Below are 57,671 nucleotides of genomic sequence, written 5' to 3' on the forward strand. Positions count from 1 at the left end.
AATGCCGTACAGGCTGAAAAACAAGTCTTGACGGACAAGATCGTGAAAGCATCGTCCATTAAAGTTTCCAATATCCATTTGATCGGGGTAGAGGAGAAGAAAAATGGTTCATTAGAGAACGAAACCAAAGCGAAACGCATCGATAAATTACAGATTGATTTTACAGTTGCGGATAATCCACTTGCTGAAATGGGCAAAAAGGACATCTTTGTGCGCATCATCAATCCAAAAGGTAATCTAATCGCCTATTCTGAAGATTTATTCTATGTACATGGCGAAAAGTTGCAGTATACCTTCAAGGAGGAAATCAACTTCACCAACAATGGGCAGGAATATCAGATGATGTGGGCGGACAATGACCATAAATTCCAAAAAGGAGCTTATACGGTGCTGTTGTATGCTGACAATTCCATTATGGGTAGAGCTTCATTGGTACTGAAATAAGCAATCATTTATACGAAATTCTTAAAGGACCGTTTGTTATGCAATCGGTCTTTTTTTTGCACTCAAGTTTCAGGATTTTTCTCGCGCTGGGCAATCAGGATATGCATAGCAACTATGCTTGATCTCAAAATGAATAAGGCATAAAAAAACGCCACTGATCGAGATCAGCGGCGTTTTCTTGGTATTATTGTCGAATTAGTCTTCCAATAAGAACGGATAACGGTAGTTGGTATCCGGGTTGAAAGTTTCTTTAATTGTTCTTGGAGATACCCAACGCAATAAGTTGATCATTGAACCAGCCTTATCGTTTGTACCTGAACCGCGGGCTCCACCGAATGGTTGTTGGCCTACGACTGCACCGGTACATTTATCGTTGATGTAGAAGTTACCTGCTGCATTTCTAAGCGCATGTGTAGCCTCTTCGATTGCATAACGGTCTTGAGCGATAATGGATCCTGTCAAAGCATAGATGGAAGTTTCATCCACAACTTTTAAAGTCTCTTCCCATTTGTTGTCATCATATACATACACAGTCAATACCGGACCGAACAATTCTTCGCTCATGGTTTCGTAATCTGCTTTTTTGGCTAAGATCACAGTCGGGTGGATAAAGTATCCTTTTGACTTGTCGTACTCCCCGCCAATGATCACTTCCGCATCTTTGGAATCTTTCGCTCTATCGATGTAGCTGGTGATCTTATCGAATGCTTTCTCATCGATCACCGCATTGATGAAGTTGCTGAAGTCTTCCGTACCACCGATCTTGAACGTTTTGATGTCACGCTCCATTGCGCTCTTCAAATCGTTCCAAAGGGATTTCGGTACATATGCACGGGACGCTGCAGAACATTTCTGTCCTTGGAATTCAAAAGCACCACGAACCAAAGCAGTGTTCAACACATCAAGATCCGCTGAAGGGTGCGAAAGAATAAAGTCCTTACCGCCTGTTTCCCCAACGATACGAGGATATGTTTTGTACAAGTGGATGTTTTCACCAATTGTTTTCCAGATGTTCTGGAATACGCCAGTGGAACCTGTGAAGTGAATACCTGCAAAATCTGGGTGCTTGAAGATTACATCTCCAGCATCTGGACCAGATACGTATACCAAGTTGATCACGCCATCAGGTACACCAGCTTCTCTGAAGATTTGCATCAAGACATTCGCGGAGTAAATCTGCGTATTTGCTGGTTTCCAAACAACCACATTCCCCATCATGGCCGCACTTGTTGGTAAGTTACCTGCGATAGCCGTAAAGTTGAATGGTGTCAAAGCAAATACGAAACCTTCAAGTGGGCGTTGCTCCACTCTGTTCCATACATTCTTCGGACTGATCGGCGGTTGTTGCTGATAGATCTCCGTCATGTACTTCACGTTGAAACGTAAGAAGTCAGCGATCTCACAAGCAGAGTCGATTTCCGCTTGGTATGGGTTCTTGGATTGACCCAACATGGTCGCCGCGTTCAACTTGTAACGGTATTTTGTAGAAATCAATTCGGCAGCTTTCAAGAAGATAGCGGCGCGTTGTTCCCAAGGCAAGTTTTCCCAGTCATTCTTTGCTGCTAAAGCGGCATTGATCGCATTGGTAACATCTTGCTTCGTTCCTTGATTATAATAACCCAATACATGTTGGTGATCATGCGGAGGTGTGATTTTTACTTTCTTGCTGCTGCGAACTTCTTCTCCACCAATGTACATGGGGATATCCAATTCAGTCGCTCTTGCTGCTGCAATCGCTTCTTTCAATAAAGTTCTTTCTTTTGTTCCTGGTGCATATGAATACACCGGCTCATTGGTTGGCGTCGGAACGTTAAAAAATCCTTTTAACATAATGCTATTGTTTTATTTAATTTTTTTAAATGATAAACATCAATTTCCCAATAACCGTAACCATGCTGTTGGACAGGATACAGTGTAGGAAAATTACACCCCGAAGTTACGCATAATAGTTATTTTCTGTGAAACATATACCTGCTTATTGTTAACCTATTTTGTTCTTTTTGCATATATATGACAAGTATAATAGCCAATTCTGTTTTATTTTGGCAGAATCGGTTTATGTCACCTTTATATTCTTTTCATGCTTCCATTTCGGTTACGGTTCAAATAGATGTAAACCCTTTTTTTCATAGTGTCCGCCGTGTAATACGCACTGAAATGTTTGAAATTTTCGGGGTACCTTGTCCGACATGCGAGCGTGGTGAGAGCGTACTGAGAGCGAGGTGAGAGCGTGTCTATAGACACGCTCTCACCACGTTTACACCTCGGATTCACCTCGAACAAGGTCCAAACGTCGCTCAGTCCCATTCAGGCCTGTTTTTTATTATTTTGAGATTGGAAAAGCCATAAGGAATAATCCGGATTGATGAAAATATCATTCCTTGACAGCGTGTTAAGCTTGTTATATTCCTAATATATAAAAGGGATATGTATCGATCTTATAAAATCAATACGATGTGGGTAAAATGCGTTCGGTTGATTGTAATTCCTTAAATATAAGGTATTTAAATGGGTTTTGGTCAATTCTTTTTTGAATTTTATAAAAAAAAGAAGGTGCCCATTAAGTGGGCACCTTCCATTCTCGTTAAGATATGATAAAGGACTATCCTTTAGCTTCTGAGTAACGTTTTGCTACTTCGTCCCAATTTACTACGTTGAAGATTTCTTCTAAGTAGGCTGGGCGTTTGTTTTGGAATTTCAAGTAGTAAGCATGCTCCCAAACGTCGATACCGAAGATTGGCGTTCCTTGTACTTCCGCTACGTCCATTAAAGGGTTATCTTGGTTTGGCGTAGATGTTACGGCCAATTTACCGTCTTTACCAACGATTAACCAAGACCATCCTGATCCGAAACGTGTCGCACCTGCTTCCTGCAATTTTTTCTTCAATTCATCGAATGAACCGAAAGTAGCATTGATATCATCAGCTAGTGCACCTGTAGGCTCACCACCTGCGTTCGGACCCAATACTGTCCAGAATAATCTGTGGTTCCAATCACCACCTGCATTGTTGCGTACCGCTGCAGGGTATTTGCTGATGTTTTTTACGATTTCATCCAAAGAAAGGTTTTCTGCATCCGTACCAGCGATCGCTTTGTTCAAGTTATCTACATAAGCTTTGTGGTGACGGTCATGGTGGATTTCCATGGTTTCTTTGTCAATATGAGGTTCTAATGCGTCAGTTGCGTAAGGCAACGCTTCTAGTTCAAATGCCATAATAATATGTTTTATTTTTATTAATTATCAATATACGAATATAACAAATAAAGGCCGTTTTTGTTTCGGTTACGGTCGCGATTGTGGATAACTTATCTTTTATTGCGGAAAAAAGACATCATCAGTGCTGCACACTCCGATTCCAGGACACCGCCGACGATCGTGGTCTTCGGGTGGATGATTTTATCGTGGATGCTGGAGTACCCTCTTTTTTCGTCCCGAGCGCCATAGACGATACGCGGGATTTGGGTCCAATAGCTGGCTCCAGCGCACATCACGCAGGGTTCGATGGTGACATAGAGGGTGCAATCCCGCAGGTATTTGCCACCCAGGAAATTGGCGGCTGCGGTAAAAGCCTGCATCTCGGCATGTGCCGTGACATCATTCAGCCGCTCCGTAAGGTTATAACCTTTGCCAATGATCTTGCCGTTGGATACAATAATAGCTCCAATAGGAATCTCGTCCTCCTCAAAGGCACGTTGGGCAAGTTTCAGCGCTTCCCGCATGTATTGTTCGTCCAGGTTAGCACCGGATAGGGGATGGTTATCTTCGAAATTATATACTTTCATTATTTCAGTTTCGCACCATTGGGTACGGCTTTGTCCACGCTCGTCAGGATAATGTCGCCGTTTTCATCGGCAAATCCTGTCACCAAGCATTCGGACATAAAATTAGCAATCTGTTTTTTGGGGAAATTGACGACGGCGACCACCTGCTTGCCGATCAGCTCCGCTTTGCTGTAATGGGCGGTGATCTGGGCCGATGATTTCAGGATTCCTATTTCTTCACCAAAGTCGATACGCAGTTGGTACGCTGGGTTCTTCGCTTTGGGAAAATCCTCGGCTGCCAAGATGGTGCCCACCCGGAGGTCAACAGCTTCAAATTCAGCCCACGAAAGCAACTTCTCCATCCTTACAATCTGTTGGAATCCAAGTCTGCAAGTTCCTTGGATAGCGTGAATACGACATAGTCAATGTTACGGTTCAGGCGTTTGGCCAAACGCTGCAAAAGGACATCCTCTTGACCTGCTGAAAACTGCAAATCTTCTTCGGAAAGGCTGTTATATTTCCGTTTCAACTTCAGTTTTAGGATAGGCCAATCTTGGTCTTGGATCTTAAAATTATACATATTGCTTACGCTTATTCGGTAAAAACTTCTATTTTAGTGTTTGGAAACAGTAAATATATAAATTTTTGACATGAAAAAAATCTTACTTGGATTAGCTGCCTTATTTTTATGCATTCAGGCATCACAAGCACAATTGTTGCCGAGTTTAAAGCTTGGTGTAAAAGGTGCATTGAACTTTTCTAGCTTACGCGCAGATGGAAAATGGTTAAATTCTGATACAAAAACAGGCTTCCAAGCAGGTATTTGGGGTCGTGTAGGGGCGGCAGGCTTCCACGTGCAACCGGAGTTGTACTACACGCAGAAGAAAGCCGGTTATGAATCGGACGAGGGGAATGGCGAAGCGACCTTCAAAAGTTTAGATTTACCTATTCTTTTGGGTACCAAGATCGGCATCGGCCCAGTAGGGTTCCGTATCCAGGCAGGACCTGTATTTTCCTTTGCACAGGATGGAAAGGTAACTTTCGGATCGGCATTGGATAAAGAAAGCTATAAGAAATCATCCACAGGGCTTATCGGCGGTATTGGCGCTGATATCAGCAAGTTCACGGTAGACCTTCGTTATGAGCACGGCTTGAATAAATTGAGCACGGAAGGTGGCGATAGAGGAAGCCAACGAATTTCCATGTGGTCCATCGGTGTTGGCTACGCATTCTTGTAGGCAATAATATCCGTTAAACTAATTTTAGGCCTGATTTGATAAAAATCAGGCCTACTTTGTTTTAAATAATTAGAACCATTCTAAATTAGTCCTTTTTTGTATATAAATCTCATTTTTGTGTCACCAAATAGATAGATTTGCGTACTTAATTTAAATTCATAGTAATAATGAGTAAATCAAAGCCAGTATTAACATCTTCACTAGGGAAGAAACTAATCATGAGCTTGACAGGATTGTTCTTATGTACATTCTTAATCGTTCACTTGATTGGTAACTTACAACTATTCAAAGATGATGCGGGGTATGCGTTCAACAATTACGCTTATTTCATGACCCACTTCACCCCAATCAAAGTAGTTTCCTACTTACTTTACGCTTCCATTATCATTCACGCGGTTTACGCTTTAATCTTAACCCTTAAGAATAAGGCTGCACGTCCTATCGGATACAACCAATATGATGGTAAATCCAACAGTGCATGGAATTCCCGCAACATGGGGATTTTAGGTACGGTCCTGTTAATCTTCATTGTTACGCACATGCAGAATTTCTGGTACCAATACAAATTTGGTACTACGCCATATGTGGAGTACCGCACGGAGATCGCAACAGGTAATCAGGAGATCACCCAGTTGGATGATGTGCCTGCGGACTATATTGGTTATTTGCGGACAGAAGATTCAGGTGTTGAGCTTGTGAAGTCTAAGGACTTATACAAACAAGTTGCTGTAACTTTCCAGAATCCGTTCTTGGTAGGTCTTTACGTACTGGGGATGGCTGCGCTATCGTTCCACTTGATCCATGGTTTCAAGTCGGCGTTCCAGACGGTAGGTTTCAACCACAGACGTTACAATGGAATTATCCAAGCGATCGGTGTTTGGGTATTCGGTATCATCGTTCCGATCCTATTCGCTGCGATGCCGTTGTATTTTTATTTTGTTAAATAGGTTATTTACAGATTTCGCGGAAGCGCGATCTTCTAAATAAAGAAAGAATATGTTAGATTCAAAAGTTCCTGCAGGCCCACTGGCCGAAAAATGGGCGAAACATAAATTTGAAATGAAGCTGGTTAACCCAGCCAACAAGCGTAAGTTTACCATTATCGTTGTTGGTACAGGATTGGCTGGAGCTTCAGCTGCTGCAGCATTGGCAGAGTTGGGTTACAATGTAAAGACCTTCTGCTACCAGGATTCTCCAAGACGTGCACACTCTATTGCGGCACAAGGGGGTATCAATGCGGCGAAAGATTACCAGAATGACGGTGACTCTGTATTCCGTCTATTCTACGATACGATCAAAGGTGGTGACTACCGTGCGCGTGAGGCAAACGTATACCGTTTAGCTGAAGTCTCGGTAAACATCATTGACCAATGTGTGGCGCAAGGTGTTCCTTTCGCTCGCGAATACGGCGGTCTGTTGGATAACCGTTCATTCGGTGGTGCACAGGTATCCCGTACGTTCTATGCACGTGGTCAAACGGGACAGCAATTGCTATTGGGTGCATACTCTGCCCTAAACCGTCAGATCGAAAAAGGAAAAGTACAATCCTATACCCGTCACGAGATGTTGGATTTGGTGAAGATCGATGGTGAAGCACGTGGTATCATTACCCGCGACTTGGTTACCGGTAAGATCGAATCCCACGAAGGTCACGCGGTATTGTTGTGTACTGGTGGATACGGAAACGTGTTTTTCTTGTCTACAAATGCAATGGGCTGTAACGTAACGGCAGCTTGGAGAGCGCACAAACGCGGTGCTTTCTTTGCGAACCCTTGTTATACGCAGATCCACCCGACTTGTATCCCGGTAACAGGTGATCACCAGTCGAAATTGACCTTGATGTCCGAGTCGTTGCGTAACGACGGACGTGTATGGGTTCCGAAATCGGTTGAAATGGCTGAGAAACTTCGTAAAGGAGAAATCAAGCCTAAAGATATCAAAGAGGATGATCGCGATTACTTCTTGGAGCGTAAATACCCTTCATTCGGTAACTTGGTTCCTCGTGACGTGGCTTCACGTAACGCAAAGGAAATGGTTGACGAAGGCCGCGGTGTTGGTAAATCCGGAGTTGCGGTATTCTTGGACTTCGCTGAAGCGATCCAACGTTTGGGCAAGGATGTTGTCGAAGCGAAATATGGTAACTTGTTCGATATGTACTATCAGATTACGGATGAGAACCCATATGAGCAACCAATGCGTATCTATCCTGCGGTTCACTATACTATGGGTGGTGTATGGGTTGACTACAACTTGATGACCACGGTACCAGGTTTATACTGTTTAGGTGAGGCGAACTTCTCCGATCACGGTGCGAACCGTCTTGGTGCGTCAGCTTTGATGCAAGGTCTTTCCGACGGATACTTTGTTATTCCTTACACTGTAGGTGACTACTTAGCGAAAATCGGAAACTTTAAACCAGTTGATAAGAACAATCCGGCGTTTGAGCAAACTCGTCAAGAGGTTGAAGCACGCGTGAACAAATTGTTGTCCCTAAAAGGTAGCAAGACTGTTGATGATATCCATAAGAAATTAGGACACATCATGTGGGAATACTGTGGTATGGCGCGTACAGCAGAAGGTTTGACGAAAGCGAAAGGCTTAATCCAGGAGTTGCGCAAGGAATTCTGGTCCGACGTATGTGTGTTGGGTGAGAATGAAGAGCTGAATATGTCCTTGGAAAAAGCAGGTCGTGTTGCTGACTTCTTGGAGTTGGGCGAGCTGATGGTTGTTGATGCCTTGGAGCGTAATGAATCCTGTGGTGGTCACTTCCGTTTGGAATCGCAAACTGAAGAAGGCGAGGCAAAACGTGATGACGAGCACTACGCTTATGTTGCAGCTTGGGAATATAAAGGCGATGACCAACCTGAAGTCTTGCACAAAGAGGAGTTGGTATTCGAAAACGTGAAGTTAACACAAAGAAGTTATAAATAAGCAATAGGCTGCAAAGCCTATTGTTACTCAATAGTATTATTATGAGTGGACATTTGAATTTAACGCTAAAGGTTTGGCGTCAAAAAAATACAAACGACAAGGGTCAATTCGTAACTCTTCAAGCGAAAGATATCGCCGATGATATGTCCTTTTTGGAAATGTTGGACGTGGTAAATGAGGACCTTACACGTAAGGGCGAAGATCCAATCTATTTTGACCATGACTGTCGCGAAGGTATCTGTGGTATGTGTTCGTTGGTAATCAATGGACGTCCGCATGGTCCTAAATACGGCATTACAACATGTCAATTGCACATGCGTTCTTTCCACGATGGACAAACAATCGTGATCGAACCTTGGCGCGCTGCAGCTTTTCCGGTATTGAAGGATTTGGCTGTGGACAGAACATCTTTCGATCGTATCCAGCAAGCTGGTGGTTATGTGAATATCAATACCGGTGGTGCACAGGATGCCAACAACATCTTGATCCCTAAACGTGTTGCTGATGAGGCTTTCGAGTCGGCTACCTGTATCGGTTGTGGTGCTTGTGTTGCCGCATGTAAGAATGCTTCTGCGATGTTGTTCGTATCGGCGAAGATCTCTCAGTTCGCTTTATTGCCACAAGGGCAAACAGAGCGTTACGAGCGTGCGCAAGCAATGGTTGACCAGATGGATGCTGAAGGATTCGGTAACTGTACCAATACAGGTGCTTGTGAAGCCGAATGTCCTAAAGGCATTAAATTAACGAATATTGCAAGAATGAACCGCGAGTACTTCACGGCGAAATTCTTCCGTCAAGAAGACGTACACCAACACTAAGGGTACTTTTTCGGTATAAAACTCCTCGCAAAATTAGTTGCGAGGAGTTTTTTATTTATATTTACCCTCAATAATCACCAGTAAATGGGTAATAAACTTAGAATCCTCCTACTAATCCTAACTGTATCCTTCTTGGCTACCGCCATTATGATCAATAATATGATCACGGAAGATGATATGTTGGAATTGGATACCAGGACACTCTCCACCAACATTCATAAATATGAAGAAAAGGTCGATGACCTTTTCGCCGATTCTGCCTTGATGAAGGCCTTTGTGAATGTGGATGTTTATCCAACCCAAGTGCTGGAGTTTACCGAGAAAGTTGTTGCTAAGGATCGCATCTATTTCTATATCTATAAGGATCATAAACCCATATTCTGGGGGAATAACAATTACGTTCCAGAGACGGATAGCGGTTTGCAATCCGATGTGTCCTTTATACGGGATGACAACCGTTCCTTTATCCTAAAGCGTAAGAACCTGACGGAATCCATTTCCGTTATTGCGTTGATTCCTGTCCGCACCCATTTCGGCATCAATAACGATTACCTCCAGAATATTTTCTCCAGGCGCTTGATCAAGACCAATAACTTGACGATAGCCGATTATACAGATACAGAAAACATCAAGAATATCTACAGCAAAACAGGAGCCTATCTCTTCTCCGTGAAGCTGAATCCGGGAAAGCATGACAATATCTTTATGGATATCCAGTTTGTCTGCTGGATTTTTGCTTCCATCTGTTTCATTATCCTGGTGAACAACATCTGCTTGATGTTGGCCAAACAGGGGAGACCTTGGTTTTCAGTTTTCTTCTTCGGACTCATCTTGGTGCTTACGCGCTATGTAGATCTCAATACGAATTGGTTGGCCTCTACCTCAAGTTTAGGGCTGTTCGATCCGAAATATTATGCCTACAGCCCGGTATTGCCGAATCTTTGGGCTTTCTTTATGACCACGCTGTTCGTCGGTTGGTTCGTTTTCTACATTCGGGCAATTCAACCTTACCTGAAGGTCCCTTTGAAAAAGCTACCCGACCAGTTGACACCTATATTTTCCCTGCTGGTTATCCTGAGTGTCTATCTGGTCAGTAACCTACTATTTTACCACCTGTCCACATTGATCACCAACAGTACATCGGTGACGTTGGACCTGACCAACCTGCTGTCCTTTAATTCCTATAGCTGGTTCAATATTTTGATCATCTGTATCAATATGGTGATCCTGCTCTATTTTATCGATACGGTCGTGAATACCTTAAAAGCTATTCTGCCCAATACCACCTCTTTCCTGAATATTCAGTTGATTGCCTTGGTTACTGCAATTATCCTGAACGCGATCGTTATTGGTGAGAATACTTTTTTCAACATATTCCTCGCAGCGGTCATCATGCTTCGGGCATACAGCAAGGTGCGTGTGAATTTATCGATGTCGACCTTTATCCTGACCTTGATCTTCCTTTCCTTTATGACGACCTCTGTGTACATGCGCAGTCTGAAAGAAAAGGTAGAGCGGGAGATGAAGGTGACCCTGAACCAACTGGAATCAGAAGATGACCTAAATGCCACAGCCCTCTTTGTTGATCTGGAGAAGAAACTGGTGAACGATGAAAACCTAAAACAGTTGTTTGCGATCAGTTTACCGACTACCAACACCTCGATTATCACCGATTATATCAAGACGAATTACTTCAGTGGGTATTTGTCGATGTTTGAGTTCAATTCGTTCTTCTACTACAACGATCAACCATTGGGACCTTATAATGCCAATAAGATTGATGAATACCGGGAGAAGGTAATCAATAAATCCACGAAGGTGCAGCAGACGGATCATTTCTATCGCTTGAGCAGTGATTTGGGAACGCATGAATATTTTATGCAGTTTGATATCCCGGTGAGTGACGAGAATGATGAAAATGTTGTTCAGGTTTTCATCAACCTGAAGAATCGAGCTTTTGGCACGACCTTGCCCTATCCGGAGATCCTGACTGATAACAAGGTGGAATTCATGCGCAGTTACCAGAACAATTCATCCTCCTATGCGCTTTACCGGGACGGTATGTTGGTGACGCAGAACGGATCATTTACTTATCCAAATAAGGATGAGGTATTCGGCGGGAAGGTGCAGGAGTACACAACCATGGAAGACTACAATGGCTTCTTTAATGTGATCTATAAACCGGATGCCCATACCACTTTGGTGGTGAGTACGCCGCAGTTGAGTCTGTGGCAATCCGTCGCGGTATTCTCCTTTCTGTTCCTGTGCTTGTATATCTATTTCATGCTGTTCGATGGCATCAAGTACGTGGTCAGTACCATAACCCAGAAGGCCTTTAACCTGCGCAGCTTGCGTTATCACTTCAAACTGATCATCAACCGGATTCAATACAGTACCCGGATCCAGACCATGATCATTGGTATCGTGATCTTTGCAATTCTCATATCGGGTTTGATTACCTTTATATCGATCTCCGGACAATTGGAAAAATCCAAGGTGCAACAGCGCTTAAGTTATATCCTGGATGTGGTGAAGAAAATTGAAGGTAACCTGCAAGATGCCAATACGCCTGCAGAATCGCAGATTCAAGAAATCGTTAAGCTCTTATCCGAGTCTTCTGTAACCGATTTCAATCTGTACAATAAGAATGGAAAGTTGATCCACTCCTCGCAAAATAAGATTTATGAAATGCGTTTGGTGTCCAAGTATATCAACCCGGTAGCCTTTAACAACCTGAACGTTCTAAAGAAGTCAGAGACCTTCTTAAAAGAGCGCATCGTTTTCTTTGAGTTTGGGTCCAGTTTTGCGACAATCAAGAACAACGATTACAGCAATATGCTGTTCCTGAATATTCCATACTTCACCTCTCTGGAGGAGGAGAATGCGAATCAGAACTTGCTCCTGAATACCTTATTGAATATTTATACCATCATTATCCTGGGCCTAGGGTTTCTATCGATCTTGGTAGCGAATTCGATTACCAAGCCTTTGAACTTGATTGGGAAGAAATTATCACAGACCATTTTCAGCAATAAGCCGAATGAGCCGCTTTATTGGGAGAAGGATGATGAGATTGGCGCCCTGGTGAAGGAATATAACTTCATGATCGTCAAGTTGGAGGAAAATGCCAAGCAGCTCATGAATGCGGAGCGTGAATATGCTTGGCGGGAGATGGCCAGACAGGTGGCACATGAGATCAAGAATCCACTCACACCAATGAAATTGGGTATCCAGCAACTGACACGCAGTTATACGGAAAATGATCCGCGTTTTGAGGAGCGTTTTTTCAAGATTTCCAATTCGTTTATCGAACAGATCAACAGCCTTTCCCGGATTGCTACAGAATTCTCCAACTTTGCTAAGTTGCCGGATACAAATCTGGCGAAGATCAATATCATTGAGAAGATCAATAAGTCGGCAAACGTATACCATAACAACCACAACACCTACATCAAGATCATCAATAATACTGATCAGGAAAAGGTATTTGTTTTGGGGGATAAGGATCAACTGTTGCGCAGTTTCAATAACTTGATCAAGAACTCCATTGAAGCGTCCATTGGTCGCAAGAAACATCTGATTAGCATTCTGGTGGAATATCAAGACGTAGATCATGTCAAGATCATCGTGAAGGACAATGGTATGGGAATTCCATCGGATGTGATTCCAAAGATCTTCCAGCCGAATTTCACGACAAAGAGTTCAGGAACAGGATTAGGCTTGGCCTTTGTAAAGAAGACTGTGGAATCCATGAAAGGTGATATTTCCTTTGTCACTTTTGAAGGCATCGGAACGACTTTTACGATTATCCTACCGCTCTATAAGGATGGTGATTTGGAAGGAGAACGAAGCTAACCGCAGACGGTTTGTTGGCTACTGCTATTTTTCCGCTTTCGGATCGAAAGCATATACTTCGAAATTATCAATGTACAGTTTGGACTGGAGGTCATCGTACATGTAGTTTTCATACAGGTACAAGCTGCCTTCTGACACATTCAGGTATATGCTCGTGTTCTTTTTGTTGGGCAGAAAAAGCTCCGCTACAGATTTGTCCTTGTTGAAAAGAATGAAAGCAGGAAATCCTTGATTTACTTCGTTCACGGTCTTTGGTTTTAACGTGATGCCATCTTTCAGGATCGGTATGCATGCATGGTGCATATTGCTCCACAGGTACCCAGCTACCAGATTGCAGCCCTGGCCATCCTGCTCACTTCCATACATCTCCACCAAGATGTCCCTCTCCGAAGTGTTCAAGTTACATGAAGACAAGAAAATGAAAACTGCTGAAAATAAAGTGAATCTTCTCATGCCGTTATAAACTAATTTTTACTGATTAAGCACAAATATATAGTTAATCACTTCGGATTTTCGCAAATATCTGAACTATAATTCCTATTTTAAGGATGTGATTGCTAGGGTGCAACAGCTTTTGACCTGAAATCGCACCGATTATATTCTTGACAGTTCCTATTTACTAGTTTTGCGTGCCTTATGTTTACAAGATTGTTGGTATTAGAGTGGAAATCATTTTTCAGGTCATCAAGTTTTGGGAGTGGGCTTGCCATCAAGTTGCTCATGGGGTTCTTGGCAATATACTTCTTATTTGTCTTTTTCAGCTTAGGTCTTGGCTTGTATGCGCTTTTGGAGGAGAACTTTCCGAATGAGGAACCTTTAATGGCATTAAACCGCCATTTCCTGTATTGGTTCGTGTGTAGTTTCTTGTTTAGAATGATGCTTCAGAAACTTCCTCTGTTGAACATAAAGCCTTTGCTGATCCATAACATTCCCCGATCTACGATCGTGCATTATACGCTGGCCAAAACGCTGTATGCCTTTTTTAACCTTTTGTTGGTGGTATGCCTGATCCCATTTACCATAGTGGTTCATCATTCCACTGGCATGAGTTATGGGCAATTGCTGCCTTGGCTGTTAGCGATACTGTTTACGGAATATGCCCTGAACTTTACCAACCTCCTGGTCCAAAATAAATCGGATGATGGCATCAAAAAATTATTGCCTATTCTGGTTTTTGGTCTCATCTGTTATGCATTGGATTATTTTAAAATATTCTCCTTTGCTTCATATTTCGGTGCCTGCTATGATGTGGTGCTGGAAAACCCGGTATTGCTTGTTGTTCCGGTGATTTTAGCTGTTCTGTGCTACTATCTTCTATTCAAGGATATTCGAAACAGGTTTTATCTGGATTCTTTTATAAAGACCAAGAATATGGCTGAAAAGGATGTTGACCTCAGTTGGACCGATCGCTTTGGCGGTATCTCTCCATTTTTACAGCTGGATTTGCGCTTGATCTGGCGGAATAAACGTCCCAGACACGCTACGGTCATAGGAATAATCTTTTTAGCGTACGGCCTGATGTTCTACACCGACAATAAGTATGCTGATAGTTCAATGTATGTATTTGCAGGTATTTTTATGACTGGTATATTTCTGATGAACTTCGGACAGTTCATACCCTCTTGGGACAGCAGCTATTATCCCATGTTGATGACGCAAGATATATCCTTTAAACAATACCTTGAGTCGAAGGTCATACTGATGTACATATCCGTTGCTATTCTGTTTGTGCTCAGCACGCCCTATATCTACTATGGTTGGAACATCGTGGAGACCAATTTAGCATGTGCCGTCTACAATATCGGGATCAATGTACCGGTCATTCTCTATTTTGGCACAAAGAATAGGAAACGTATCGATCTGGATAATGGGAATTGGTTTAATTCGCAGGGGATAGGTGCAGCACAATGGTTGGTCGGATTTCCACTCCTGGTTCCGCCTATCATATTTTGGGCAATTCCCAAGGTTATTTGGAATCTACATGTGGCGAATGCCATATTAATGCTAATTGGTATTGTCGGGCTAATCTTTCGAAGTCGCATTTTATCGTGGATCAGTGAAAAATACGCCAACAAAAAATATAAGATGCTGACGGGTTTTAAAGAAGTAAATAATTAACATATTGGATAGCAGAACATGATCGAGATAAAGAATCTAGTCAAAAGTTATAACCAAGTGAAAGTCTTGGATATTCCGCATTTGAAAATTAGTAAGGGGGAAAGCATAGGTCTTGTCGGGAATAACGGGGCAGGAAAGACTACCTTATTCAGCCTGATGCTCGACCTTATACTACCAGACCAGGGAGCAATTTACCTGAAGGATATTTTGGTCATGGGGCATGATGAATGGAAGGGCTTCACGAGTTCATTTTTAGATGACAGTTTTTTAATTGGATACCTGAAACCGGAGGAATACTTTTATTTCCTAGGCGAACTCCGCGGGTTGAACAAGCAGGATGTGGATGTGACTTTGGCCAAATATGAAGATTTCTTTAATGGTGAAGTAATCGGTAAGCGTGCCTATATCCGGGACTTATCCAAAGGAAACCAGAAGAAAGTAGGTATCATCGGTGCTCTGATCGGCAATCCGGAGCTGATCATCTTGGATGAACCCTTTGCCAATCTGGATCCCAGTACGCAATTCCGGTTGCGTGGTCTGATCAATGCATTGCGGGCGGAAAGGGAAGTAACTCTGTTGATCTCCAGTCACGATCTGTCGCATACGGTGGAGATTTCGGACAGGATTATTGCCCTGGACAAAGGGGAAATCATTAAGGATATCGAGAAAAATGAGGAAACGCTTGTTGAATTGAATGCGTATTTCCAGCAAGATTAGGTAATTATCGAATGCTTTAAGAACTAAAAAAGGCAACTCGTACGAGTTGCCCTTATCAGATAGATATGTCGATTTCTATTCTTCTTCTTTGATAGCAGCTTGATCCAAATCCTGACCTGTTACTTCTGCTCTGATCTTGGTTTCCAATTCGTCCATTAAGTCCGGATTATCCAACAAGAGTGCTTTTACGGCATCACGACCCTGACCGAGTTTGGTGTCTCCGTAGCTGAACCAAGATCCGGATTTCTTAACAATCCCGTACTCAACCCCTAGGTCAATGATTTCACCTACTTTGGAAATACCTTCACCAAACATAATGTCAAATTCAGCGATGCGGAATGGAGGAGCTACTTTGTTCTTCACGATTTTCACTTTTACGCGGTTACCAGATACCTCGTCTGAGTCTTTGATCTGGGAGGTACGGCGGATATCCAAACGTACGGAAGCATAGAATTTCAGCGCATTACCACCGGTTGTTGTTTCTGGATTACCGAACATCACCCCAATTTTCTCGCGCAATTGGTTGATGAAGATACAACAACAGTTTGTTTTTGCGATGGTACCTGTCAATTTACGCAAGGCCTGGGACATTAAGCGCGCCTGAAGACCCATTTTGGATTCACCCATTTCGCCTTCGATCTCGCCTTTAGGCACCAATGCAGCCACCGAGTCGATCACGATGACATCAATCGCACCGGAGCGAATCAAGTTGTCGGCAATCTCAAGAGCTTGCTCACCGTTGTCCGGTTGGGAGATCAGTAGGTTCTCCACATCTACGCCTAATTTCTGGGCATAATATTTATCAAAGGCATGCTCCGCATCGATAATGGCAGCAATACCACCTTTTTTCTGAGCTTCAGCAACGATATGCGTCGCTAAGGTTGTTTTACCTGAGGATTCAGGACCATAAATCTCAATAATACGGCCTTTAGGCACCCCGCCAATTCCCAACGCAATATCCAAACCCAATGAACCCGTAGAAATCGCTTCGATAGGTTCAACAGCTGAATCACCTAGCTTCATGATGGTTCCTTTACCGTAGCTCTTTTCTAATTTATCTAAAGTAAGCTGTAACGCTTTTAATTTGTCTGAGTTGCTCATATTTTTAGTATAATGTTGTCAAAAATAAATTATATAATTCAAGTATGCAAATATAATGCTAAAAAAATTAGTTTTATATTTTAACTTCTTTAAAATTAATGGTTTTCGGTTTAGATTTTATTTTCCTGTGTTATTTAATCGTTATTTTTTTCCACGAGTTTGGCCTTTTAGTTTTTCTCGAAATACTTACAAAAGTAGGTAATCGGGCAGATTTCGCATTTCGGATTCCTGGCTACGCAGATGTATCGACCGTGTAGGATCAGCCAATGGTGCGCCATCGCAATGGTATCCTTTGGCAGGTACTTAACCAATTGTTTTTCTGCCGCTAGGGGTGTTGTTGCTCGATTGGTCAGGCCCAGTCGGTTGGCAACACGGAAGACATGGGTATCCACAGCCATAGCCGGATTGTGGTAGACTACCGATGAGATGACATTCGCTGTTTTTCTGCCTACTCCTGGCAGCTTCACCAGGTCCGCAACCTGTTCGGGCACCTCGCTGTTGAAGTCCTCAACCAGCATTTTGGCCATGCCTACCAAATGCTTTGCTTTATTATTCGGATAACTTACAGAACGGATATACGTGAATACTTCATCGGGCGTACTGGCGGCCAGCGATTCCGGTTCTGGAAAGCGCGCAAATAGTGCCGGCGTCACTTGGTTGATACGCTTGTCCGTGCATTGAGCCGAAAGGATAACTGCAACGAGCAACTCATAGGGATTCCCATAATTTAATTCCGTTTCCGCATCGGGATTGTGCGTGGAAAAGTAAGCAACAAAAGCCTTGTAACGATCTTTTATAAGCATAGCCAAAGATACGGATTGTATGGTAGAATATGACGATTGGAGTTTTATGTGAAGCACATATTAAATGTAACTAAAAAACATTAAAATTAAATAAAAAGAAAATTGTGTTTGTAAATTCAGAAGTGATTTAATAACTTAGTGGTAGTTAATGGTAGGGCGATAGTCCATTCTGTTTAACAAGTTAAATTTATTTATATATTGTTCGTTTACAAATTTCAGTACTTATCATGCTTTGCTTCATTTCCAATCTCTTCAAGAAAAATTCAGTAGCAGAACCCAACTACATTCATGTAAGTTCAGAAGGTAAGATATCCATCCGAACCGAAGATCTCCTTAGGCAAACGGAAGTGATCCATACCATTGAGAAGCTCCTGAATTCTCCCATGATCCGTGAAATCGATGAACGCAAAAAGAGACGTGCGGGTTTATAATGAGTTTCAGTATACTGATTCTTCCGCTTGCATCGGGATATTTCATTCTAACGCGGTCGTATTATTTTAAATATCAGCAGCAAAGATTAGATAGACAAAGTTTATTGTTTGAAACCGTAATTTTTGCTGTTTTGATTTTGACTGTCGGTTTTCTCCTAAAAACCTTTGTCTATGATTATGTCATTGATCCTTTCCTTAAATCTTACATTAATCAACTTAATCCATTTAGGTCTACCGCATATTCAGGTACAGTGTTTTTTTGTTTTATGCTGAGCATTCTGTGTACCTATGCGAGTAATTTATTCACCAATAAAGAAGAGCAGGTATATTGGGCAATCAAACGGATCGGAAATGAGTTTGAGCTCTTGGTTTCCCGTTCCGTAAAGGAAAGAAAGTTAATATTAATATCGCTAAAATCAGATAAGTTCTATATTGGTTGGGTAAAGGAATTTCCCATTCCTTCAGTTTCAAATTATTTACGGATCATACCGGCAATTAGCGGTATTAGAAACGATGATAAACAGCTTGAATTCAAAGAACATTATTTACATACATATGCCAAATTCATTTTAGATGCAAAAATTAAAGCAATTTCCGACCTAGAAACTGATGTTGTCATCAATATCCCTGAGGTGCTTACGATTTCCTTCTACGACCAGACAATCTATGATGGAGCCTATTGAGTTTTAACTTCTTCTTAAACCCTCCAAATCTTGGTAATAATCTTTCGCTTGATCCGTTTCCAGGGTTAACTCTTCCAGGATGCCGACAATATCTTCCGTGTCTTCCAACACTGCAACTTGCTCAAGAATTGTTTCGAGTGTTGAGATAAGCTGCTGTAAGGCGGGCAAGAGCGGTTCAGCATCTGCTGCTGTTTCGGGAAAGTGGATTTCGAAATTATCGTTAAATTCCAGGAGCTGATCCACCAATTTATTTAAAACAGGTGCGCAAGTTTGTTCTTGTATTTCCTCAGATGCTAAAACATTCGCTAGGAGCTTAGCTTGATCCTCAGCATGTCGATGCATTTTTTCAATCAGGGTTAAGGGTATGCTTTCTTGCTTATCCATTAATTTTTAGCTGTTTGAACGTTTATAGAGGCAAGTTAATAAGAATATTCGAAGGGGCAAGAGGGAATGAGGTTCCTTTGGACTATTAAACACTTAATCTAACGGGGGGTAATGATTTTACGGATTTTTAAGCGGTGTCGGATAGGGTAAAATCGACGAAGCCACTCATTTGTGGAGTGGCTTCGGATTATAACTTACGTAAGGCCTTTGAGTAGTTGAGGATGTTTTCGATTGTTTTGTCTTCTGGATCTCTTGACAATTGTTGAATGCAACTTTTAAGTTTATCCTCGAACTTTATCTCAACGTTATTATCTTGACTGATACCTGAAATTAGACCTTCGTAATTTACTTCTTGAATGTTAGTAGAGTTTTCCACCATAAGCATCTTTGTTTTTTATTCTAAACGCAAGATACTAAGCATTATTGTGAAAAATTTAACATTTTTTTACTTTTTCGAAGAAAGTAATTTATTAGCCTCAGCGATCGCTTTGTAAGCATTTACAATACCTCCACTGGTGCTGATTTCATCCAAGTAAACTTTTTTGGAGCTACCGTCTTTTTTGACTTTCACCTTTTGGTCAACTTTAGTCACACTGTTCATGATCACTTGTTTCACCTGCTCGGCAGTAAGTGTTGGGTAATAAGCACGGATCATAGCTGCCAAACCTGCAACCACTGGAGCGGCCATACTCGTTCCTTGTTCTTCTTTGTATTTCGATTCCGGTACGGTGGAGTTGATCTTCACGCCGGGTGCAAACACGTCGACACTACGGTAACCGAAATTGGAAAAGTCTGCCAATAGATCGTCGTTCAACTTCCAGCCGGAAGCACCTACGGTGATCCAATTTTTAGCTTCGCCCACAACAGCATCCAAGCTGTCGGTGAAATATTTCGTCGGGTAGTTTTTCTCGATGTCATTGTCCTGCCCATCATTTCCGGCAGCATGTACCAACAGTACATCTTTCGATTCGGCGTATTTTACAGCCTCATCCACGGTTTTCTTGTTGAAGGCATAGCCCTTTCCAAAGCTCATGTTGATGACCTTCGCGCCATTGTCTACCGCATAGCGGATGCCGTTTGCTACGTCCTTATCACGCTCATCACCATTGGGAACCAAGCGTACCGCCATGATTTGAACCTGATCGGAAACACCATCGATACCGATGTTGTTCTTGCGCTTAGCACCGATGATACCCGCCACGTGCGTTCCGTGTCCTGCATCCGGACCTTTGACATCGTTGTTGCCATAGATTCTTTCGGAAGCATCTTCGTAATTATCTCCAACAATATTCCTTGGGTCAAAATCTTTGTTCAAATGGAAATCTACCTGGTCGGAATAATATTTCACTGCTTCATTCAGGTCGGTGCTGAATTTCTCGAAGGAACCATTATCCAATTCCTTTTTAGCAATGCGCAAGGCCATTTTCTGTCCGTCATTGGTGGCTTGGAAAGCATCCAAATCCGCTTTGGTAATGTCTTTCGCCGGTTTGCCTATAGCTTTTGCAATGGCATCCACATTGTCCTTCAGTCTGCCGTAATTAACCTTACCAAAAGAAGCTTCATCCATTTTGGACGTATAATCCGTGATCATTTTTTGGTAGGCAACAAACTCCCTTCTTTCTTTTTCAGAGAGTGGGGTTGTCGGAAGTACGGAAATATATTTGGGTTCGTAGATGCGGATTAGGCGGGTAACCTCCAAATTGTCCTGATCTACATTTTTCCCATCTTTGTTTCCGATGAAATTCCAACCGTGTACATCATCGATGTAGCCATTGCCATCATCATCCTTGCCATTTCCGGGGATTTCCTTCGGATTCGTCCAGAGGACATCCTTTAGGTCCTCATGTTGCACATCAACACCGCCATCGAGCACGGCTACAATAACGGGCGTTGCTTTGCGCCCCTTGAGCAATTCTTGCGCCTTTTCCGTACTGATTCCCATGATACCATCTGCTTGATAGTCTAGGTTATACCAATTTGCTGGTGGATTATCTTTTTTGTCTTGGGCAAAACCAAGTGCTGGAAGAATTCCTAACGCTAAATAGCACAGAAATTTATTTGTTCCGATCATATTTTTAAAGATTATAATTCGACAAATTTACTATTTTCAATAAGATACTTTTGTTAATTAATCTAAAATCCTAGATAATTTGTTTTATTTTTAAAGCAGTTCTAACCAAACGAATTTAAATATATGAAAGATAAATATCTAATTGGTTTAATACTTACAGTCATGATATCATCCTGCTCACCTGAGGGGACTTCCCAAAAAGCACCTGTTAACTGGCCAGATGCCACTCCACCGGTTGCTGAAAAGAAAAATTTTGACCGGATCATCCATAATGATACGGTAGTCGATCCATATTATTGGATGAATGATTATTTCAAAAAAGGGCCAGATTCCTCGCGTGTCGTTGCCTATCTAGATGCTGAAAATGCCTATACGGAAGCGATGATGAAGGATACTGATGGTCTTCAGGATGTACTCTTCAAGGAAATGAAGGGCCGGATCAAAGAAACTGATGAGAGCGTGCCGTATCTGCGCAACGGGTATTATTATTACCAGCGCACGGAGGAAGGAAAACAATACTACAAGCTATGCCGCAAGAAGGGCAGTTTGGATGCACCTGAGGAAGTGCTATTGGATGTGGATAAGATGGCAGAGGGATTTGCCTATTATGCCCTGGGTGGTGCTACGGTAAGTCCGGACAATAAATTGTTGGCCTATGGTGTCGATACTGTATCCAGAAGGGAATATGTCATTCACATTAAGAATTTGGAGACCGGAGAAATCCTACCGGACCGTATCATCCGCACATCGGGAGGTTCGGTTTGGGCAGCGGATAATAAAACGTTGTTCTATACGGCGAAAAACCCCGTAACCCTATTGAGTGAAAAGATCAAGCGCCATACCCTAGGTGCCCCAGTTGATAAAGACGTTGTTGTGTATGATGAAAAGGATAATACCAACTATATTGGGGTCTGGAAATCGAAGGACGATCAATATATTTTCATTTATTCCGGAGGAACGCTGAGTTCCGAAACGAGGTACCTGAAGTCAGATGACCCCAATGGCACCTTCCAGGTTTTTCAACCCCGGATAAAGGATGTGCTCTATTCCGTTACGCCACTAAAGGATAAGTTCCTGGTCGTGACGAATGACAATGCCAAGAATTTCAAAGTGATGGAAACGCCGCTGGACAAAACGGGGAAGGAAAACTGGAAAGAATATATCCCGCACCGGTCCGATGTTTTGGTGGAAGGGATCGATGAATTCGAGAACTTTATCGTGGTGTCTGAAAGAAAGAATGGTCTGTCGCAACTTGCCATTCGGAACTTGCAGGACAACAGCCAGCATTACCTGGATTTTGGAGAAGCTGCCTATACCGTGTATTCCAGTACGAATGTAGAATACAACACGGATATCTTACGCTATGGCTATACTTCCATGGTAACTCCGTCTTCAACCTACGATTATAACATGAAGACGAAGGAAAAAACCCTGATGAAACAACAAGAGGTACTGGGTGGATATGATCAAAAGCAATACGTTACGGAGCGTAAGATGGCCAAAGTAACTGATGGCTCGATTGTTCCGATTTCTATTGTCTACAAAAAGGGAACAAACCTGGACGGCAAGGCGCCGCTATTGCTGTATGCATACGGTTCCTACGGTAGTTCCATGGATCCGACGTTTAGCTCTTCTAGGCTATCACTTTTGGATCGTGGATTTATCTATGCCATTGCCCATATTCGTGGGGGCGAGGAGATGGGTAGGCAATGGTATGAGGATGGCAAGATGATGAAGAAGAAGAATACCTTTACGGATTTCATAGATTGTGGAAAATACCTGATTGCCGAGAAATACACCGCCAAAGAGCATCTATATGCGCAGGGGGGTAGTGCCGGTGGATTGTTGATGGGTGCTGTGATCAATATGGCTCCTGAAATTTGGAATGGAGTCATTGCACAGGTGCCATTTGTGGATGTGGTAAACACAATGTTGGATGAAAGCATCCCTTTGACTACGAATGAATACGATGAGTGGGGTAATCCGAATAACAAGGAAGCCTATGACTACATGAAGTCTTATTCACCATACGAAAATATTGAGGCCAAAGAATATCCGAACCTATTGGTGACAACGGGTCTGCACGATAGCCAGGTGCAGTATTTCGAGCCGGCAAAATGGGTGGCTAAGCTACGCGATATCCGAAAGGGCAAGAACGTGATCCTCTTGAAAACAGATATGGAATATGGACATGGGGGCGCATCGGGAAGGTTCGATTACCTGAAAGATGTGGCATTGAACTATGCTTTCCTATTTAAATTGGAAGGTATTACCAAATAAGTTAACCCTTTATCATAAAAAACCGCCGATTGATATCTTCAACCGGCGGTTTTTTTATGTAGATGCCATCGCAGAACCTGCGGGCTGTTTACTTCTTGTTCAAGCTGTCCAAGCGGTTTTCCTCTTCCGCTTCGCGGGCATCGATCTGATGCTGCTTGTAGTTTTCCATGGCGATCTTACTCGCACGTTGGGATACCACCAGACCAAAAATGGCCACGACCGTAACAACCAGGATGCCCCACATGTATTTCTTCTTGTCCTGTTTAACCAACCAGTACATGAATAGGATATAGGGGATAACGAATAACGCGTAGAAAAATATACTTGGACCTACCATAGCTGAAAATTTTATGCAAAGCTAAGGAATTATTTAAACAATCGGACCGATCTTACTAAGCGGGGTGAAATCTTACACAAGAATGAAAGTTTAAAGAAAAACATATCTGATTTTTAAACGTTTCAACAATAGGAAAGTCTGATTGAAAGGTTTTCAATGATCTTCGTGGGAGATTATTTTATAAATAAAAAAACAACATAGAAATTGCATAAAAGAAAAAAATAATTGTTTACTTTTGCGCAGTCTAATCACTCAATATAAAGACAATTTAAATGTATAGTAACAAGGTATATATGGACACTTTCACCCAAGCTTATCGCAAGCTTCGTGCAAGGGCATATTATGCGCTGCATACATTCAATTGTCCAATTCTACGATTTCGACGACCTATACTGCCTCGAGCTTGATTTGCCGAGGCAGGCAAACTTCCCCGTATTCCGTTATTCATCCTTTCGATGAGTGACATTCAAATTTAGATTAGTTTATTCAAATACATTAGTATTTAATTTTTAGGTCGACATTAGTAAATGACAATCTCCGATTTTTTGATTATTCCTGCATCAGCAAATCATATCCATTATGCTGATCAAATCTGTGACGAAATGTTCGAGTCTGCAAAGGCTCGCGGTACAGGTATTGCGCGTAGAAAGCCAGAATATGTGGCGCGCAAGATGGAGGAAGGCAAGGCGGTTATCGCCCTGCATAAGGACGGTACCTGGGCAGGTTTCTGTTATATCGAAACATGGGGGCATGGTGACTATGTTGCCAATTCAGGCCTGATCGTAAATCCTATTTTCCGTAAAGTGGGTTTGGCCAAGGCCATTAAGAAACGGGTCTTTGAATTGTCGCGCGAGAAATATCCGAACTCCAAGATCTTCGGTTTAACGACCGGTTTGGCGGTGATGAAGATCAACTCCGATTTGGGCTATGAACCAGTAACCTATTCCGAGTTGACCCAGGATGAGGAATTCTGGAAAGGCTGTCAATCCTGCGTGAACTATGATATCTTAATGTCCAAGGATCGCAAGAACTGCATGTGTACTGCCATGTTGTGGGATCCGGTGGAAAAGGAAAAGGAACTGAAGGAAAAGATCCTGCGCAAGGCGGAAGCAAAGGAGCGGTTGGATCGCATCTCCAAGAAACAAAGCCTCCTGAAACGGATCGAGGCAAAGCTTTGGAAGTCGACCAAAAAGATGGTCGCAACAGTATTTCCGGTAGGTGCAAAACCGGTAAAAGGATTTTAAATTAGTATTTTTGAGCATCAGCATATAAAGAATTATAAAATGAAGAAAGTAGTTTTAGCATTTAGCGGCGGTTTGGATACCTCTTTCTGTTGTATCTATCTATCCCGTGACTTAGGTTTAGAGGTCCACTCGGTAATCGTAAATACCGGCGGCTTTTCAGAAGAAGAATTAAAAACAATTGAAAAGAGGGCCTATGAACTAGGTGTTAAGTCGCATACTACGATCGACGAAACCGAAGATTATTACCAGGATACGATCAAGTATCTTATTTTCGGGAATGTCCTTAAGAATGCTACCTATCCACTTTCTGTTTCAGCGGAGCGTGTATGCCAAGCAACGGCGATTGCGAACTACTGCAAGAAAATTGGTGCAGAATGCGTAGCCCATGGATCAACGGGAGCTGGAAATGATCAGGTTCGCTTTGATATGATCTTCCATACCTTAATCCCAGGCGTTGAAATCATTACACCGATTCGTGATCTGCAACTTTCAAGAGAAGATGAAATTGCTTATTTAAATAAACATGGAGTGGAGTATTCGGCTGAAAAGGCAAAATATTCCATCAACAAAGGCCTTTGGGGAACTTCTGTCGGTGGAGCTGAAACATTGACGTCTAACCAGTATCTTCCGGAGTCTGCATGGCCAACACCGGTTACTTCAACCGAACCACGCCAGATTACCATAGACTTTGAAAAAGGTGAGCCTGTGGGATTGAACGGCGAGAAGATTGGTGCAGTTCGTGTAATCCAAGAATTGCAGGCAATTGCACAGCCTTATGGTATCGGTCGCGATATCCATGTCGGTGATACGATCATTGGTATCAAAGGACGTGTAGGTTTTGAAGCTGCCGGCCCAATTATCTTGGTCAAAGCGCACCATGCGTTGGAAAAACATACGCTAACAAAATGGCAGTTGTCCTGGAAAGACCAATTGGCAGGTTTCTATGGAAACTACATGCACGAAGGGCAGATGCATGACCCAGTAATGCGTGATATGGAAGCTTTCTTGGCAAGTTCCCAGGAAACGGTTTCCGGACGTGTATTCGTGGAGTTGCACCCACATCGCTTCATTATTTTGGGTATCGAGTCCGAGCATGACCTGATGTCCAACAAGTTTGGTAGCTACGGAGAGATGAACAAAGGCTATACCGGTGATGATGTGAAAGGCTTCTCCAAGATCTTCGGTAACCAGACCATTATTTGGCATAAGGTAAACAATAAGGACTAAATGAGTTCCCCGCATACCGAATCGAGCCCCTCTCTAGGCTACATTGCACAGCCTGTGATGGCGCAGGAAGACTCCTCGATTCGGGACCATTCAATTTGCATGGATGCAGGGCTTTTACAGACAAAAGAATAATAGTTGAAAATGGGTGCAATGGAAACATCGTACCCATTTTTTATGAAATAAAACACTATGGAAAAGATTAAAGTTGGCATTGTAGGTTCTGCAGGTTATACGGGTGGTGAATTGTTAAGGATCTTGATCTATCATCCCCAAGTGGAAATCGTATTTGCGAACAGCGCTTCGAATGCTGGCAATAAATTATCGGATGTACATAACGATCTATTCGGTGATACGGATCTTACTTTTTCTTCTGATTTCCATTCGGACATCGACGTCCTATTCCTATGCGTAGGACATGGAGATGCCAAAAAGTTTCTGGACGCAAATCCTGTCGATCCAGCAGTAAAGATCATCGATCTTTCTCAAGATTACCGATTAAGAGCAAACACGGCTTTTGGAGGAAAGAATTTTATCTATGGTTTACCGGAATTGAATAGGGAAGCTATCCGTTCTGCGTATTATATTGCAAATCCAGGATGTTTCGCAACCAATATTCAGCTGGCGCTTTTGCCTTTGGCAAGTAAAGGACTGTTACCTGAACAATTGCATGTAAATGCAACTACAGGATCTACTGGAGCAGGGCAGAAGCCTTCGGCAACGACCCATTTCTCTTGGCGGAACAACAACTTATCAGCCTATAAATCCTTTGATCACCAGCACTTGCAGGAGATCTCAGAATCATTGGATCAGTTGCAGTCAGGATTCTTACCTCAAGGATCAGGAAGCCTGTTGGAGCGTGCTGCGGAAAAGATCAATTTTGTTCCGCAACGCGGTGATTTTGCCAGAGGTATTTTTTCGGCAATCTATGTAGATTCCGACCTGACTGAAGAGGAAGCGTATGCGCTGTACGATGCATATTATGAAACGCATCCCTTTACCCATGTCTCGAAGGCGAATATTGATCTGAAGCAAGTGGTAAATACCAATAAAAGCATTATCCATCTTGAAAAACACGGCAACAAATTGTTGATCCTGAACGCAACGGACAACCTGTTGAAAGGCGCATCCGGACAGGCGGTTCAGAATATGAATTTAATGTTTGGTCTTGACGAAAAAACAGGGTTGAATTTAAAATCTGTAGGATTCTAATCTTTGGTGTTGAACGGAATTTAAGAAGCAACAATTCGAGCCAAAAGATAGTGCTCTTTGCTTGAATAAAAGAAACGGCCCGATGCATGTGCATCGGGCCGTTTCTCTATGTTTAATGGACGATTATTGTGCCATTAAGTTGATTTTTCTTTCTACGGAAACGTTGTCTCCAGTAATCGCGTTTCCATCTTTATCGACCAATGTTAATTTAACAGTGGTTTCGCCTTTAGGCAAATTCAAGATTTCGTAAGGAACCCATTGATCCAATACAAATTCCTGACCGTTGATATCCGCTTTCACTTTGTTCGCATCTGCACCCAATGTGGTGTTGGCAACAAAAAAGTCTAACAACAGGACATTCGTCTCATCACCTTTATAATCGCCTTTCGGTCTGCTGTAGAAAATAGCAGGTTGTGAACCAACAGGGATTTCTGTTACCGTACCGTCTGCATTCACCTTGAACTTGATCAATTTCGAAGCGTCATTCGTTTTGATGGACTCATGGAATGAACGTGATAGGAAAGACATCAAGTAGTGTTCTGAGTTAATAGGAACCGTTACGGAATGCTCAGGTTTGTAAAGTGCAACATACGGTGTGTTATCCAAGATAAAGTGGATATGTTGTCCGTCATGCGAATTCGCCATATGGTGTGTATGCTCAGTCTGTTCAGTTAATTTGAAGTTCTGAACATCATATTTCACGGTAATTTTCGCTGAGTCAGCACCCACCTTCTCTGAAGTGATCCCTGCGATCTTCAAAGTCGCTCCTGGGAAGTCTTTTGCATGCTCCAATGGATTAACGCCAATAGCGCCTACAGTATCCGCTAAAGCAGTGCTATCCTTGATTTCACCTTCTTGGTTTTTGGTCGGTGTATTACATGAAGCAAGTACTGCAGATGCTGCCAATACTGCTAATGCTGATTTAAATGTTCTCATTATTTATTATTTAGTCATTTCTGTTTACTCTAGTATAACAAAGATGATGCTAAATTGTTCATTGTTTATTGAAATACAATATCTAACGCCTCTTTAATAGCTTTTATGGTAGTTTTAAGGTCCTCTTCGGTGTGTGCAGCGGAGATAAAACCAACCTCGTAACCAGAAGGACCAAAGTAGATTCCTCGGTTCAGTAACTCGCGGTGCATCACTTTATATTTCTCCATGGATGCCGGATCGATCTCATCCGCACGTTGGATTTTTGGATTGCTCGAAAATGCAAACCAGAAAATTGAACCTATCGTGGTCAGATGCACTTCATATCCTTTTTCTTCAATAAAGGCACGCAATTCAGCAACAAAATCCTGAGTGGTCTGTTCTAATTTTTCATAGAAACCAGGTTGTGCCAACAGATTGAGTGCAGCGATGCCCGCAGCCATTGCAACAGGGTTTCCAGATAGTGTTCCTGCTTGGTAAACGGCACCATCAGGGGAAATGCACGCCATTAATTCTTTAGATGCACCATAGGCACCTACTGGCATGCCACCTCCGATAATCTTACCATAGGTGATGATGTCCGGTTGAATGTCGTAATATTTGGAAGCACCTTCGAATCCTAGACGGAATCCCGTGATCACTTCATCCATGATCAATAGCGATCCATTGGCTTTCGTAATATCGCGTAAGAAGTGGATATAGTCCTTGTCTTGAATCAACAAACCATTATTGGCTGGAACACCTTCAATGATTACGGCAGCAATTTGGTCTTTAAAGTCAGTAAATACTTGTTCCAGCGCAGCTTTATCATTCAGGGCGATGACAATGGTCTCATCGGCAAATGCCTTCGGTACGCCTGCAGATGAGGTCTCGCCAAAGGTTACCAGGCCGGATCCAGCTTTCACCAACAGCGAGTCTGAGTGACCATGGTAGCAGCCTTCGAATTTTACAATCTTATCCCTTTTGGTATATCCTCTTGCCAAGCGGATGGCGGACATGACCGCTTCCGTACCTGAGCTGACAAAACGAATCTTTTCGATCTTTTTGTTGTTGCTCAAAATCAATTCGGCCAGGTCATTTTCCAATGCTGTCGGAGCGCCGAAGCTCAATCCCTTACCTAACTGTGCGGAAACCGCTTCTCTAATTTCTGGTGTGTTATGCCCAAGGATCAAAGGTCCCCAAGAGCAGCAGAAGTCGATGAACTCGTTGCTATCGGCATCCCATAAATGGGCCTTGTCGCCACGCTCAATAAATAGGGGAGTTCCATATACTGATTTGAAAGCCCGAACCGGAGAGTTCACTCCGCCAGGGAAATATTGTTTTGCCTTTTCAAATAACTTTGCCGATTGGTCACGAGAAATATCCGAAGCAGATGTTGTCATAGTATTTTGTATTTGTATGCTGCAAAATTACTATTTGTTTCTGGATTTAGCAGATCGGAAACTAAAACCTCTGCTAATTAGGGAAGGCTTTTGGGATTTTGACTTAATTGTTATAAAATGAGCGGAGTTTCTATGTGCTAACCGGCCAGGAAATCCATTCGAAAGTGGGGACAATTTGGATATCCATAAAAATTCAAGAGCCCGATGGAATTTCCATCGGGCTCTCGTATGTTTTGCATACCAAAAATCGGTATTGCTTATTTTCCTTCTTCTAGGACTTTAGTTACCAATTCAGCAGCTTCTTTCAATAAGATTGCTGAGTAAACCTGAAGACCAGAGTTGTCGATCAATTCTTTTGCTTCTTTTGCGTTTGTTCCTTGAAGACGAACGATAATTGGCACAGGGATGTTTCCGATTTCGTTGTAAGCATCAATTACACCTTGAGCAACACGGTCACAACGAACGATACCACCGAAGATGTTGATCAAGATCGCTTTTACGTTAGGGTCTTTCAAGATAATGTTGAAACCAGCTTTAACTGTTTCAGCATTAGCAGTACCACCAACGTCCAAGAAGTTTGCAGGCTCACCACCAGCTAGTTTAATGATGTCCATTGTTGCCATAGCAAGACCAGCACCATTAACCATACAACCCACGTTACCATCTAATTTCACGTAGTTCAGGTTGAATTCACCAGCTTCAACTTCTGTAGGATCTTCCTCAGTGATGTCGCGCAATGCAGCGATTTCTGGATGACGGTACAATGCGTTCTCGTCCAAGTTCACCTTCGCGTCAACCGCTAGGATCTTGTCATCAGAAGTTTTCAATACCGGGTTGATTTCGAACATAGAAGCATCGATGGAATCGTATGCTTTGTATAATGCAGCTACGAACTTAACCATATCTTTGTGCGCAGCACCGGATAGGCCTAAGTTGAAAGCGATTTTACGTGCTTGGAAACCTTGAAGACCAACTTTAGGGTCAATCTCTTCTTTGAAGATCAAGTGAGGTGTTTTTTCAGCAACTTCTTCGATGTCCATACCACCTTCTGTAGAATACATAATGATGTTGCGACCAGTAGCACGGTCTAACAAAACGGACATGTAGAATTCTTTAGTTTCGCTGTCACCAGGGTAGTAAACGTCCTGTGCGATCAAAACTTTGTTAACTTTTTTACCTTCTGGACCAGTCTGCGGCGTTACAAGTTGCATCCCGATGATGTCCGTAGAGCGTTGCAATACTTCATCATGGTTTTTAGCCAACTTCACACCACCACCTTTACCACGGCCACCCGCATGGATCTGTGCTTTTACCACAACCCAATCCGAGTTGAATTCTTCTTTCATTCGCTTAGCAGCCTCAACAGCTTGCTCTGGGGTTTCAGCAACAATACCTTCCTGTACTCTTACTCCGAAACTCTTAAGTATTTCTTTTCCTTGATATTCGTGAATGTTCATTGATAAAAAAATTTGCAGTAAAAATAGCGTATTTATTCGGAAGGGTCAAGTTATTATTTCGATAAAATTGAGCTTTTGTATAATTGTTAGCCTGACTTTCGGTAATTCCACAAGGGCTGCTCGCAAAACGCTACGCATGGCTCCAGTTGGTGACAAAAAACCGAATGGAACCTCAGCTGATGATGCTTTCACTTTTTAGCCATTGTTTTTGGAAATTTAGTATTTTCGCACTATGATCTTAAAGGCCAATAACATTTTCAAATCGTACGGAGACCTGGAAATCCTGAAAGGGGTAAGCATTTCCGTGAAGAAAGGGGAGATCGTTTCCATTGTAGGTGCCTCCGGTGCCGGTAAGAGTACCTTGCTGCATATCATCGGTACGCTGGATAAGCCCGATAAGGGAACCGTCGTGATTGAGAATCAGGAAGTCTTTGCACTGAGCGAAAAGAATATCGCTGACTTCAGAAATCGCCATATTGGCTTTGTCTTTCAGTTTCACCACCTGTTGCCCGAATTTACCGCACTGGAGAATGTCTGTATTCCCGGATTTATTGCCGGTACGGATCGGAAAGTCGTGGAGCAGCGCGGCATGGAGCTCTTGGAGACCTTGGGGGTGGCACATCGCGCGCAGCATAAACCTGCTGCCATGTCCGGTGGAGAGCAACAGCGCGTATCGGTCGCTCGTGCCCTGATCAATAACCCAACCCTGGTGTTGGCAGATGAGCCTTCCGGTAACCTCGATTCGGAAAATGCAACCGCCCTGCACCAACTGTTCTTCGATCTGCGCGATAAGTTGCAGCAGACCTTTATCATCGTCACCCACAATGAGGACCTCGCCCGGATTTCCGATCGAACCATTCATATGCGGGATGGGTTAATCTATTAATATGGAAAAAATCATCATTACTTTCGGCACCCGCCCATTGGCGCAAAGGCTGTCGAATTTATTACAAGATACCTATGAGGTGCTATTTGCGACCTCCGAAGACCTTCCCTCGTTCCTGGGAAGTAGATATGGCAAGATTCCAACCGGTGTAAACCCCACTTTTGCCCACGAACTGTTGAAACTGGGACTTGATCAGGAGGCAAATTATATCCTCCCGTTGGGGCTGGCGGAGATTCAGACGCTTTCCGATTCCAAAATCCTGTTTGAGGAATATGGGATTCAGGTGCTATGTCCGGACAGGAATGACCTCGAGACTCTTTTTGTTCTTGAAAACCCCAATGCCCAACTGGGTATGCACCTCCTTAATAAAGGGGAATCCCTGCTCGGTGAACCCATTCCTGAAACCGTGTTGACTGGGTTGTTCGCAGCGGATGATGATGGCGATAGTGTGGCGTTAATTACCGTGTAATAAGATGACAAGAGAAATACCTTTAGATAAAAAACTGTATTTATTTGAATTGGACGATGTCCTGTTTCCCAAGCAGGATTATTTGTTACAAATCTACTACCTCTTTGCGCAATTTGTGGAGTTTACGGAGGGACGTGCCATGGCTACGGAGTTGGTGAACTTTATGAAGGAAACCTATTTGGCCAAGGGCGAAGAAGCTGTTTATCCAGAGGCTGCAAAAAAGTTTAGTTTTAGCCAGGATTATAGTGAAAATATGGGCAGATTGATGGTTAATGGCCACTTGCCATTGAAATTGATCCTGCCAAATTCGATAAAATTGTTGTTTGCCTCCATACTCGAAAAAGGGGCAAAAATCGCCATACTTACCAAGGGCAACCCGGCTATGCAATTGAATAAATTGAAACATATCGATTGGCAGGGATTTGACAAGCAGATGAAAGTTTATTTTATCGATGAATTGCAGTTCAGAAATATAGAGCCAATTAGTTATATTGCTTCTGAAAATCAACTCGATCAAGAGGAGTTGATTTTCATCGAATCAATGTAACTAATTATGAAAAAAAGCATCGTTTATATTTCGTTGTTGCTGACGTTGTTCATGACCTTCGGATGCAAGAAAAGTGAAAGCTTAGAGCCTCTTTCGCAAACCGAGCTGGAGTTGATGGACATGACCTACCTGTATGGCTTGTATCTTTCACTTTGGACGGAAAAGCTTCCCCAACCTGAGCCACTTGCCAATGGCGATCCCAACCTACGTAAGTATACCGAGAAATTCCGCAGTGCCGAGGAGGTATTGGAAAGCTTGAAAGCCAAGACCGGATTTGATAGGTTCAGTTTTATCGACCGTGGGGGAAGAGTTTCCGAAGAAATTCAGGAAGGTGTCCATGTCGAGACCGGTGCAATGCCCATCTACTTAAGATCAGGGAATAATGGCAACCTATTCATCAAATTGGTGCAGAAGGGATCTCCAGCAGAAGCTGCTGGACTGAAAAGAGGCATGCAGGTGATAAGTATCAATGGCAATACCAAGATGGACTATCGAACCGACAGCCTACAAGGTTTCTCCAACTTTTACAAGTTCTATTCCGGGGAAAACCTGACACTCGTGGTTAAACCAGAAGGACAGACCCAGACCCGTACGATCAGTCTTCGCGGGGCGCCTTATAAATTGAATCCTATCTTGACCAGCAAGGTCGTGGAATCCACTGCTGGAAAAGTCGGCTACTTTGCCTATACTTCCTTTATTGCTGTTAAAGATACGGCGGATAAGAAAACCGAATATTATTACGCGCTAGAACAGATGTTTACGGACTTTCAAGCCCAGGGTATTAAGGAGCTAGTCGTTGACCTTCGGTATAACGGCGGTGGTGCAGTCAATACCGCGGAATTTCTGGCCAATATGCTCGTGCCTGTAGCCCACGGAAAAGCTAAAATGTATGAGTACAAAGTCAATAAATACTTGGTAGGCGAAGGGTTGAACAAAGAAGGAAAAGCATTCGGACCGACCAATTTCAATAAAACGAATACCCTAAATCTGGAACGTGTCTATTTCTTGGCCACCAAGAGCACGGCATCTGCGAGTGAACTGCTGATGAACTCGCTGGCGCCCTACATGGATGTACAGATCATCACCATCAATAATGAGGGAACCTACGGTAAGCCTGTAGGCTTTTTCCCGGTAACTGAAGAAAAAAGTAAAGCAGATATCTATATCACTTCCTTCCAGATGATCAATAATGATGGATATGGCGATTATTTCACTGGATTAAAAGGGCAGAAGGCCGACTCCAAGGACGGATATTCCAAGGAATTGGGAGACCCAACGGAGCAAATGTTTTCCGATGCGTTATACAGCATAAACAATGGCGGTCGGTACCAATCGGCAAAAGCCAGTGCAAGCCGGGCAGCAACAACCGGTGGAGCAAGCAGAGAATCCATTGGTAGCCCCAAGACGAATACCTACCGGGATAATATGTATAAGTTCTCGAAAAGTAGTCTGCTAAATCTACAATTACCGAATTAATCCTTTCATTTTTTTGGGAGTCCATGATTTGGAATTAAATTTGAAGCGACATTGTTTTTGGAAAACACTATGAGAAATATTCCGTTTGGGAAATGGACCGTGTTATTGGTGCTGTTAGCACTGATCATCGGTTGTAAAAAAGATATCACTAAAATTGAACCTCCGCCACGTCCTGGTGATGGAAATAGGACAGAGGATCAAAAAGTTAAAGACGAGATATATAACCAGTATAAAAGGCTTTCCTATTGGGAAGAGTTCATTCCTGTTTATAATCCTGCATCTTCATTTACGGATCAGTTCAACAATGCCGATGCGGTGTTGGCACGCCTGATGAGCATGACGCCTCAGTATACGCAATATGAATTCCATCCGGATCGGGTAGGACCTCTCGATCACTACTCCTGGATTGAATATACAGATGAGGAAGGTAGCAGGGCATCCAAGGCTGATCTTGCCGATGGCTACGGTATGGTCGTCTATTTTATTGAAGATCGGAAGGATAGCTTATATGTTGGTTTTGTAGAAGGCGGTTCGCCGGCTGAAGCAGCAGGCCTGGAACGAGGGGACAAGATCATTGAGATGGCCGGAGATAAAAAGATGGTCAGCACAAATGCCGAAGCAATTGAACGCTATGTGCAACAGAATACTCTACCACTGACCTGGATAACCAAGGATAATAAAACCATTTCTAAAACTTTGACCTATACCACTTATGATATTCAGCCTTTTCAATTGGCGAAGGTATTCAAAGAAGGTGGGAAGGATATCGCTTATATTGGGTTATCTTCCTTTGAGGAACTGACCAATGGAGGTCGGGCTACGGAAATGAAAAACAAGATCGATCAAGCCTTTACTGATTTTGCCAAGACCTCGGCTAAAGACCTGATCGTGGATCTTCGCTACAATGGTGGCGGCTATGTCAGTTCTGCGGCTTACCTGTTAAACAAGATCGTGAACAGTTCTGGCAACAACAAGCTGATGTTCAAATATGATCTCAACAAGAACCTAGAGGAAGAAAGAGCAGAAGGCGATACGGAGTTTGCTGATGAGGTCTTTAAGAAAAGCAGCACCACAGAATTTGCCAATGTGTATTTCCTGACTACGTTCGAAACGGCCTCTGCCGCTGAGATTATCATCAGTGCTTTGAAGCCATATGCGAATGTGAAAGTACTCGGCTATAACGGTGCGACCTACGGTAAGCCTGTTGGATTTTTCAGGGAGGATATAACAGCCGATATCGGGTTGTGGGCAGCTTCCTTTAAGATTATCAATGCGCAGGATTTTACGGATTATTGGGATGGTATCAAGTGTGACTATCCGTATATTTATGATAACGTTGAATATGACTTTGGGGATCCCAATGAGGACATGACCCGTGCGGCGTTGAACCTGATTACGACCGGAAAAATTGCCGCAACACAAACTACGGCACGATCTCGCGTAATCAAAAGGTCATTTTCTCCACAGGTACGTGTTCCGGTAAATAAAAGGCCTGTTCGGGAGATGATCAAAGACTAATTTCATCAATTAATTGCTAACTTTACCGGCATGGCAGGAAATAAACCAACCACGATCAAGGAAATCGCAAGGAAACTCAAGATTTCACCTTCAACGGTGTCTCGCGCGTTGAACGATCACCCGAGTATTGGCTTGGTGACCACAATGCGGGTAAAGAAAATGGCAGAAGAGATGGCTTATGAACCCAATCAGACGGCAATCTTCTTCAAGCAGCGTAAGACTTTTACCATCGGGGTCATTCTGCCGAAATTATCGGAACCTTTCTTTTCCGAAGCGATCTCTGCCATTGAGAATGTTGCTGAGGACAAGAAATATACCGTGCTCCTGGGGCAATCCCTGGATGAAGAAAACCGTGAGTTGAACATTATCCAGACCTTCAAGAAACACCGGGTGGATGGAATCCTTATTTCCCTGAGCAAGACAACCGGCGATATGGATTTCTTGCAAACTTTGGCAAAGACTGAAATTCCCATTGTATTCTTCGACTGTGTTCCCGATCTGAAAGATGTACACAAGGTATACAGCGACCTTTCTTCAGGGATGGAGGAAGCCATCAGTGCCTTTGTGGATCGTGGGCATCAGAACATCGCGTTGATCAATGGACCTGAATCGCTATTGGCTTCGAAGGAGCGAGCTGAAGCATTCCAACAGGCGCTTCAGAAAAAAGGAATCGACAAAAAGAATGCATTTATCGTGCATACGGATCTAACGGAAAAGGGCAATGAAGCCGCAATGGAAAAGATCTGTAACCTGGCCGACCGACCCTCAGCAGTGGTGTCCTTCAATGATTTCGTGACCCTCGACCTGATCCGTTACGCCAAACAAAGGGGAATTGTCCTGAATCAGGATATGTTCTTCATCAGCTATGCGAATTATCCATTGTGGAAATACATGGATAATCCTCCGATGGGGAGTATCGAGCAGTATCCAGATCAACAGGCCCAGAAAGCCGCGGAGATCCTGTTTGACTGTATCGATAAAAAAGAATATACCACAACTCCGCAAGATGTGGTATATCCGTCCAAATTGGTCTTAAAGTAAACTCTACTTATTGATTTCGATACTGTAGGTGATATCGATGCCGCCATTGGCCAACATATCGTGTACAGAGCAATATTTCTTTACCGCTAATTCGGCAGCTTTCTGTGCTTTCGCCTCATCAATAGTTCCTTTCAGTTTAAAGGTGATGTGGATTTGCGTAAAGATATTTGGGATCTCGTCGCGGCGTTGACCCACAACTTCCACATCGATATCCTGAAGATCCTGACGCTGTTTCTGCAAGATCGTAGTCAAATCGAATACACTGCAGGATCCCAACGCCATCAGCACCAATTCCATGGGTCTTACGCCCTTGCCTTCGCCACCGATCGACTCCGGACCATCCACATGTACCTTAACCGCTGATAATTCGCTGGAAGCCTCGAAATGCACTCCTTGGTTTTGTCTTTTTAAATGAACTCTCATGATCTATGTTTTATGGAACAAAGGTAGCTAATAGGGATTAGAATTGGTAAACGGAAGGGTAGAATAGTTGTCTTTACAGAGTAGGGTAGAACCCGTTGAAGGTAAGGCTGGCAACCCCGCTAGGGGTGTCACTATTTTAGAAATACCTCTAGCGAGGTTGTATGGGTTATTATATCAACCATCATCACCCAATTTTCCAAGCCAAAATCCGCTGGCGCAAGAGTTGTGCGGTTGGTTGTGTGGTGGGTCTCTTGTGCCTAAGACCGTGACATGGGATTCTTCCCCCAGCTTAGCTTCCTTATGTCGTATCAAAAACCTTTGTGCATTATTTATATTAGCCACCTTGCAACCCCGCTAGGGGTGTCACTATTTTAGAAACACCCCTACACATCATTAAGCCCTACCATCCCGATTTTTGGTTTGCTTTAGCAAACCAAAAATCGGGATGGTAGGGCTATTTAATCTTATAGCTCGTGCTAAAATAGTGACACCCCTCCGGGGTTGTATAGCGCCTATTCCCTCCCAAAATAACCTGCCTTTTTTAAAGCCTAAAACAATACTAGCGCAAAAGTTGTGGCAGGACAATAGCGTTGGACAATTGTACTCTGGTCATCCTGCATCCCCCTTTCTATCTCACATCTCACATCTCCAATCTCAATTCTACCCAAAACAAAAGCCCTTCTTTAAAAGGGCTTTTGTTTTGGGTATTACTAGTTGGGAAAGCTGACGCCCCCATATTTACTGACATCTATTTTCGGTACTTTCGAATTGTATTTCGCATTGATGGCATCGATAAAGACATTGGCTACCACAGCATTTCCGATCGGAGTCAGGTGGATACCGTCTAGAGAGAATGCATTACCTGTGATGAAGGCTGCGGAGATATGAACGCCATTGTAGTTGTATCCTGCTTTCACTTTGTTCAGGAAGGCATTTACATCAGCCAAGGCGAGGTCTTTACTGTCTGCAACCTGTTTGATTACAGCATTCAATTCCTTGATGCGTTGCAATACTTCAGCTACCTCAGCTTTATCCAAGACTGCGGAATCCTCAATTGGGTTGAGTGGTGAAAATCCATATCCGTTTTGACCAAACCTAGCAATGTTTGCGCGGAAGGTCAGACCGAATAGATCGCCCTCTTCTGCCGGACGAACACCTGTTTTGGTCTTGATCAACAGCTTTAGGTTAGCTGTTGCCGGATTTGCGGCCAATCCTGCGTTGATCATCTGTAACGTAACGGTGTTGAAGAAAGGAACAACCGTAACATCCGGAATAGTCGCAACAACACCTTTTTGCTGCTTAGCAGTCAATCCGTTGATGAAGGCATTGTACAATTGTGTAAACTGCGCTACACTGATCATTGTTTTGGTTGGATCATCCGTTGCTGCTGCGCCGTTCATGGAGTAACCCAACACATCGTTATTACCTAACCAAAAGGAGAAGAAAGTATGCTCTTGGCTTACGGCATATTGCATATAGGTTGTTTTGCCAACTTGGTTTTCTGGCAATAAACGCTCAAAGTAAGGATTGCCAAATTGCGACCCGAAGATTTCTGCGAAAGCAAGGTCCAGGCGCATCCCCGGAACCCCTAAATTCTGGATCGGATCGGTATGTTTGGTATACAAAGGATTGCCCAATGCGTTCTTTCCGCGTTCGGCTTGTGCCGGTACAAATTCTGTTTCGGGACTACCGTTTTCATCAAATCCCTTCAATCGTAGGTAACCGGAGCCATTGGCCTCGGCCTCACTGAAAAATGGAGAGGTAAAAGCTCCACCACCAACGGTTTTGAACTGCTCTGCCATCAGGTTCGGGAATGCGACGCGCTGCCCTGCAAGGTATAGTCCATTATCCGCATACCCGGAGGTCAACGAGTTCCCTACAGCGATGAATTGCGAGAAATCCGCTGAACCTTTTGCTGGTTCAAACTCATCCAAAGAAGGTTTACATGAAGTAGCGAGCGCTAGGGCTGCTAATCCGATATATAGTTTAAAGTTCTTTTTCATTGTTTTCATAATTTAGAGTCTACCAAGAATACGAAACGGAAATACCTGGTGCATGGATGTTGGTCTCATACGCACCGCTCAACTGTGTTTCCGCATTTGTCGTCGTTCTTTTCAGGATTTTCTGGAATACATACGCTGCGGACATCTGCCAATTTGGGTTGAATTTATAGGTCAAACCACCAGCTGCCATTACCCGGTTGTTATCCGGCGTCTCTGGGTAAACATATTTCGACTGCACCGGCGTGTACACATACCCCGCACCTACGCGTAAGTCCAATTTATCGCTAACCTCATAGTTGATACCTGCTTTCCCGGAGAAGGCATTTTGGTATTTTTTCTCCGAACGCGTATCCTGTAGGGTTGGTGTGTTGTTTTCGTAATCGAATACCAATTCCTTGTAAATGCTGTAGTTGATCAGGGAACCATCGATCGCTGCTTTTACCTTTTCACCCAATGGGAAGGCAATCCCGATGTTGAAGGAAGAAGGCAACGGCAGTTCGGCATCGAATTTTCCGTTCGGGAAGTTTGCCGCCAAGGCTGCTGGTACTTCAAATTCAGCATCTCCACCTTCCAATTTCGTAACGACCTTCGAACGGTAGTTTAGGGAAATGGCAAATTGGTCATCCAGGTTGTAATGTACACCAAGGTTATAGCCCATTCCGGTACCTGTTCCTTTCAAAGTTGCTTGTCCTGCTGTTCCATCCGGATAAAATACCGGTAATGCACGGCCAAGATCAACAAGACCAATATTGTACACAAATCCACCACCAACGCTGAACTGGTCGGTAAGCTTAAAGCTGACCGTTGGTTGGATGTAAATGGCACGCATGGACAGGTGTGTCAAGGAGAAGCGGCCAGGCCATTCTTTTCCCCAGTCTACACCACCGCCGAATGGGGTGTAAACACCGATCCCGGCTTTCCACCACGCACCCTTAGGGCCAAATGTAGCATAAACACCAAATGGTGGCGAGACTTGAAATTTCGTGTGATGAACATCGTTGCTTCCTCTTTCCTGGAAAGCAGAACGATACATAATGGCGCTTCCGCCGACCTGACTGGCATTGCCATCCATTTTTACCAAGGCGCCTGGGTTGTAAACTATCGATGTTTCATCGACAAACAGTGCTGAACCTGCGCCAGCCATACCCACAGCCTTCTGGCTTTGCGTATTTACTTGAGAACCCTGCGCAAATAGGAGCGAAGGTGAAGCTAATAACAAACAGAGTAGTAATCGTTTCATAGAGTTATTGATTAGCAATTTTCCTTATAATCGGTTATTGATATGCTAACATAGTAAAATTTTTATAATTTACTTATAAAACTTTGTCATTTTTTAATAAATCCCGACCTTATAATTTTTAATCAAAACATAATTCCGGTATATTAGTTTTCATAATAAAGAAAAACAAAAAGTTTATTTTATGGCAGAAGTATCATTTAAAGGAAATGCAGTGCATTCCAGTGGAAATTTACCTAAAGTAGGTGAAACAGCTCCCAATTTTACATTAACAGCTGGCGATTTGTCACAAAAATCATTGCAAGATTACAACGGAAAGAAAGTCATTTTGAACATCTTCCCGAGTATCGATACAGGTACTTGCGCAATGTCGGTTCGACAGTTTAACGAGAAGGCTTCCGGATTGGACAATACCGTGGTGTTGTGTATCTCTAAGGATCTTCCATTTGCGCAAAGCCGTTTCTGCGCGGCCGAAGGTTTGGACAATGTTGTTACACTTTCGGACTTTAAGAATGAGGAATTCGATCAGGCATACGGCGTGAAGTTCGTCGATGGTCCGCTTGAAGGATTGTTGAGCCGCAGTGTGGTGGTAATCGGTGAGGATGGAAAGGTGATCTATACCGAGCAAGTTGCTGAAACTACGGAAGAACCAAACTATGATGCTGCATTGGCGGCATTGTAATCCGTATCAAGAAACATAAAAGAAAAGCTGCTTATTTTATCGTAAGCAGCTTTTTCTATTTTTATAATACCTTTTAATCTTTTATTTCGAGGCATCCAAGGCCTGAAGAATATCTTGAATAATATCCTGTTGGTCTTCTATACCGATTGATAGCCGAACAGTTCCCGGGCGGATACCCAATTTTTCCCGCTCTTCTTCTGTTAATTTAGAGTGGGTCGTGGAGGCCGGATGTGTGGCGATACTGCGCGAATCGCCAAGGTTTGAAGTATATAGGATCATTTTCAAATTGTCCAGGAAATTAAAGGCTCTTTCTTTGCCGCCCTTTACTTCGATCGTGACAATACCACCACCTGCTTTCATCTGTTTCTTTGCCAATTCATATTGCGGATGTGATGGCAAGAACGGGTATTTGACATCCGCTATTTCTGCATGCTTCTCCAGCTCCTGCGCTAAAGCCAAGGCATTGGAACAGTGTCTGTCCATGCGCAAGCCCAAGGTCTCGATGCTCTTGGAAAGCACCCAAGCATTGAAAGCAGACATGGCCGGGCCCGTATGACGGATAAAGAACATCAATTTGTCGATGAGTTCCTGATTGCCGACAATCACACCACCCAAAACACGTCCTTGACCGTCCATATACTTCGTTGCGGAATGGATGGAAAGGTCGAAACCGTACTTCAATGGTTTCTGTAAGTATGGCGTTGCGAAACAATTGTCGATAGCGAAAATAATATGCGGGTATTTTTTCTTGAGTCCACCTAACCATTCCAGGTCAACCAATTCGAGACCAGGATTGGATGGGGATTCCAGATAGATAAATTTCGTGTTGGGTTGGATGGCTTTCTCCCATTCCTCAGGGTTAATGGCATCCACGTAAGTCGTGGTTACACCCCATCTTGGGAAAAGCTGGGTGAATAACTGATGCGTAGATCCAAAGATCGCACGGGAGGAAACGATATGGTCCCCCTGTTGGATAAATCCGGCGAAGGTCGCAAAAACTGCACCCATACCGGATGCGAATGCCAAACCGGCTTCAGCTTCTTCCAGTAGACAAACCTTATTGATGAATTCCGTCGTATTCGGATTGGCATAGCGGGAATAGACCATCGCCTCTTCTTCTTCGGCGAAAACCGCACGCCCTTGCTCAGCACTGTCAAAGATGAAACTGGATGTCAGGTATAGCGGAACAGAGTGCTCCCGTAAGTTGGAACGCTGGGCCTGTTCGCGGATTATTTTGGATTGTTCGTTATTCATGATTGACAAATTTATTTACTTTTCAGGAAAATCCACTCGCTTGGTCGATTAAAATATGAGATTTTTTTAAAATCCTCGAATGCAAACCGTTGCGTTGTGGGCTGGCATTCTGTTTTTTGTAAAATAACTGGTGCATACGCTGGCTGGGCTTGAAATATTTGGGTATTTCTGTATCTTAAGGGTTCATTAAAATCAATCATGAAAAAATCTAACCTATTTGCCTTATTTCTGTTAAGTCCTATGCTTGCGATTTCCCAGACTGAACCTGCTCCGTATGGCGCACTGCCATCGGAAAGACAGTTGAAATGGCACGAAATGGAAATGTATACCCTGATCCATTATACGCCGACCACCTTCCAGAATAAGGAATGGGGATTTGGCGATGCCGACCCGCAAATTTTCAATCCGTCGAAATTTGATGCCGACCAGATTGCTCGAGCAGCAGCTTCTGGCGGATTTAAAGGTTTGATTTCCGTAGCGAAACATCACGATGGTTTCTGCTTGTGGCCGACCAAGACTACGACCTACAGCGTAGCGAGTTCCCCATGGAAAGAGGGGAAGGGAGATATGGTTAAGGAATTCATGAAAGCCTCCCACGATAATGGTCTTGAGTTCGGCGTGTACCTTTCGGCATGGGATCGCAATGATACCCGCTATGGTTCAAAAGCGTATGCGGATGCCTACCGGGATCAATTGCGGGAGTTGATGAGTAATTACGGGCCTTTATTTACCTCCTGGCACGATGGCGCCAATGGGGGCGACGGATATTATGGTGGGAAGAATGAAAAGCGGACCATCGATCGCAGTACATATTACGAATGGCACGAGAAAACATGGCCAATCGTTCGGGAGTTACAGCCCATGGCGATGATCTTTTCGGATGTCGGTCCGGATATGCGCTGGGTGGGCAACGAAAAGGGATTTGCAGCAGAAACGAGCTGGGCGACACTCACCCCCCGGAGTAAGGACGGGAAAACACCGGTTCCCGGGGAGGTTGATGACAGCAATCTGCCAACAGGAGACCGCGGCGGACAGTACTGGATCCCTGCTGAATGCGATGTGCCCCAGCGACCGGGATGGTTCTATCACGAAGACCAGAACGATAAGGTCAAGACCCCAAATCAGCTTTTTGAGATTTACCTGAAGTCCGTTGGCCGTGGCGGTGGCATGAATCTAGGGCTTGCGCCAATGCCAGAGGGGGTATTGCACGATAATGATGTGAAATCCCTGGCCGCTTTTGGCGAAAAGATAAAAGCGACATTTGCAGAGAATCTGGCTGCAGGTGCACAGGCGAAGGCCTCCAATGTTCGCCAGAACAACGAAAAGTTCAATGTGCAGCATTTGTTCGACCAGGACCGTTATACCTATTATGCATCGGATGATAACGTACATAATCCATCTATCGAGATTACCCTGCCCAAAGAGCAGGAGTTTGACCTGATCCGCTTGCGGGAAAATATCAAGTTGGGTCAGCGTTTGGATAGCGTACAGGTGGAAACATGGGCGAACAATGCCTGGCAACCTCTTGCTAAAGCGACCAGTATCGGTGCCAATCGCTTGATCAAGCTCTACAAACCGGTGAAAGCACAAAAATTACGGGTCACACTTTATGCTCCTGTTGCGCCGACACTTAGTGATTTTGCCCTATTTAAAGAGGCTCCATCGGATTTTAAATTTGATGTCCTGGATCGGAATAAGGTCCCTAAAGATCAATTGAAAATGATCTCAGGCGATAAAAATGCTGCCCTTGCCTTGGATAACAATACCTCGACGGTATGGGAAACACTGCTGAGCAATCCGAAGTACGTGGAAATCCGGTTGGCAAAGACACAGCAAATCATCGGAATGAGTTACACACCACGGAGCGATGGAAAATTGGCTGGCGTACCTACCAAATATGAGGTGCAGCTCAGTATGGATGGCAAGGCCTGGAATACCGTGCACATTGGCGAATTTTCAAACATCAAGGCCAATGCTACCCCGCAGAACATTACGTTCTCAGCACCTCAAGAGGCGCATTATATCCGGTTCATTCCCAAGGATGTCCTGAGTGCGGATAAGGCGTTTTCCGTTGCGGAATTTGAAGTTTATTTGAAGTAGAAACATGAAGTATATTTTAGCAGGTGTTGCACTCTTTTGTGCCGGGATCTCCCAAGCGCAGGATATGAAATTATGGTATAAGGAACCTGCCCAGCAATGGGAGGAAACCCTACCTCTTGGCAATGGCCAGATTGGCATGATGCCGGATGGCAAGATCAATGATGAAGCCATCGTGCTGAATGAAATCTCCATGTGGTCGGGGTCCAAGCAGGATGCCAATAACTATGAGGCAAAACATAGTGTGCTCGATATTCAGCGCTTGCTGTTTGCTGGTAAAAACGACGAAGCCGAAGCCCTCGTGAACCGGAATTTTGTCTGTGTTGGGGAAGGGTCAGGTCAAGGCAATGGTGCCAATGTACCTTACGGTGCGTTTCAGAATTTTGGCTACCTCAATTTCCTGTATTTTCACCAAGGGCAACCAAGTGCCTACAAAAGATGGTTAGACCTCGCTGAGGCAAAAGCCTATACAGCGTTTACACATGATGGCGTGCAATATACACGCGAATATTTCACCTCCTTTGCCGATAATATTGGTGTCATTAAATTGAAAGCCGATAAGAAGAAATCCATCACCTTCGCTATGCATTTCTATCGCGAGGAACACGTGGATTCACACCGTGTAAATGGTAATGAGATCCTGATTTCTGGTGCTTTGCCGGATGGCAAAGGCGGGAAGGGGCTGCGGTTTGCAGCCAAGTTTAAAGTGCTGGTGAAAGGTGGGACCTTACAGAATCACGATAACCAAATTATTGTTAAGGGCGCTGATGAAGCAGTGGTGCTGTATACAGCATCCACAAGTTATTATGGACATGATCCAGTGGCCTACGTGGAAAAAGAATTGAAAAAGGCAGAAACCAAAAGCTATGCTGCTCTGGACAAAGCCCATGACACCGAATACAAACCGTTGTTCAACCGGGTGTCGCTCCAGTTAACGGATGCGCAGCCTAAGGATCAAATCCCAACTGTCGAAAGACTGGCTGCATTCTACAAAGATCCCGGTCAGGATAATGGGTTGGCCGCCCTGTATTATCAATTCGGCAGGTACCTGACCCTTTCCAGTACGGCTCCGAAGGTGGCAAAAGCCCTACCACCCAACTTGCAAGGCTTATGGGCACATCAGATCCAGACCCCTTGGAATGGCGATTACCACCTGAACATCAATGCCCAGATGAACCATTGGGGTGTTGAGGTCAGTAACCTATCGGAATACCATACTCCTTTTATTGCGATGATCAAGAATATTGCTGTAGAAGGGAAGAAGACAGCTAAAGCCTATTACGATGCACCTGGATGGGTGGTGTATATGATGACCAATCCATGGGGCTATACCGCACCCGGGGAGCATGCCTCCTGGGGGGCAAGTACAGCGTCGGGTTGGCTATGCAATCACCTTTGGGAGCATTATCAATTTACGGGAGACAGGGATTACCTGCGGGAAATCTATCCGGTGCTGAAAGAGGCAGCGGAATTTTATAAAGCGACGATGGTTAAGGATCCGAAGACCGGGTGGTATGTAACCTCGCCTTCGGTATCGCCGGAGAATGGCTTTCGGATGGAAAATGGCAAGCGCGCTGCAGTGGTGATGGGGCCGACCATTGATAACCAAATTGTGCGGGAGCTTTACGAATCTGTGATTGCTGCCGATCAGCTTTTGAACTTGGATGATGCTTTTGCGAAGGCGCTGCAGGAGGATATCAAGCTTCTTCCGCCAGCTGTCCGTGTCAGCAAGTCGGGGCGTGTGATGGAATGGCTGGAAGATTATGAAGAGGTGGAACCCCAGCATCGCCATGTCTCGCACCTGTATGGACTATATCCAGCGCATTTTATCTCACCGGTGAGCACACCCGAATGGGCAGCTGCCGCCAAGAAAACATTGGAGGTCCGGGGAGATGAGGGGACTGGTTGGTCTAGGGCGTGGAAGATCTTGTTCTGGGCGCGCCTCCACGATGGCGATCATGCCTTGGAGATATTGAGGCAATTGCTACAGCCAGCACTTAACCAACAGACAACGTATGGAGGCGCTGGAGCTGGAACCTATCCCAATCTGTTCTGTGCCCATCCGCCATTCCAGATCGATGGAAACTTTGGTGGTTCCGCCGGAATTGCGGAAATGTTGATCCAGAGCCATGACGATGCCATTCATCTCCTGCCAGCCCTGCCGAAAGCTTGGGCAGACGGACAGGTAAAAGGATTGAAGGCGCGTGGAAATTATACCGTCGATATCCAGTGGAAGGACGGTAAAGTGGTTGATTATAAGATTGCCGGTAAGAAAGGAGAGCAGGTGAGGGTCTTGAAAAAAGGTGAGCAAATCGAAGTGACCTTATAAATGCATACCTAATTTTCAACGGTTAAATAACAGTTTTACAGGAGTTGAATGGACCTTCAACTCCTGTTGTTTTTTGCTGCTTTTTAGCAAGAAAAAATTCGTGTTCGCCATCCATCCACACCAATTCCCGAAATCAAGCTGAAATATTACGCTAAAATGGCTACAAACACTGTTTTATTAAGGAATTATCAGAAAAATTAATCTCATCTTTTTAATTTCTTAATACTAGTAGGTTATACTTGTTTTATGGCTTATTTGCTGATACTAACGGTTATTCTGGGGCTGATTGTACTCCTTTATTTTAATATCAGAACCGTGCGTGATGAACGTGCGGAGTTGCTCCGGTTTTTAGCCTTTGGGTCGGTGATCGTGTTGTTGGATAGTTACTTTTTGCCAAGGCTTTCTTATCCTGTTCTGCAACTTTTTAAAAGTAGCCTGAGTTTGTGCCTAGCTTCGGTAACCTCGATATATATCCGCAACAATCTTTCGGAATTCCGTACCTCCGGATATCTGGTGTTGTTGGCCATATTTCCATTTACCCTCTTTTTTGTATTCTTTATCTTCCATACGTTCTTTGCACACCAGATCGCAGACGGTTTCGTCTATGATTATCTTCGTTTCTTCCAACTGCAGGCGCGAGCACCTTTGTTCGTGATCGCCTTGGTATATGACCTGACTTCCATTCTTCCAAAACGGCAGAAATGGGATAAACTGTCGACAACCATCGACGGACAACTTGCCTTGGCCCTCATTGCGGTAAAGATCATCGTGCTTTTGCTGATCCTGGGTAATGGTCTTATCTTCGGAACACGCTATCTTCTCCTAGTCCCAGATTACGGATATGCCCTCCTGACCTTATTGACGGTATTCTATTACAGGAATTTTACGCGGATCCAATTGCGCATCAAATACCTCCTCAAGCAAAATGCATTGTCGACCATTTCGGATAATGATCATGCTCCGGTCAAGTTGAACCAATTGCGCTATTACGCTTCGGTCATCGATCAGCTGGTTACTGGACAGAAGCTGTATCTGCGGGAGAACCTCCAATTGAAGGATCTGCAGTCTAATTTTACGTTTTCCATTTCGGAGCTGCAAAAGGCAGTGGAGAATCATTTAGGTGGTTCATGGGAGCATTACCTCAATAAGAAGCGCATCGCCCATTTTCTGGAACATATTGATCTGAAAGTTCTAGGGAAGATGGACCCTACACGTATCTCGGGTGAATTGGGTTTCTCCACTCGAGCGAGTTTCGAAGCGGCTTTCGAGGAAATTGTGGGTTGCAGTTTCGGGAAATACAACGCCCAAAAGATGTATCCGGTATCGGAAAATAAATTGCTGCTGTTGGGCAAGAGCAAGGATCTGCTGAATTGAACTTTCCTTTAATCTATTGACTACTGACCCCTTCTATATAAAAAACCAGCCTCCAATTTGGGGCTGGTTTGTCCTTTTATGCAGATTGGTATTATACCAATTGTTTCAATAGGTTGCTCAGGCTGACCAAGTTTCCGATGATGCTTTCCAATTCAGAGACATTCACACGTTCCTGCTCCATGCTGTCGCGGTGACGGATGGTTACAGTATTGTCCTCTAAGGTTTGGTGGTCAACGGTAATACAGAATGGCGTACCAATGGCATCCTGACGTCTGTAACGCTTTCCGATGGAGTCTTTCTCGTCGTATTGGATGTTGTAGTCCAGCTTCAACTTCGCCATGATTTCACGTGCTTTCTCTGGAAGGCCGTCCTTTTTGGTCAACGGAAGCACTGCAGCTTTCACCGGTGCAATCGCTGGGTGGAACTTCAATACCACACGGGAATCTTGGCGTTCTTCGGTAGAAAGGTCCTCCTGTACCAGGCAGTTCGCCAGTACGGTCAAGAACAAACGATCCAAACCGATGGACGTTTCGATAACGTAAGGAATATAGCTTTGGTTGATCTCAGGGTCGAAATATTGCAATTTCTTACCGGAGAATTCCTGGTGTTGTTTTAAGTCGAAATCCGTGCGGGAGTGGATACCTTCCACTTCCTTGAAACCGAATGGGAATTGATATTCGATATCTACCGCGGCATTCGCATAGTGCGCCAATTTCACGTGATCGTGGTAGCGGTATTTATTCTGGTCAGCGCCAAGGGCCAAGTGCCATTTCAAGCGTGCCTCTTTCCATTTGGCGTACCATTCCAGTTCGGAACCCGGACGTACGAAGAATTGCATTTCCATCTGTTCGAATTCACGCATGCGCATGATGAACTGACGTGCAATAACCTCATTCCGGAATGCTTTACCGATCTGTGCAATACCGAAAGGGATTTTCATCCTACCTGTTTTCTGTACATTCAGGAAGTTCACGAAGATACCTTGTGCCGTTTCCGGACGCAGGTACACTTGCTCTGCACCATCCGCCATGGCACCCATTTGGGTCGCGAACATCAGGTTGAACTGACGCACCTCAGTCCAGTTCTTCGTTCCGGAGATCGGACATACGATATTGTGTTCCTCGATGATGGTCTTCAGGCGTGCTAAATCGTCCGCATTTAGGGCATCGTCAAGGTCTTGCTGCAACTGAGCCGCTTTTTCGGTCTTGCCGTCCTTTTCGTAACGGTCAATCTTATCTTCAATGAGTTGGTCGGCGCGATAACGTTTCTTCGAATCTTTATTATCAATCATCGGGTCGTTGAACCCATCCACGTGACCTGATGCTTTCCAGGTTGTTGGATGCATGAAAATTGCGGCATCAATACCCACAATGTTCTCATTCAACTGAACCATAGATTTCCACCAATAGGTCTTCAGGTTGTTCTTCAATTCGGAACCCAATTGACCATAATCATAAACGGCACTTAGACCGTCGTAAATTTCACTCGAAGGGAATACAAAACCGTATTCCTTGGCATGAGAAATAATATTCTTGAAAAAATCGTCTGTTTGCTTGCTCATAGGGGGCAAATATAATGTATTCGTACGACTTATTTTGCCAATAAGTCTCTAATTTGTTGGCTTGCGTTCTTATTGTCTACTTTCTTGATGATATGTTGGATAATCCCGTTTTCATCGATAATAAAGGTGGTTCTTGCCGTGCCCATATACTTCTTTCCGTACATGTTTTTCTCGACCCATACCCCATAATCTTCCACGATCTTTTGGTCCTCATCCGCAAGTAGGGTAAAGGGCAGTTCGTGCTTGGCAATAAACTTCTGATGCGACTGTTCGCTATCGATACTGACACCGATCACCTCAAATCCATCATTAAGTAAACTTTGGTAATTGTCCCTGAAATTGCAGGCCTCTGTTGTACAGCCGGGAGTATTGTCCTTCGGGTAGAAATAAAGGATCACTTTCTTGCCTTTGAAGTCCGAAAGTTGCACATCTTCACCATGTTGGTTTTTCGCCTTGATTGCCGGGGCTTTATCCCCAATTGTTAATTCTGCCATGTCTTATCGTTCTATTTATCGTGTAAATGAGGCTTCATATACCTTTTCGTTGTCCTTCCAGTCTTTCACTACCAGTTTGAAGGTATGCTTGCCTTTGCTCAATCCGGAATCGAATCGGTGCCACAGGTGACGGTTCTTGGAATCGTATTCCATCAACACCCATTTGCCATCAATATACGCATTAAATGACTGAATGCCTGAGAAATTGTCGGCAATGGTAAAGTCAATTTTGGATTGTCCGCTGACATTCTTGCCCGCGCTGAAGTTCCTTGGTGTTATCGTCGGTGCAATGGTATCCACGGTGACATAGAATGAACCGAATATTTTGGTGTTCACCGTAACCCAACCGTTTTCGAATTTACCACCTACGGAACCACCTTCTACTGATGCGATGATCGCCTTGCTTTCCAAGTTTTTTGGCAAACTGGTGGGTTTGATGTTCAGGTTATACGTGCTGAATAGTGGAGTCAAATTGTTCTGTACGTGGTGTACCGATGAATAGCCATTTGCTCTCGGAGCACTTTTACTATATACGAAATCCAGGTCACTGTACAGTGCGCCCTTCGGAATGTGCAATTTAATCTCTTCCGCCTCGTATTTGTTATCGGTATTGTACTTCATTAATTCACCCTTCGCCGGGTTATTTTTCGCTGTATAGGCTGGATTGTTTCGGATCTTGAAGTCCAATTCGCTGCAATTGCCATGGACATCTTTCACTACATATTTGACATCATGAACAGCATCGTCCTGCAAGGTGATGATGCCATCGTTTTCCAAGTTCTTGAACAACTCAATTGGATTTCCTGGGTCTTTGAAGCTTTTCTGCACCTTTACCTTGGTGCGTTTGAAGTGCGGAAAATCAATATATGATGCAATGGCGCTGGATGTATTGAAGTCCAATTCCTCGAATACAACGGTCGAGATCGACTTGCCATCCAGGAACAGTTCAATTGAATATACCCCATTCTGGAAACCGCCCGCTCGGTGTCTGTCGATGCTGTTGATACCGAGACCAAACTTGCCATTCACGGAAATCGGTGCGCCCGAAGCCAGGGCATATCTTCCGGACCCCAGCGCTTTCAACTGCTGGTACCGGCGACCTGTATGTTCGTTGAAAACACCATCGGCAAGATCATAGACCATGATGCCATTGATTGTCGGTGCAAAGCTGTCCCTGAAATGGAGACCAAAAAGTTGCGGGTTTAAAGGATGCTGGGTCTTGGTATCACGGATCTCGAAATGCAGGTGTGGACCTCCGGATCCTCCCGTATTTCCGGCATTTCCGATAAATTGTCCTTTCGTCAGCTTCACCTGACCCGCTTTCACTTCTACATCCACATCAAAGCGTTGCTGCTTGTACTGTTCGGTACGGATGATATTCGTCAATGCATCGTTAAAGCTATCCATATGGAGGTAAACCGAGGTGAATCCATTGGGGTGATTGATGTAAACGGAGTTTCCGCCACCACCTATTTGCACGCGTACGCGGGAAACATAGCCTTCCGCTGCAGCGTGCAGGGGCAAGCCGATGCGCTGTTGTGTCCTGTAGTCATCACCCGCATGGAAATGCGTGGACCGCAATTCTCCGAACGTACCGGACGCATCCGGAGCGATGTTCAAAGAATACCGGAAGTACCCCTGTGGATAGGTTCGTGACGTTATGATATTTTTATTTTGCGCAAGCGCGGATGCCCCACACGTGAAAGCAAATAAAAGGGCAAGTGAAATTTTCTTCATGTTATTTAATGTGACAGGTAAACATGCTCTTTCCTTCCAAAAATCCTTCCAATTTATCACCGATCTGCACAGGTCCAACGCCGACGGGAGTACCCGTGTAGATAAGGTCACCCTTGCGGAGCGTGATAAATTGGGAAATGAAGACAATCAGATCGTCATACCCGAAAATCATGTCTTTGGTATTGCCCTGCTGTACGGTTTCTTGATTTTTATTCAGGGAGAAAGAAAGCGCATTCAGGTCCGTGAATTCCGATTTGGGGATTAATTCACTGATGACCGCTGAATGGTCAAATGATTTTGCCAATTCCCAAGGAAGGCCTTTGGCTTTATGGTCAGCCTGAACATCCCGAGCAGTGAAATCAATGCCCAAGCCTACGGCATCATAATACTTATGTGCAAATTTCTTGCTGACGTGCTTGCCCTCGTTGCAGATCCGAATGACAACTTCCACCTCGTAATGGACATCCTTACTGAATTCCGGGAAATAGAAGTCTTTATTATCCTTCAATACCGCCGTGTCCGGCTTCATAAATATAACCGGTTTCTCCGGGACAGGATTGTTCAATTCTTTAGCGTGATCCACATAATTTCGGCCAACAGCAATAATCTTCATAAGTCTTAAAAATTTGAATAAGGTAGACCAAAAACCATCGATTGGTCCACTTAAGCAAACTTAAGAAAAGACAGGTGCTATCGCAAACCTACCATGTCCTTTATCGCTGTTTATTCTTCATCCGTTTATACGGATACCTTGTTTAAGTGTTAACTAATTTATTATTAACATATCCTTAATATTAATAGCTTAATTTTGTGGCATGAATAACATAAATGCTGTTCTGTTCGATCTGGACGGAACGTTAATTGACTCTGAATTTTTTTATTTCAGCAACTGGGCTCCAATTTTAGCGGAGGATTATGGGTTGGATATCAGCTTTGATGAGTGGATCGAGCGTTTTGCCGGTCATACGCTCCACCATAACGTCCAGATGTTGAATAATGAATATGGTTTAAAGGTAGATGAGGAAGATATGTGGTTTGCAACGCGCGCACGCTATGCAAAGGCAGATATGCGTACGATCCGTCTGATGCCACATGCCAAGGAAATCCTTACACAATTGTCCGATGAGGGTAAGACCTTGGCGTTGGTGACCTCCAGCTACCAATCGACTGTACAGGCCGTACTGGGAGAACATAAACTTCTCCATTTCTTTAAGTTCTTTGTGACGCGCGAGTCTGTCGAAAACCCAAAACCGAATCCAGAGCCTTACCTGTTGGCGGTGGATAAGTTGGGCATCCCGAAGGACGAAATCGTGGTCGTGGAGGATACGAGCACAGGTTGTACGGCAGCAAAAGAGGCCGGTTTGTACTGTATTGCTGTCACAAAGCAGGTTGTCGAGCAAAAGCGTTTAACGCATGCAGATCAAGTTTTAAACGATTTAGCAGAAGTAAAAAATTCGTTGATTTCCCTGAATTAGGCTTTTAAGTCTGCGTAATATTTGTAATTTAGGAAACTGGATTATAAATCTTATGAATAGACGTTCTGCCTTAAAACAAATGTTTATCATGGCAGGTGGCTTGATGATAGCCACTTCCTGTGATTTCAGCCCCAAATCACCTTCCATTCAGCTGAAGACCATCTCCTTGGACAAGGGAGATGAGGACCTATTGGCGGAATTGGTAGAAGCTATCCTACCCAAAACGGATAGCCCCGGTGCGCGTGAACTTAACCTCCATCTTTTCGTCATGAAGATGCTGGACGATTGCACAAGTCCTGAAGATCAGAAAACTTTCCTAGCAGGCCTCAAAGCTGCCGAAAAGGTAAAGGGTAAACCCCTTGCCGACCAGCAGGCATACCTGACGGGTCTTCCGGCGGATGATAACTTTTTCAAGATCCTTAAACGCCGAACTTTGCAGGGGTACAAGAATTCGGAGTACGTCATGAAAAATAAATTGAAGTATGAATTGGTTCCGGGCAGGTATGACGGAGCAGTTAAAATGGAGGGATAAGCATGGCCAATTTAAATATAGATTCGGTAAAGGACCGTACATACGATGCCATTGTCATCGGTTCAGGTATTTCCGGCGGCTGGTCTGCCAAGGAGCTGTGTGAAAAGGGGTTGAAAACCTTGGTTCTGGAGCGGGGTCGAGATGTCCAACACGTGAAGGATTACCCAACGACAAACCTGTATCCATGGGAATTCGAACACCGAAACGAATTACCGTATTCGGTTCAACAGGAAAATCCAATTGTCAACCGCTGTTATGCCTTCCATGAGGATGCCGCTCATTTCTTTGTCAAGGATCAGGAGCATCCCTACGTGCAGGAGAAACCATTCGATTGGATCCGTGGCTACCAGGTCGGTGGGAAATCCCTGCTGTGGGCACGGCAGACGCAACGGTGGTCCAACTTCGATTTTGACGGTCCGGCGCGCGACGGTTTTGCCGTGGATTGGCCAATCCGGTATCAGGATATCAAGCCTTGGTACGATTATGTCGAACGTTTTGCGGGAATCGCAGGGGATAAGGATGGCCTACCGGAGCTTCCGGATGGGGAATTCCTTCCCGGCTATCCGTTGAATGTGGTCGAGAAATATTTCAAGCAACAGGTGGAAGCCAAGTACCCGGGTAGGAAGGTGATTTCAGCACGCTGTGCGCACTTATCAAAACCCAATCAGATTCATATCGATCAGGGGCGCGTGCAATGTCAGAACAGAACCCTCTGCCAACGCGGTTGCCCTTTCGGAGGTTACTTCAGTTCCAATGCCTCTACCTTGCCTTGGGCGGCAAAGACCGGTAACATGACATTACGCCCGAACTCCGTTGTGCATTCCATACTTTACGATGATAAGCAGGGTAAGGCAGTCGGTGTAAAGGTCATCGATAAAGAAACCAAAGAAGAAATTGACTTCTTTGCGCAGGTTATCTTTTTGAATGCTGCCGCACTGAATTCGAACTTGATTCTCCTGAACTCCACCTCATCCCGCTTTCCGAATGGATTGGGGAATGACTCCGGCACGTTGGGGAAATATGTGGCCTTCCATAACTACAGCGCCCGCATTTCGGCAGAGTACGAAGGGTTATTGGATTATAAAACAGATGGTCGCAATCCTGCCGGAGGTGGCTACATCCCTCGCTTCCGCAACCTCCACAAACAGGAAACGGATTTCTTGCGTGGATATGCGGCAGGCTTTGGCGCCTATCGCTCGGCGTCGGCAGACGAGTCTGGCATCGGTGCAGACTTGAAGAATGCTATACTTCAGCCGAAATACGGCAATTGGGGCGTTGGTTCCCACATGATGGGGGAGACGATTCCTAAAGAATCCAACTATGTTACCCTGGATGGGCAGAAGGATGCCTGGGGAATGCCGCTGCTGAAGATTTCGGTGGACTATGATGAGAACGATGCAAAGATGAAGAAGGATTACCTAGATACCATGGAGGAAATGTTCACCGCTGCGGGATTCACCAATATCCGCAGGAATGAAAGTTCTCAGGCACCCGGACTGGACATCCATGAGATGGGTGGTGTGCGCATGGGGAAAGATCCAAAGACGTCCATGCTGAACAGCTGGCACCAATTGCATGCCTGTCCAAATGTCTATGTGACGGACGGAGCAAGCATGACTTCTACCTCCACGCAGAATCCATCACTGACCTATATGGCCTTCTCAGCTAGGGCAGTGGATCATGCCGTCAATGAATTGAAAAAGGGAAACCTATAACCATAACAGCGGGCACATGGCAACCCATGTGCCCTTTGACTTTCAGGCGTCTTGCCTGAATATCGCGCGGATGGATGACGCAACCTAACCGATATCCACCCGTATATTTGCTTATTCACCTCAACCTAACGTATATGCAAAAGCTATCTTTTACCTTCCTGTTTACCATCTTGCTGACCGGATCGGTGCTTGGTCAGGGGATGCCCAAAAACCAGCAATTTGCGGATTATGCCGCGGCGACCCTGGATTCTATCTATGCCTATTATGCCGTGAAAGGCACGCATCTCTTCCGGGAGAATTATCCCATAGACCCCAAGTACCAGGCAAGTTACCTGGCAGGCACTGCCAATAACCAAGGCGTCAATGCCTATTCCTATCTGTGGCCGTTCTCTGGGTTGCTATCGGCGCAGGTTGCACGGTATGCTGCTGATAAGGATACAAAAGTGTTGCATGCGATCGAGAAGCAGGTTCTCCCCGGATTGTCCGCTTACTTGGACTTCCGGAACCCACCTGGATATGCCTCCTATGTGCAATCCGCACCAACCTCCGATCGGTTCTATGACGATAATGTCTGGTTGGGCATAGATTATACCGACCTCTATCTACTGACCGGCAATCGGGCATATCTGGACCAGGCAAAAATCATATGGCGGTTCGTTGCCAGTGGCATGGATACAGAATTGGATGGGGGCATCTATTGGTGTGAACAGAAGAAAGATTCCAAGAATACCTGCTCGAATGCACCGGCCGTAGTTTTTCTGGCCAAGCTCTACCGTGCTACCGGTGACAAGGCATACAGGAAGCAAGCTGTCGATTTGTACGCTTGGACGAAAGATAATCTCCAGGATACCGTTGATCAGCTCTATTTTGACAACATCCAGCTCAACGGCGAAGTGAACCGCACCAAATATCCCTACAACTCCGGACAGATGATCGAAGCAGCGAGTCTATTGTACCAGATCGAAGGCGATTCTACTTATCTAACCGATGCCCAACAGGTTGCCCGTGCTGCGGCCGATTATTTCTTTTCCGAGCAAGCGACTTACGGAAGTGTGTCCTTCAAGCGGTTGAAAACAACCGATCTGTGGTTTATTGCCGTGATGATGCGGGGATTTGTTGAATTGCATGCAGTCGATAAAAATCCGGAATACCTTATCCAGTTCGAAAGAAACCTGGACTATGCTAGGGCTAACCTCCGGGACGCGCAGGGCCTTTTCCGTAAGGATTGGACTGGGAAGGATAATTCGCCTAGGCGTTGGTTATTGGATCAATGGGCGATGGTGGAAATGTATGCCCGGCTCTCTACTTTTTCACACAACCTAAATTGACCATAAATTCCAAATTAACTCACAAATTTTATCTATTTTAATCCATTAAACGCTAGTTTTTTAACATA

At 44.1% G+C, this 57,671-nt stretch carries 50 protein-coding genes (1 of these 50 only partly in view); 28 read left to right on the forward strand and 22 right to left on the reverse strand.

Annotation, left to right across the window (positions count from 1 at the left end):
- A protein-coding gene (locus G6N79_RS06085) for a hypothetical protein (protein ID WP_103906781.1) crosses the window boundary here: on the forward strand, positions 1–444 show its 3' end. Its footprint begins 498 nt before the window's first position; 444 of the gene's 942 nt are visible here — the last part of the coding sequence; the start codon falls outside the window, past its left edge; its stop codon occupies positions 442–444.
- Positions 445–639: 195 nt separating this feature from the next.
- On the opposite strand, the gene pruA is transcribed toward G6N79_RS06085, so the two are convergent.
- The 5 genes from pruA to G6N79_RS06110 all read right to left on the reverse strand — a co-directional run bounded on the left by pruA (position 640) and on the right by G6N79_RS06110 (position 4,786).
- On the reverse strand, positions 640–2,274 hold the full coding sequence (gene pruA, locus G6N79_RS06090) for an L-glutamate gamma-semialdehyde dehydrogenase (protein ID WP_103906782.1): 1,635 nt from the start codon (positions 2,272–2,274) through the stop codon (positions 640–642).
- 772 nt (positions 2,275–3,046) lie between these two features.
- Positions 3,047–3,658, reverse strand: a complete 612-nt coding sequence (locus tag G6N79_RS06095) for a superoxide dismutase (RefSeq protein ID WP_103906783.1) — start codon at positions 3,656–3,658, stop codon at positions 3,047–3,049.
- Between the two features lie 92 nt (positions 3,659–3,750).
- A complete protein-coding gene (locus G6N79_RS06100) occupies positions 3,751–4,227 on the reverse strand; it encodes a nucleoside deaminase (RefSeq protein ID WP_103906784.1) in 477 nt (158 codons plus the stop codon).
- Positions 4,227–4,568: a tRNA-binding protein gene (locus G6N79_RS06105; protein WP_103906785.1), complete on the reverse strand. Its 342-nt coding sequence runs from the start codon at positions 4,566–4,568 to the stop codon at positions 4,227–4,229. The genes G6N79_RS06100 and G6N79_RS06105 overlap by 1 nt, the downstream gene beginning before the upstream one ends.
- 2 nt (positions 4,569–4,570) lie before the next feature.
- A complete protein-coding gene (locus G6N79_RS06110; protein ID WP_103906786.1) occupies positions 4,571–4,786 on the reverse strand; it encodes a hypothetical protein in 216 nt (71 codons plus the stop codon).
- Positions 4,787–4,856: 70 nt separating this feature from the next.
- On the opposite strand from G6N79_RS06110, the gene G6N79_RS06115 reads away from it, so the two are divergent.
- The 5 genes from G6N79_RS06115 to G6N79_RS06135 all read left to right on the forward strand — a co-directional run bounded on the left by G6N79_RS06115 (position 4,857) and on the right by G6N79_RS06135 (position 13,048).
- Complete coding sequence (locus G6N79_RS06115) at positions 4,857–5,444, forward strand: porin family protein (RefSeq protein WP_103906787.1); 588 nt, start codon at positions 4,857–4,859, stop codon at positions 5,442–5,444.
- Between the two features lie 167 nt (positions 5,445–5,611).
- The gene (locus G6N79_RS06120) at positions 5,612–6,391 is read left to right on the forward strand and encodes a succinate dehydrogenase cytochrome b subunit (RefSeq protein ID WP_103906788.1); all 780 of its coding nucleotides are present in this window, start codon (positions 5,612–5,614) and stop codon (positions 6,389–6,391) included.
- A 49-nt stretch (positions 6,392–6,440) separates the two neighbouring features.
- Positions 6,441–8,375 (forward strand): fumarate reductase/succinate dehydrogenase flavoprotein subunit, encoded by a 1,935-nt coding sequence (locus G6N79_RS06125; protein WP_103906789.1) that lies wholly within the window; start codon positions 6,441–6,443, stop codon positions 8,373–8,375.
- Positions 8,376–8,416: 41 nt separating this feature from the next.
- Positions 8,417–9,193: a succinate dehydrogenase/fumarate reductase iron-sulfur subunit gene (locus G6N79_RS06130; RefSeq protein WP_103906790.1), complete on the forward strand. Its 777-nt coding sequence runs from the start codon at positions 8,417–8,419 to the stop codon at positions 9,191–9,193.
- A gap of 84 nt (positions 9,194–9,277) precedes the next feature.
- Positions 9,278–13,048: an ATP-binding protein gene (locus tag G6N79_RS06135; protein WP_103906791.1), complete on the forward strand. Its 3,771-nt coding sequence runs from the start codon at positions 9,278–9,280 to the stop codon at positions 13,046–13,048.
- A 24-nt stretch (positions 13,049–13,072) separates the two neighbouring features.
- Here the strand turns inward: G6N79_RS06135 and G6N79_RS06140 are convergent, their stop codons facing one another.
- On the reverse strand, positions 13,073–13,501 hold the full coding sequence (locus tag G6N79_RS06140; RefSeq protein WP_146060637.1) for a hypothetical protein: 429 nt from the start codon (positions 13,499–13,501) through the stop codon (positions 13,073–13,075).
- 183 nt (positions 13,502–13,684) lie between these two features.
- Here G6N79_RS06140 and G6N79_RS06145 point away from each other — a divergent pair, with 183 nt between their 5' ends.
- Both G6N79_RS06145 and G6N79_RS06150 read left to right on the forward strand, forming a co-directional pair.
- Positions 13,685–15,166, forward strand: coding sequence for a DUF5687 family protein (locus G6N79_RS06145; RefSeq protein ID WP_146060638.1), 1,482 nt, complete (start codon positions 13,685–13,687; stop codon positions 15,164–15,166).
- A gap of 18 nt (positions 15,167–15,184) precedes the next feature.
- Entirely contained in the window at positions 15,185–15,883 is a 699-nt protein-coding gene (locus G6N79_RS06150; RefSeq protein ID WP_103906794.1) for an ABC transporter ATP-binding protein, read from the forward strand.
- 75 nt (positions 15,884–15,958) lie between these two features.
- Here the strand turns inward: G6N79_RS06150 and recA are convergent, their stop codons facing one another.
- Positions 15,959–16,984: a recombinase RecA gene (gene recA, locus G6N79_RS06155; RefSeq protein ID WP_103906795.1), complete on the reverse strand. Its 1,026-nt coding sequence runs from the start codon at positions 16,982–16,984 to the stop codon at positions 15,959–15,961.
- A 167-nt stretch (positions 16,985–17,151) separates the two neighbouring features.
- Entirely contained in the window at positions 17,152–17,787 is a 636-nt protein-coding gene (gene nth / locus G6N79_RS06160; protein WP_103906796.1) for an endonuclease III, read from the reverse strand.
- Positions 17,788–18,014: 227 nt separating this feature from the next.
- Here nth and G6N79_RS06165 point away from each other — a divergent pair, with 227 nt between their 5' ends.
- Together G6N79_RS06165 and G6N79_RS06170 are read left to right on the forward strand one after the other, a co-directional pair.
- A complete protein-coding gene (locus tag G6N79_RS06165) occupies positions 18,015–18,218 on the forward strand; it encodes a hypothetical protein (RefSeq protein ID WP_103906797.1) in 204 nt (67 codons plus the stop codon).
- Between the two features lie 266 nt (positions 18,219–18,484).
- Positions 18,485–18,901, forward strand: a complete 417-nt coding sequence (locus G6N79_RS06170) for a hypothetical protein (protein ID WP_103906798.1) — start codon at positions 18,485–18,487, stop codon at positions 18,899–18,901.
- 3 nt (positions 18,902–18,904) lie between these two features.
- Here G6N79_RS06170 and G6N79_RS06175 read toward each other — a convergent pair whose 3' ends face one another.
- Positions 18,905–19,285 carry a hypothetical protein gene (locus tag G6N79_RS06175; RefSeq protein ID WP_103906799.1) on the reverse strand — a complete coding sequence of 127 codons (381 nt, stop codon included), beginning with the start codon at positions 19,283–19,285 and terminating at the stop codon, positions 18,905–18,907.
- A gap of 445 nt (positions 19,286–19,730) precedes the next feature.
- Positions 19,731–21,356 carry a S8 family peptidase gene (locus G6N79_RS06180; RefSeq protein ID WP_103906801.1) on the reverse strand — a complete coding sequence of 542 codons (1,626 nt, stop codon included), beginning with the start codon at positions 21,354–21,356 and terminating at the stop codon, positions 19,731–19,733.
- Between the two features lie 162 nt (positions 21,357–21,518).
- On the opposite strand from G6N79_RS06180, the gene G6N79_RS06185 reads away from it, so the two are divergent.
- The gene (locus tag G6N79_RS06185; protein ID WP_234993217.1) at positions 21,519–23,636 is read left to right on the forward strand and encodes a S9 family peptidase; all 2,118 of its coding nucleotides are present in this window, start codon (positions 21,519–21,521) and stop codon (positions 23,634–23,636) included.
- A gap of 88 nt (positions 23,637–23,724) precedes the next feature.
- Here G6N79_RS06185 and G6N79_RS06190 read toward each other — a convergent pair whose 3' ends face one another.
- Positions 23,725–23,973, reverse strand: a complete 249-nt coding sequence (locus tag G6N79_RS06190) for a hypothetical protein (RefSeq protein WP_103906803.1) — start codon at positions 23,971–23,973, stop codon at positions 23,725–23,727.
- A gap of 527 nt (positions 23,974–24,500) precedes the next feature.
- On the opposite strand from G6N79_RS06190, the gene G6N79_RS06195 reads away from it, so the two are divergent.
- From G6N79_RS06195 to argC, 3 genes are all read left to right on the forward strand, one after another.
- The gene (locus G6N79_RS06195; protein WP_103906804.1) at positions 24,501–25,217 is read left to right on the forward strand and encodes an N-acetyltransferase; all 717 of its coding nucleotides are present in this window, start codon (positions 24,501–24,503) and stop codon (positions 25,215–25,217) included.
- A 39-nt stretch (positions 25,218–25,256) separates the two neighbouring features.
- Positions 25,257–26,444 (forward strand): argininosuccinate synthase, encoded by a 1,188-nt coding sequence (gene argG, locus G6N79_RS06200; protein ID WP_103906805.1) that lies wholly within the window; start codon positions 25,257–25,259, stop codon positions 26,442–26,444.
- A gap of 189 nt (positions 26,445–26,633) precedes the next feature.
- Positions 26,634–27,653 (forward strand): N-acetyl-gamma-glutamyl-phosphate reductase, encoded by a 1,020-nt coding sequence (gene argC, locus G6N79_RS06205; protein ID WP_103906806.1) that lies wholly within the window; start codon positions 26,634–26,636, stop codon positions 27,651–27,653.
- 123 nt (positions 27,654–27,776) lie between these two features.
- Here the strand turns inward: argC and G6N79_RS06210 are convergent, their stop codons facing one another.
- The 3 genes from G6N79_RS06210 to sucC all read right to left on the reverse strand — a co-directional run bounded on the left by G6N79_RS06210 (position 27,777) and on the right by sucC (position 31,425).
- Positions 27,777–28,589: a hypothetical protein gene (locus G6N79_RS06210; RefSeq protein ID WP_103906807.1), complete on the reverse strand. Its 813-nt coding sequence runs from the start codon at positions 28,587–28,589 to the stop codon at positions 27,777–27,779.
- 65 nt (positions 28,590–28,654) lie between these two features.
- On the reverse strand, positions 28,655–29,968 hold the full coding sequence (gene hemL, locus G6N79_RS06215; protein ID WP_103906808.1) for a glutamate-1-semialdehyde 2,1-aminomutase: 1,314 nt from the start codon (positions 29,966–29,968) through the stop codon (positions 28,655–28,657).
- 257 nt (positions 29,969–30,225) lie between these two features.
- Positions 30,226–31,425, reverse strand: coding sequence for an ADP-forming succinate--CoA ligase subunit beta (sucC, locus tag G6N79_RS06220; RefSeq protein WP_103906809.1), 1,200 nt, complete (start codon positions 31,423–31,425; stop codon positions 30,226–30,228).
- Positions 31,426–31,657: 232 nt separating this feature from the next.
- Between sucC and G6N79_RS06225 the strand changes: the two genes are divergently transcribed.
- The 6 genes from G6N79_RS06225 (at position 31,658) to G6N79_RS06250 (ending at position 37,362) form a co-directional block, all read left to right on the forward strand.
- Positions 31,658–32,311, forward strand: coding sequence for an ABC transporter ATP-binding protein (locus G6N79_RS06225; protein WP_103906810.1), 654 nt, complete (start codon positions 31,658–31,660; stop codon positions 32,309–32,311).
- 1 nt (position 32,312) lies between these two features.
- Positions 32,313–32,780, forward strand: coding sequence for a hypothetical protein (locus G6N79_RS06230; protein ID WP_103906811.1), 468 nt, complete (start codon positions 32,313–32,315; stop codon positions 32,778–32,780).
- 4 nt (positions 32,781–32,784) lie between these two features.
- On the forward strand, positions 32,785–33,327 hold the full coding sequence (locus G6N79_RS06235; protein WP_103906812.1) for an HAD family hydrolase: 543 nt from the start codon (positions 32,785–32,787) through the stop codon (positions 33,325–33,327).
- A gap of 6 nt (positions 33,328–33,333) precedes the next feature.
- On the forward strand, positions 33,334–34,803 hold the full coding sequence (locus G6N79_RS06240; RefSeq protein ID WP_103906813.1) for a S41 family peptidase: 1,470 nt from the start codon (positions 33,334–33,336) through the stop codon (positions 34,801–34,803).
- Between the two features lie 69 nt (positions 34,804–34,872).
- The gene (locus tag G6N79_RS06245) at positions 34,873–36,321 is read left to right on the forward strand and encodes a S41 family peptidase (protein WP_103906814.1); all 1,449 of its coding nucleotides are present in this window, start codon (positions 34,873–34,875) and stop codon (positions 36,319–36,321) included.
- Positions 36,322–36,351: 30 nt separating this feature from the next.
- Positions 36,352–37,362: a LacI family DNA-binding transcriptional regulator gene (locus tag G6N79_RS06250; protein ID WP_103906815.1), complete on the forward strand. Its 1,011-nt coding sequence runs from the start codon at positions 36,352–36,354 to the stop codon at positions 37,360–37,362.
- A gap of 3 nt (positions 37,363–37,365) precedes the next feature.
- Here G6N79_RS06250 and G6N79_RS06255 read toward each other — a convergent pair whose 3' ends face one another.
- The 3 genes from G6N79_RS06255 to G6N79_RS06265 all read right to left on the reverse strand — a co-directional run bounded on the left by G6N79_RS06255 (position 37,366) and on the right by G6N79_RS06265 (position 41,028).
- Positions 37,366–37,785, reverse strand: a complete 420-nt coding sequence (locus G6N79_RS06255; protein ID WP_103906816.1) for an OsmC family protein — start codon at positions 37,783–37,785, stop codon at positions 37,366–37,368.
- Positions 37,786–38,495: 710 nt separating this feature from the next.
- The gene (locus G6N79_RS06260) at positions 38,496–39,788 is read right to left on the reverse strand and encodes an SGNH/GDSL hydrolase family protein (RefSeq protein WP_103906927.1); all 1,293 of its coding nucleotides are present in this window, start codon (positions 39,786–39,788) and stop codon (positions 38,496–38,498) included.
- A gap of 19 nt (positions 39,789–39,807) precedes the next feature.
- Complete coding sequence (locus tag G6N79_RS06265; protein WP_103906818.1) at positions 39,808–41,028, reverse strand: OmpP1/FadL family transporter; 1,221 nt, start codon at positions 41,026–41,028, stop codon at positions 39,808–39,810.
- Between the two features lie 181 nt (positions 41,029–41,209).
- Here G6N79_RS06265 and tpx point away from each other — a divergent pair, with 181 nt between their 5' ends.
- The gene (gene tpx, locus G6N79_RS06270; RefSeq protein ID WP_103906819.1) at positions 41,210–41,707 is read left to right on the forward strand and encodes a thiol peroxidase; all 498 of its coding nucleotides are present in this window, start codon (positions 41,210–41,212) and stop codon (positions 41,705–41,707) included.
- Between the two features lie 81 nt (positions 41,708–41,788).
- Here the strand turns inward: tpx and G6N79_RS06275 are convergent, their stop codons facing one another.
- A complete protein-coding gene (locus G6N79_RS06275) occupies positions 41,789–42,961 on the reverse strand; it encodes a trans-sulfuration enzyme family protein (protein ID WP_103906820.1) in 1,173 nt (390 codons plus the stop codon).
- Between the two features lie 198 nt (positions 42,962–43,159).
- Between G6N79_RS06275 and G6N79_RS06280 the strand changes: the two genes are divergently transcribed.
- The 3 genes from G6N79_RS06280 to G6N79_RS06290 all read left to right on the forward strand — a co-directional run bounded on the left by G6N79_RS06280 (position 43,160) and on the right by G6N79_RS06290 (position 48,761).
- On the forward strand, positions 43,160–45,061 hold the full coding sequence (locus G6N79_RS06280) for an alpha-L-fucosidase (protein ID WP_103906822.1): 1,902 nt from the start codon (positions 43,160–43,162) through the stop codon (positions 45,059–45,061).
- A 4-nt stretch (positions 45,062–45,065) separates the two neighbouring features.
- Positions 45,066–47,387 carry a glycoside hydrolase family 95 protein gene (locus G6N79_RS06285; RefSeq protein WP_103906823.1) on the forward strand — a complete coding sequence of 774 codons (2,322 nt, stop codon included), beginning with the start codon at positions 45,066–45,068 and terminating at the stop codon, positions 47,385–47,387.
- Between the two features lie 246 nt (positions 47,388–47,633).
- The gene (locus G6N79_RS06290) at positions 47,634–48,761 is read left to right on the forward strand and encodes a helix-turn-helix domain-containing protein (protein WP_103906824.1); all 1,128 of its coding nucleotides are present in this window, start codon (positions 47,634–47,636) and stop codon (positions 48,759–48,761) included.
- A gap of 91 nt (positions 48,762–48,852) precedes the next feature.
- Here G6N79_RS06290 and G6N79_RS06295 read toward each other — a convergent pair whose 3' ends face one another.
- Genes G6N79_RS06295 through G6N79_RS06310 form a run of 4 tightly spaced genes read right to left on the reverse strand, consistent with a single transcriptional unit; the run spans position 48,853 to position 53,166 of the window.
- The gene (locus tag G6N79_RS06295) at positions 48,853–50,322 is read right to left on the reverse strand and encodes a glycine--tRNA ligase (protein WP_103906825.1); all 1,470 of its coding nucleotides are present in this window, start codon (positions 50,320–50,322) and stop codon (positions 48,853–48,855) included.
- Positions 50,323–50,351: 29 nt separating this feature from the next.
- Complete coding sequence (gene bcp, locus G6N79_RS06300) at positions 50,352–50,816, reverse strand: thioredoxin-dependent thiol peroxidase (protein ID WP_103906826.1); 465 nt, start codon at positions 50,814–50,816, stop codon at positions 50,352–50,354.
- Between the two features lie 15 nt (positions 50,817–50,831).
- Positions 50,832–52,553 (reverse strand): M23 family metallopeptidase, encoded by a 1,722-nt coding sequence (locus G6N79_RS06305; RefSeq protein ID WP_103906827.1) that lies wholly within the window; start codon positions 52,551–52,553, stop codon positions 50,832–50,834.
- A gap of 1 nt (position 52,554) precedes the next feature.
- A complete protein-coding gene (locus G6N79_RS06310) occupies positions 52,555–53,166 on the reverse strand; it encodes a fumarylacetoacetate hydrolase family protein (RefSeq protein ID WP_103906828.1) in 612 nt (203 codons plus the stop codon).
- 202 nt (positions 53,167–53,368) lie between these two features.
- On the opposite strand from G6N79_RS06310, the gene G6N79_RS06315 reads away from it, so the two are divergent.
- The 4 genes from G6N79_RS06315 to G6N79_RS06330 all read left to right on the forward strand — a co-directional run bounded on the left by G6N79_RS06315 (position 53,369) and on the right by G6N79_RS06330 (position 57,603).
- Positions 53,369–54,028, forward strand: coding sequence for an HAD family hydrolase (locus tag G6N79_RS06315; protein WP_103906829.1), 660 nt, complete (start codon positions 53,369–53,371; stop codon positions 54,026–54,028).
- A 52-nt stretch (positions 54,029–54,080) separates the two neighbouring features.
- Positions 54,081–54,560 carry a gluconate 2-dehydrogenase subunit 3 family protein gene (locus G6N79_RS06320; RefSeq protein WP_103906830.1) on the forward strand — a complete coding sequence of 160 codons (480 nt, stop codon included), beginning with the start codon at positions 54,081–54,083 and terminating at the stop codon, positions 54,558–54,560.
- 2 nt (positions 54,561–54,562) lie between these two features.
- The gene (locus G6N79_RS06325; protein ID WP_103906831.1) at positions 54,563–56,275 is read left to right on the forward strand and encodes a GMC oxidoreductase; all 1,713 of its coding nucleotides are present in this window, start codon (positions 54,563–54,565) and stop codon (positions 56,273–56,275) included.
- 134 nt (positions 56,276–56,409) lie between these two features.
- The gene (locus G6N79_RS06330) at positions 56,410–57,603 is read left to right on the forward strand and encodes a glycoside hydrolase family 76 protein (protein WP_103906832.1); all 1,194 of its coding nucleotides are present in this window, start codon (positions 56,410–56,412) and stop codon (positions 57,601–57,603) included.
- Positions 57,604–57,671 lie beyond the last annotated feature (68 nt).

It is taken from the genome of Sphingobacterium lactis, from assembly GCF_011046555.1.
Classification (GTDB): domain Bacteria; phylum Bacteroidota; class Bacteroidia; order Sphingobacteriales; family Sphingobacteriaceae; genus Sphingobacterium; species Sphingobacterium lactis.

What these genes read in the sequence shown, in the direction of transcription:
- pruA (WP_103906782.1), bottom strand. Translation starts at nt 2,274, where the DNA reads ATGTTAAAAGGATTTTTTAACGTTCCGACGCCAACCAATGAGCCGGTG.
- G6N79_RS06095 (WP_103906783.1), bottom strand. Translation starts at nt 3,658, where the DNA reads ATGGCATTTGAACTAGAAGCGTTGCCTTACGCAACTGACGCATTAGAA.
- G6N79_RS06100 (WP_103906784.1), bottom strand. Translation starts at nt 4,227, where the DNA reads ATGAAAGTATATAATTTCGAAGATAACCATCCCCTATCCGGTGCTAAC.
- G6N79_RS06105 (WP_103906785.1), bottom strand. Translation starts at nt 4,568, where the DNA reads ATGGAGAAGTTGCTTTCGTGGGCTGAATTTGAAGCTGTTGACCTCCGG.
- G6N79_RS06110 (WP_103906786.1), bottom strand. Translation starts at nt 4,786, where the DNA reads ATGTATAATTTTAAGATCCAAGACCAAGATTGGCCTATCCTAAAACTG.
- G6N79_RS06115 (WP_103906787.1), top strand. Translation starts at nt 4,857, where the DNA reads ATGAAAAAAATCTTACTTGGATTAGCTGCCTTATTTTTATGCATTCAG.
- G6N79_RS06120 (WP_103906788.1), top strand. Translation starts at nt 5,612, where the DNA reads ATGAGTAAATCAAAGCCAGTATTAACATCTTCACTAGGGAAGAAACTA.
- G6N79_RS06125 (WP_103906789.1), top strand. Translation starts at nt 6,441, where the DNA reads ATGTTAGATTCAAAAGTTCCTGCAGGCCCACTGGCCGAAAAATGGGCG.
- G6N79_RS06130 (WP_103906790.1), top strand. Translation starts at nt 8,417, where the DNA reads ATGAGTGGACATTTGAATTTAACGCTAAAGGTTTGGCGTCAAAAAAAT.
- G6N79_RS06135 (WP_103906791.1), top strand. Translation starts at nt 9,278, where the DNA reads ATGGGTAATAAACTTAGAATCCTCCTACTAATCCTAACTGTATCCTTC.
- G6N79_RS06140 (WP_146060637.1), bottom strand. Translation starts at nt 13,501, where the DNA reads ATGAGAAGATTCACTTTATTTTCAGCAGTTTTCATTTTCTTGTCTTCA.
- G6N79_RS06145 (WP_146060638.1), top strand. Translation starts at nt 13,685, where the DNA reads ATGTTTACAAGATTGTTGGTATTAGAGTGGAAATCATTTTTCAGGTCA.
- G6N79_RS06150 (WP_103906794.1), top strand. Translation starts at nt 15,185, where the DNA reads ATGATCGAGATAAAGAATCTAGTCAAAAGTTATAACCAAGTGAAAGTC.
- recA (WP_103906795.1), bottom strand. Translation starts at nt 16,984, where the DNA reads ATGAGCAACTCAGACAAATTAAAAGCGTTACAGCTTACTTTAGATAAA.
- nth (WP_103906796.1), bottom strand. Translation starts at nt 17,787, where the DNA reads ATGCTTATAAAAGATCGTTACAAGGCTTTTGTTGCTTACTTTTCCACG.
- G6N79_RS06165 (WP_103906797.1), top strand. Translation starts at nt 18,015, where the DNA reads ATGCTTTGCTTCATTTCCAATCTCTTCAAGAAAAATTCAGTAGCAGAA.
- G6N79_RS06170 (WP_103906798.1), top strand. Translation starts at nt 18,485, where the DNA reads ATGCTGAGCATTCTGTGTACCTATGCGAGTAATTTATTCACCAATAAA.
- G6N79_RS06175 (WP_103906799.1), bottom strand. Translation starts at nt 19,285, where the DNA reads ATGGATAAGCAAGAAAGCATACCCTTAACCCTGATTGAAAAAATGCAT.
- G6N79_RS06180 (WP_103906801.1), bottom strand. Translation starts at nt 21,356, where the DNA reads ATGATCGGAACAAATAAATTTCTGTGCTATTTAGCGTTAGGAATTCTT.
- G6N79_RS06185 (WP_234993217.1), top strand. Translation starts at nt 21,519, where the DNA reads ATGATATCATCCTGCTCACCTGAGGGGACTTCCCAAAAAGCACCTGTT.
- G6N79_RS06190 (WP_103906803.1), bottom strand. Translation starts at nt 23,973, where the DNA reads ATGGTAGGTCCAAGTATATTTTTCTACGCGTTATTCGTTATCCCCTAT.
- G6N79_RS06195 (WP_103906804.1), top strand. Translation starts at nt 24,501, where the DNA reads ATGACAATCTCCGATTTTTTGATTATTCCTGCATCAGCAAATCATATC.
- argG (WP_103906805.1), top strand. Translation starts at nt 25,257, where the DNA reads ATGAAGAAAGTAGTTTTAGCATTTAGCGGCGGTTTGGATACCTCTTTC.
- argC (WP_103906806.1), top strand. Translation starts at nt 26,634, where the DNA reads ATGGAAAAGATTAAAGTTGGCATTGTAGGTTCTGCAGGTTATACGGGT.
- G6N79_RS06210 (WP_103906807.1), bottom strand. Translation starts at nt 28,589, where the DNA reads ATGAGAACATTTAAATCAGCATTAGCAGTATTGGCAGCATCTGCAGTA.
- hemL (WP_103906808.1), bottom strand. Translation starts at nt 29,968, where the DNA reads ATGACAACATCTGCTTCGGATATTTCTCGTGACCAATCGGCAAAGTTA.
- sucC (WP_103906809.1), bottom strand. Translation starts at nt 31,425, where the DNA reads ATGAACATTCACGAATATCAAGGAAAAGAAATACTTAAGAGTTTCGGA.
- G6N79_RS06225 (WP_103906810.1), top strand. Translation starts at nt 31,658, where the DNA reads ATGATCTTAAAGGCCAATAACATTTTCAAATCGTACGGAGACCTGGAA.
- G6N79_RS06230 (WP_103906811.1), top strand. Translation starts at nt 32,313, where the DNA reads ATGGAAAAAATCATCATTACTTTCGGCACCCGCCCATTGGCGCAAAGG.
- G6N79_RS06235 (WP_103906812.1), top strand. Translation starts at nt 32,785, where the DNA reads ATGACAAGAGAAATACCTTTAGATAAAAAACTGTATTTATTTGAATTG.
- G6N79_RS06240 (WP_103906813.1), top strand. Translation starts at nt 33,334, where the DNA reads ATGAAAAAAAGCATCGTTTATATTTCGTTGTTGCTGACGTTGTTCATG.
- G6N79_RS06245 (WP_103906814.1), top strand. Translation starts at nt 34,873, where the DNA reads ATGAGAAATATTCCGTTTGGGAAATGGACCGTGTTATTGGTGCTGTTA.
- G6N79_RS06250 (WP_103906815.1), top strand. Translation starts at nt 36,352, where the DNA reads ATGGCAGGAAATAAACCAACCACGATCAAGGAAATCGCAAGGAAACTC.
- G6N79_RS06255 (WP_103906816.1), bottom strand. Translation starts at nt 37,785, where the DNA reads ATGAGAGTTCATTTAAAAAGACAAAACCAAGGAGTGCATTTCGAGGCT.
- G6N79_RS06260 (WP_103906927.1), bottom strand. Translation starts at nt 39,788, where the DNA reads ATGAAAAAGAACTTTAAACTATATATCGGATTAGCAGCCCTAGCGCTC.
- G6N79_RS06265 (WP_103906818.1), bottom strand. Translation starts at nt 41,028, where the DNA reads ATGAAACGATTACTACTCTGTTTGTTATTAGCTTCACCTTCGCTCCTA.
- tpx (WP_103906819.1), top strand. Translation starts at nt 41,210, where the DNA reads ATGGCAGAAGTATCATTTAAAGGAAATGCAGTGCATTCCAGTGGAAAT.
- G6N79_RS06275 (WP_103906820.1), bottom strand. Translation starts at nt 42,961, where the DNA reads ATGAATAACGAACAATCCAAAATAATCCGCGAACAGGCCCAGCGTTCC.
- G6N79_RS06280 (WP_103906822.1), top strand. Translation starts at nt 43,160, where the DNA reads ATGAAAAAATCTAACCTATTTGCCTTATTTCTGTTAAGTCCTATGCTT.
- G6N79_RS06285 (WP_103906823.1), top strand. Translation starts at nt 45,066, where the DNA reads ATGAAGTATATTTTAGCAGGTGTTGCACTCTTTTGTGCCGGGATCTCC.
- G6N79_RS06290 (WP_103906824.1), top strand. Translation starts at nt 47,634, where the DNA reads ATGGCTTATTTGCTGATACTAACGGTTATTCTGGGGCTGATTGTACTC.
- G6N79_RS06295 (WP_103906825.1), bottom strand. Translation starts at nt 50,322, where the DNA reads ATGAGCAAGCAAACAGACGATTTTTTCAAGAATATTATTTCTCATGCC.
- bcp (WP_103906826.1), bottom strand. Translation starts at nt 50,816, where the DNA reads ATGGCAGAATTAACAATTGGGGATAAAGCCCCGGCAATCAAGGCGAAA.
- G6N79_RS06305 (WP_103906827.1), bottom strand. Translation starts at nt 52,553, where the DNA reads ATGAAGAAAATTTCACTTGCCCTTTTATTTGCTTTCACGTGTGGGGCA.
- G6N79_RS06310 (WP_103906828.1), bottom strand. Translation starts at nt 53,166, where the DNA reads ATGAAGATTATTGCTGTTGGCCGAAATTATGTGGATCACGCTAAAGAA.
- G6N79_RS06315 (WP_103906829.1), top strand. Translation starts at nt 53,369, where the DNA reads ATGAATAACATAAATGCTGTTCTGTTCGATCTGGACGGAACGTTAATT.
- G6N79_RS06320 (WP_103906830.1), top strand. Translation starts at nt 54,081, where the DNA reads ATGAATAGACGTTCTGCCTTAAAACAAATGTTTATCATGGCAGGTGGC.
- G6N79_RS06325 (WP_103906831.1), top strand. Translation starts at nt 54,563, where the DNA reads ATGGCCAATTTAAATATAGATTCGGTAAAGGACCGTACATACGATGCC.
- G6N79_RS06330 (WP_103906832.1), top strand. Translation starts at nt 56,410, where the DNA reads ATGCAAAAGCTATCTTTTACCTTCCTGTTTACCATCTTGCTGACCGGA.